The following is a 54162-nucleotide window of genomic DNA, read 5'->3' as shown; positions in this document are numbered from 1 at the left end:
GCAGGTCGTCGGCGATGCGGCCATAGTTGTCGGCGTTGACCGGCTCGCCCGCGGCGCTCGCCGGGGCGTTGGCCAGAAGCCGGCCGGCGGCGGCCAGGGCGCGGGCTGTGGTTTCCGGGGCGGTGGTGTAGATGCGCCCGCGCCGGGGCGCCTCGGCGATCGTCACGCCCACCACCCGGCCCTGGTCGTCAAGCGCCGGGGCGCCGGAGAGCCCGCCCAAGGTGCCCTTCAGCCCGTCGGTGCGGCCGGTCTCGGCCCAGACCAGCACCGGCTCGGTGCGGGCGCCGCGGCCCTGCACCACCAGGTTCTCACGCCCTAGCAGGCGCGAGCTGGCCTCGCCGGGGCGGCCCTGCGGGAAGCCCATGTGGAAGGCCCGTTCGCCGCGGCGCAGGCGCTGACTCAAGGCCAGCGGCAGGGCCGGCGCGCCGCCGTCGGTGGTCAGGATGGCGGTCTCCGCGGCGGGGTCGATCCGCACCTTGGCCGCCACGCCGCGGCCTGGCCCGACCACGATGGCCGCCTGGGCGCAGCCCTCCACCACATGGCGCGCGGTGACCCAGACGCCGGTCTGCGAAATGGAGAAGGCGGTGCCCGCGCCGGGGTCGGTCTTGTCGGCCACCTGCACGGCCACCGCGGGGTCGAAGGGAGAGGCCGCGCCCAACACCGCGCCCTCAGCCTCCGGCGACGGCGGCGGGGCCGGCGGGGCGTCGGCCCGCTCCTGGCGGCCTACCGCGGCGATCAGCAGCGCCACCACCACCACGGCGTAGATCAGCCAGTCGGGCAGCCGGGGGAAATGCATGCGGCGGCGCCTGTTCGCGGGTCCCTCGCCGTCAACCCGAGACGGCGGCGGCGAGGATCAGGGCGGTGGCCACCTTGGCGCCCACCAGCATGGCGGCCGCCGCCATCTCATCATCCTGGATGCGCTTGGGCAGGCCGTGCAGGATCAGGTCCACCAGCCGGAAGATCAAAAGCTGCACCAGGGTGATCGCCACGCCCCAGAGCGCGAGATCGATCAGCCCCGTCGAGGCCTTCAGCGACACCGCCAGCGGAATGGCGAGCCCCACCAGCACGCCGGCCAGCGACACCGCCGCCGAGGTGTTGCCCTCGCGGATCAGGGCAATCTCCTTGTGCGGCGTCAGCATGACGTAGAGCGCCGCCGCCGCGAACAGGATCGCCACCGTCACGCCGGCGTGCAGCAGGGTGACCGGAAAGCCGGTGGCGAACGCCTGGATCTCCGGCGACTGCAGGGGCGTGGTCATGGGCTGGCGTCTCCGCTGGGCGTGCGCCTGGATAGCACGCCGCGCAGGGCCCACAACGGGCGGGCGGTTAGGCCGGATCGGCCGCCGTCGCCCTGCGCCGGGCGCTGGCGCGCAGCTTCTCGCTCTCGCTCTTCAGCTGGCCGCAGGCGGCCAGGATGTCGCGGCCGCGCGGCGTGCGGATCGGCGAGGCGTAGCCGCCGCGGTTCAGGATGGCGGCGAAGGCCTCGATGGTCTTCCAGTCCGAGCACTCGTAGGGGCTGCCCGGCCAGGGATTGAACGGGATCAGGTTGATCTTGGCCGGAATGCCCTTCAGCAGCTGGACCAGGGCCTTGGCCTCGGCAGGGCTGTCGTTGACGCCCTTCAGCATGACGTATTCGAAGGTCACCCGCTTGGCGTTGGCTAGGCCGGGATAGGCGCGGATGCCGGCCATTAGCTCGGCGATCGGATATTTCTTGTTCAGCGGCACGAGTTCTTCGCGCAACGCATCGTTGGTGGCGTGCAGCGAGATGGCCAGCATGGCGCCCGTGCGCTCGCCCAGGGCCTGCAACTCCGGGACCACGCCGGAGGTCGAGACCGTGATCCGCCGGCGCGAGATGGCGATACCTTCATTATCGGCGATGACGTCGATGGCGGCGGCGACGTTGTCGAGATTGTAGAGCGGCTCGCCCATGCCCATGAAGACGATGTTGGAGAGCCGGCGGTCCTCCTTGGGCGAGGGCCATTCGCCGAGGTCGTCGCGCGCCACCTGCACCTGGGCCACGATCTCCGCGGCGGTCAGGTTGCGCACCAGGGCCTGCGTCCCGGTGTGGCAGAAGGTGCAGTTCAGCGTGCAGCCCACCTGCGACGAGACGCAGAGCGCCCCGGCCCGGCCGACGTCGGGGATGTAGACGGTCTCGATTTCGATGCCGGGCGCGGTGCGGATCAGCCACTTCCGCGTGCCGTCCTGGGAGACCTGCCGCTCGACGATCTCCGGCCGCGCCAGAGTGAAGGCCTCGCTCAGGCTGGCGCGCATCTCCTTGGCCACGTCGGTCATGGCCGCGAAATCGGTGACGCCGTAGTGGTGGATCCAGCGCCAGAGCTGGGTCGCCCGCATCCTGGCCTTGTCCGGCCGCACGACCTCGGTGTCGATCAGCGCCTGCGCAAGCTCCGCCCGCGTCAGGCCCGCCAAATTCGGCTTGACGGGAACGGCCGCGGCTGCGGGGCCGCGCGAGAGGTCGAGGGTCACGCCCAAGGCAAGCTATCCTGTTGGAGAGCCGGCAATATAGGCGACGCGTTGCTTTCCGCCAATCGGCGGGCCGCGCGTTTGTTCGAACGCGCGGCCGTCGGCAAATCAGGCGGCGCTGAGCGCGGTCTTCCGGCGGCGCAGGAGCGCGCCCATGCCGCCGAAGCCTGCGATCATCAGGCCCCAGCTCGCCGGTTCCGGCACGCCGTCCACCACGATCCGCACGCCGGGATCGCCAAGGCTCGCCCAGCCGGGCGAGAAGGCGGACTGGATCGTGACCGGCGAACCGACCGGATTGTTCTCGTCGCCCAGAGCGGCGAAGCCGGTGGCGCCGAACTGTCCGGAGCCGAAGATGACCGCATAGCTGCCGGCCGCCAACGTCACCGGCGCCGACAGGGCCACCATCAGATCGCCCGGGTTCGGGGCCGAGAACACCACGTCCGCCAGGCTGATCGACGCAAGGTCGGCCGAGGAGCCCGCCGGAAAGTCCGACAGCGAGGCGACCGGGACAATGGCCCCGAAGATCGTGCCGGGATCGGGATCGAAGGGATTTCCGAACTGGGCTCCGATGGCGGTGACGACCGTGGAGCTCGTCACGCTGAATTCGGCCCCGATCAGGTTGTTGCTGCTGAGGATATAGTCGCCCGAGTCGGCGCCGCTGTTGGTCGCGCTCTGGTAGATCACGCCGGCGTTCGCCGCGCCGGCCGCGGCCGCCGCCAGAATTCCCAAGCCCAGGGCGACTGCGCGCCAATCCTGCCGAACCGAAACCATTGCGACCTCCTGTGACACTGGGCGGAGGGTTAACACCGCGACATGACGGGGCGGCGACGCCGGAGCGAAGCCGCGAACTGCGCTTCAAACATCCGTTCGACTGGGCTAGCGTCCGCGCGACCTCGAAAAGACCAGCCGGGAGAGACCAGGCATGAAGGCGCTGTTGAGCAAGGCCGTGGGCGGCCCGGAGACCCTGGTGCTGGAGGATATCGCCGCGCCCGAGGCCAAGCCCGGGCACGCGGTGATCTCGGTCAAGGCCATCGGGGTCAACTTCCCTGACGTGCTGATCATCGAGGACAAGTATCAGTTCAAGCCGGAGCGGCCCTTCGCACCCGGCGGCGAGCTGTCCGGCGTGGTCAAGGCGGTGGGCGAAGGCGTGACCAACGTCAAACCCGGCGACCGCATCCTGGCCAATACCGGCTGGGGCGCCATGGCGGAGGAGGTGCTGCTGCCCGCCAACCGGCTGTGGAAGATCCCGGACGCCATGCCGCACGACGTGGCGGCGGCCTTCATCCTAACCTACGGCACCTCCTGGCACGCGCTGACCGACCGCGGCCACCTGAAGGCCGGCGAGACCCTCCTGGTGCTGGGCGCGGCCGGCGGCGTCGGCCTCTCGGCGGTGGAGCTGGGCAAGGCCATGGGCGCGCGGGTGATCGCCGCCTGCTCGACGCAGGAGAAGGTCGACCTGGCCATCGCCCATGGGGCCGACAGCGGCGTGGTCTACGGCCGCGGCCCCTTCGACAAGGAGGGCCAGAAGGCGCTGGGCCAGCTGTTCAAGGACGCCTGCGGGCCAAACGGCGCCGACGTGATCTATGACGCCGTGGGCGGCGACTACGCCGAGCCGGCTCTGCGCTCCATCGCCTGGGAAGGCCGCTACCTGGTGATCGGCTTCGCGGCCGGGGAGATCCCGCGCATCCCGCTGAACCTCGCGCTGCTGAAGGGCTGCGACATCGTCGGCGTCTTCTGGGGCAGCTGGACGGCCAAGAACCCGGCCGCCTTCGCCAAGAGCATCGAGGATCTCCTGGACCTCTACGCCCAGGGCAAGATCAAGCCGCACGTTTCCGAGCGCTTCCCGCTGGAGAAGGGCGCCGACGCCATCGCCCACCTGGGCAGCCGCCAGGCCATGGGCAAGGTGGTGATCACCGTCGATTGACGGGTCCCTCGCGCAAACCGGGGCCGCCTTAACCTTCGCGCAGGAGGCCGCCGGCTAGGCTGGCCGCCTGAGCTGCAAGGCGGAGAGAGCATGACCCGGCCCGGAAACCTGTCCGGTGCGTTCGCGCGGCCGCCGGCCATCGTCGCCGCGCCGGCCATCCTGTTCGCGGCCTATGGCTGGGTGGTCTTCGCCACGACCTTCTGGGCGCCGGGCTCCGTCGGCATCGACTACAACGCCCCGGGCAGCGACTGGATGGTGCTGTGGGGCGCGGCGCATGAGGCCCTGCACGGCCACCTGCCGCTGATCTTCGACGGCGACCGCTTCACCGCCTGGCTGAACCAGAGCCTGAAGGGCTGGCTGACGGCGCCCGTGCCGTTCCGGCCTTGGGTCTATCCACCGAGCTTCCTGGTGCTGCTGGCGCCCTTCGAGCCCCTGGGCTTTCTGGGATCCTACGCCGCCTTCCAGGCGCTGAGCGCGGGCCTGCTGGTCGCCGCCATCCTCTATCGGTCCGAGCAGCCGCGCTACGCGCCCTGGCTGGCCGCGGCGGCGCTGCTCTGCCCGGCGGCCTCGGTGAACGCGGTCGATGGCCAGTGCGCGTTCCTGGTGGCGGCCCTGCTGATCGGCGGCTTCCGGCTGGCCAAGACACGGCCCCTGCTGGCCGGCGCGGTCCTGGGCCTGCTCACCTTCAAGCCGCAATTCTGGCTGCTGGTCCCCGTGGCGCTGGCGGCGGCCGGACAGTGGCGGGCGCTGGCGGCGGCCGTCGGCTCGGGCGGCGCCCTGGCGCTGGCCAGCGCCGCCATCTTCGGTATCGACGCCTGGGTCTGGTGGGTGCGCGAGACCCTGGAGAGCTTCTCGGGCGCCGACCCCAAGTGGGTGCAGTTCGGCCGCATCTGGGGCCACAGCGTCTATGCCTGCGCCGTGCTGCTGGGCGCGCCGGCGAAGCTGGCCTCGCTGGTCCAGACCGGCGCCATCGCCGCCGGGGCGGCGGCGGTCTTCGCGGCCTTCCGGAGCCGGCTGTCCGGGGACCTCAAGCTCGCCGCCCTGCTGGCCGCGACCCTGCTGGCCGCGCCGCACTCCGGCAGCTACGACATGGTGCTGATGGTGATCGCCACCGGCCTGTGGCTGACCGCCGACGGCGAGCCGCGGCCGCTTTGGCGCTGGATCCTGGCGCTCGCCGTCTGGCAGGCCGCCTGGCCGCCGGTGATCTCGCCGCCGGCGCGCCTGCTGCCGTTGCTGATGGCGGCCTTCATCCTCCTCATCCTGCGGCGGGCCTATCTTCCCGCCCGTCTCGACGCGGCGGCGCTGCCAGCGTAGCACTCGGCAAAGCCCTCAAGGGCGGCGGCGACACGGGAGAGGAAACCAGCATGGCGGGACGTCTGGACGGCAAGGTGGCGGTGATCACCGGCGGCGTCTCCGGCATCGGCCTGGGCGCGGTCGAGCTGTTCGTGGCCGAGGGCGCGCGTGTCATCGCCGCCGACATCCAGGACGAGAAGGGCCGCATGCTGGAGCAGCGCTTCAAGGGCGCGGTCCGCTTCGCCCGCTGCGACGTGACGCTGGAGGCCGACATCGCCGCGGCCGTCGGCCTGGCCCAGACCGAATATGGCGGCCTGGACGTGCTGTTCAACAACGCCGGCATCTCCGACGGCATGCGCTCGATCCCGGAGATCCAGTCCGAGACCTGGAGTTGGATCTTCGACGTCCTGGTCCGCGGACCGGCGCTTGGTATGAAGTACGCCGCGCCCCTGATGCTGGAGCGCGGGGCCGGCTCGATCATCAACACCGCCTCCATCGCCGGCCTGCAGGCCGGCTGGGGACCCATCGCCTATTCCTCGGCCAAGGCCGCGGTGATCCACATGAGCCGCTGCGCCGCGGCCCAGCTGTCGCGGCAGAAGATCCGGGTCAACGCCATCTGCCCGGGCCTGATCGCCACCTCGATCTTCGGCGCCTCGCTGGGCCTGCCGCGCGAGGTGGCCGACCAGATGGCCGCCCGCATCGCCGAGCACAGCGCCAACGTCCAGCCGATACCCAAGGGCGGCGTTCCGGAGGACATCGCCCGCGCCGCCCTCTACCTGGCCAGCGACGACTCCGCCTTCGTCACCGGGACCCACATCGTGGTTGACGGCGGCATCACGGTCGGCAGCCGCCACAGCTGGGACCAGAGCGGCCCCTCGCCCTTCGCTGAGCTGTTCCCGGAGTTCGCGCAGGCGGCCGCGGAAAGCTGAGGCGCGGTCCGTTCCGGCTCAGGACCGGGGTCAGCGCTGAGCGCCCAGGTTTCCCTTTACGTAAGGTGATGCTTTTTCGCGCCCGCGCTTGGGGCTAAAGGCTCCGGCCAACGGAACACCAGAACCCCGGGAGCGATACGCCCATGAAACTCGATTCCTCCGTCGCCGCCGTCGTCACCGGCGGGGCCTCCGGCCTCGGTGAGGCCACCGTCCGCGCTCTGGCCGCTCAGGGCGTCAAGGTCGCCATCTTCGACATGAACGAGCAGAAGGGCGAGGCCGTCGCCTCCGAGGTCGGCGGCGTCTTCTGCAAGTGCAACGTCACGTCCGAGGAAGACGTCGACGCCGCCTTCGCCAAGGCCCGCGCCGCCCACGGCCAGGAGCGCATCCTGGTCAACTGCGCCGGCACCGGCAACGCCATCAAGACCGCCAGCCGCGACAAGCAGACCGGCGAGACCAAGCACTTCCCGCTCGATAGCTTCAACACCATCATCCAGATCAATCTGGTTGGCACCTTCCGCTGCATCGCCAAGTCGGCGAAGGGCATGCTGGACCTGGAGCCGCTGGAGGACGGCGAGCGCGGGGCCATCGTCAACACCGCCTCGGTGGCGGCCGAGGACGGCCAGATGGGCCAGGCGGCCTACTCGGCGTCGAAGGGCGGCATCGTCGGCATGACCCTGCCGATCGCCCGCGACCTGGCCGGCGACGGCATCCGGGTGAACACCATCCTGCCGGGCATCTTCAACACGCCCCTGATGCAGTTCGCCCCGCCGCAGGTGAAGGACGCGCTGGCCGCCTCGGTGCCGTTCCCGAAGCGCCTGGGCAACGCGCCGGAGTACGCCCAGCTGGCCCTGACCATGATCACCAACGGCTACTTCAACGGCGAGGACGTCCGTCTCGACGGGGCCATCCGGATGGCCCCGCGCTAGGAAATCCTATCAGCGCAGGGTCTTCTGGAAGAAGCCGACCACGGCGGCGTTGAAGGTCCTGTGGAAGGCCACACGGTCGATGGTCGCCGGGCAGATCGACGGCGCGACCTTGGCCAGCGTGTCGCTGCACGGGGCCATGAAGTCGAAATGCTCGGCGGCGGGGACCACGTGGTACTCCGCCTTCGGCAGGAGGCTGTGGACCGCCTCGGCGTAGTAGGGCTGCGGCAGGACGGTGTCCCACTCCGCCCGCCAGAGCTGCACCGGGATCGTCACCTTCGCCAAGCCGGCGGGCGCGAAGGCGAAGCCCAGGGCGGGCGCGGCCACCACCGCGGCCTTGATGCGCGGATCGTGCGCCACGGGCGCGGGCGCGGGCGGGGCCGCCGCCGCGCCGCCCAGCTGGCGCTGCAGCTGGCAGTCGTAGAAGTGCGGATGCTCGGCGCAGTGCCGCGCGAGCCGCGTCAGATCGGGCTCGCCGCCGATCGCCCCCAGCACCGTGAAGCCGCCGGACGAGAAGCCGAAGGCGCCCACCTTGCCGGCGTCGATCGCGTCATGGCCGCGCCAGTCGCGGGTCATGTAGTCGATCACCCGCGACAGCTCGGCCGGGCGCTCGGTGATCCGCATCGAGCGGCTGCGGTCGCCCTGGGTGTCGCCGGTGTGGGTGGGCGCGGCGACGACGAAGCCCGCCGCCGCCAGCGCGCGGGCGGTGTCGTAGTGGTCGGCGTTCGACCCGCCCGTGCCGTGCGAGATCACGATCAGCGGATGGCCGCGCCCCGCCGGCGCCGCGCCCGGGGCCACCGACTGGACGTAGAGGCTGAGCGGCGTCGGCCGCTCCGGCGCGTCGGTCGGGTACCAGATGGTCACCGCCAGGGGCTTGTCGCCCGGAACGGGTGCGCTGGCGGTCTCGAAGCCGACGCTTCCCGCGTGGGCCAACCCAGCCCAGCCGATCACCGCCAGTCCCGCGAGCCAGATGTGGAGTTTCATCGCCGCCTCCTTTTGTAAGCATCGCTTACATTGCGACTCAATGTTAGCTGTGTCAACATCGGCGGATGGCGACCTCGCGCGGCTATCATCATGGAGACCTGCGGGCGGCCCTGATCGGCGCGGCCCTCGCGGCCGCGGAGGCGGGCGGCCCGGAGGCGGTGTCCCTGCGCGACCTGGCCCAGTCGCTGGGCGTCTCGACCGCCGCGCCCTACCGGCATTTCCCCGACCGCCGCGCCCTGCTGGCCGAGGTGGCGGCGCTGGGCTTCCGGGAGCTGGAGCAGGCCTATGCGCGCGCCCAGGCCGACGCGCCTGACGCGCGCGCGGCGCTGCGCGAGACCGCCCGGGCCTACCTGACCCTGGCCTTCGGACGCCCCGGCCTCTTCCGGATGATGTTCGCCGGCGACCTGGTGGACGCTGCCGACGCCCCGGCCAGCCTGCTCAGCGCGGCGCGCGAGGCCTGGGAAGGGCTCTACCGCGCCGTGGCCGCCGCCGATCCAGGCGCCGACCTCGCCGAGGTCAAACGCCGAGCCATCACTGGCTGGTCGACCCTGCACGGCTTCATCGTCCTGGTGCAGGGCGGACGGCTGAAGGGTTTCATGACCGAGCCCCTGACCGAGGCCGAGCTGCTGGAGGCCGTCCTCGAGAAGACCCTCACCGCGAATTGAGAGAAATCCTCCCCTTCGGCGACGAAGCGGGGTAGGGATCGCTCGATTTGACGGCGGCGCGCGCGACGCGGACACTCGCGCCCGGATCGCCCGAGCGAAAGCCCTCGATGCCTGCCGCCCAGCCCCCGATCGGGGAGTCCGCCGTCGCCCGCAACGCCCAGGTCATCCTGGCGGTGATCGCCAGCGGGGCGACGCTCTATTGGCTGTCGCCGATCCTGACGCCGCTGGCGCTGGCCATGTTCCTGGCGGTGATGGTCGACGGCTTCGCCCGCGTCCTGCAACACCGCCTGCCGCAGATGCCGCACCGGGCGGCGCTGCCGCTGGCGCTGGCGCTGTCGATCCTGCTGTTCGGCGGCACCGCGGCCTTCGTGGCCATGAACGCCACCGGCTTCGTCGGACAGCTGATGGGCTACGGCCCCAAGCTCGACGGGATCGTCGCCCAGCTGGCCGGCCTGGCGGGCATACGCAACCCGCCCACAGTGGTGCAGATCATCCGCGGCCTGGATGCATCGAAGTATCTGGGCCTGGTGGCCAACGCGGTGCGGGACTTCGCCTCCACCTCGCTGTTCGTGCTGATCTACCTGGGCCTGATCCTGGCCTCGCGGCGGGGCTGGGACCGCAAGGCCGTCGGCCTCTTCCAGGTCCGCGAGGAACGGCAGGAGGCGGTGGTGGCCTTCCTGCGCATCCGCGACGGTGTGGAGCGCTATCTGTTCGTCCAGACGGTCACCGGGCTGATGGTGGCCGGACTCTCCTGGATCGCCATGGCGGCGGTGGGCCTGAACGACGCCCTGCTCTGGGCGCTGCTGATCTTCCTGGCGGTCTACATCCCCGTGGCCGGCGGCATCTTCGCCGGCGTCGCCCCGCCGCTGTTCGCCCTGGTGCAGTTCGACGGCTACGGCCGCGCCATCATCCTGCTCATCGCCCTGCAGGCGGTGGGCGTGATCATCGGCAACGTCGTCTATCCGCGCATGCAGGGCCGCAGCCTGAACATCGACCCGGTGGTGGTGCTGGTCTCGCTGGCCTTCTGGAGCGCGATCTGGGGGGTGACCGGCGCCTTCCTATCGACGCCGCTCACCGTCATGGCCATGGTGATCCTGGCGCAGTTCGACGGCAGCCGCTGGATCGCCGTGATCCTGTCGGCCGACGGCGACCCGCAGCAATTGAAGAACAAGATGCCCAACGAACCGCCCGACGAAGCCCATCCGGCGCCCGCCAAAGGGCCGCTGGCCAAGGCCTCGACCGCGCTGCGCCGCCGGGCCGCCGCCAAGCACCACTGATCCGCCAGACCCAAGGGGGACTTCAAATTGGAAAACCTGTTCCTATCTAGGGTTAGCCCCGGGCTGAAACGGTCCGGCGGCTGTGTCCGCACCCCCCCCAAACAGCGGACCCAGCGAGCAGCGAGCGCTTCGCCGCCCCCCCACGGCGAAGCCAAACGGCGCCGGATACTCTCCTCCGGCGCCGTCCTCGCATCTGGAGCTGCGCTATGAGCCGCGCGCCCGCCGTCAGCCCCCTGCCGAAGGCCATCCTCACCGCCCTGAAGGGCGACCCCGCGCTGAAGGAGGCCAAGGGCTTCGCCGCCCAGGCCGCCGCCGACGCCGCGCCGGACGAGCTGCCCGAGCTCACCAGCGCCGACCTCGCCGCCAACCTCGCCGACTTCTGGCGGTTCGGCGAGCGCCGCCGGGGCCGCGGCCCCACGATCCGCATCGTCCCGGTGATCGGCGGCAAGGCCCCAAGCCTCGACCGGCTGGAGATCGTGCAGGACGATGCGCCGTTCCTGGTCGATTCGATCATGGGCGAGATCGCCGAGCAGGGCCTGTCCGTCCGCGCCCTCTTCCACCCGATCGTCGAGGTGCAGCGCGACCGTACGGGCCTGCGCGGCGACAGCGGGACGGCGCGACGCGAGTCGATGATCCAGGTGATCCTCGACCCGATCGGCGCCGACCGCGAGCAGGCGCTGCTGGACGGGATCGCCGAGACCCTGAAGGACGTGCGCGCCGCGGTGGACGATTTCCCCGCCATGCTCGAGCTGATGGGCAAGACCCTGGCCGAGCTGCAACTGCACGCCAAACGCGCCTCCAGCGAGGACGTCGCCTTCCTGAGCTGGCTACAGGCCGAGGAGTTCGTCTTCCTGGGCGCCCGCGTCTACGAATACCCGCGGCTGAAGAACGGCGACTACGCGGCGGAGGAGCCGCTCTACCAGGCGACCGACGGCCTGGGCGTGCTGCGCGACCCCAACCGCACCGTCCTGCGCCGGACCAACGAGCCGGCGATCCTGCTGGGCAAGGTCAAGGACCGGCTGCTCACCGACCCGGCGCTCACTGTAGCCAAGTCCAATGTGCGCAGCCGCGTCCACCGCCGCGGCTACATGGACTACGTCGGCGTCAAACGTTACGGCGCCGACGACCGGCCGATCGGCGAGGTCCGCTTCGTGGGCCTGTTCACCGCCGGGGCTTACGACCAGCCGGCCAGCGCCGTGCCGCTGATCCGCGAGAAGGCCGCCAACGTCCTGGCCCGCGCCGACATGGTCCCCGGCAGCCACAACGAAAAGCGCCTGAAGACCATCGTCGAGAACCACCCGCGCGACGAACTCTTCCAGATGACCGAGGACGAGCTGCTCGAGATGTCGCTCGGCATCCTGCACCTCTACGACCGGCCGCGGGTGCGGCTGTTCGAGCGGCGCGACCCCTTCGACCGCTTCGCCTCCCTGCTGCTGTTCCTGCCGCGCGACCAGTACGATTCCGAGCTGGCGGCGCGGGCCGGACGCATCCTCGCCAGCGCCTACCGCGGGCGGGTCTCGGCTTCCTACCCCAGCTTCTCCGACGCCCCGCTGGCGCGGGTGCACTACATCATCGGCTTCTCGCCCGGCGAGCACGACCAGCCGGACCTGCGCGAGCTGGAGGCGGTCATCGCCGAGGCGGCGCGCAGCTGGGAGGACCGCTTCGAGGCCGTGGTGCGCGCCGCCGGCCAGCCGCCGGCCCAGGTGGCCGAGACGCTGGGCCGCTACCGCGACGCCTTCCCCGCCGGCTACCGCGACCGCTTCTCGCCGGCCGAAGCCCTGGCGGACCTGGCGATGATCGACGCCATGGCCGAGGGCCAGGAGATCGCGGTGCGCGCCTATCGCCTGCCCGGCGATAGCAGCCTGCAGTTCCGCTTCAAGCTCTACCGGTATGGCGCGCCCGCGCCGCTGGCCGACGTCCTGCCGATCCTCGACAACATGGGGCTGAAGGCCCTGGCCGAAGCCGGCTTCCCGGTCTGCCGGCCGCGCCACCCCGCCGTCTGGGTGCATGATTTCGAGATCGAGGACCCGGCCGGCGGCCACCTGGTGTTCGCCGACCTGAAGCAGGCCTTCGAGGACGCCGTGGTCGCCGTCTGGACCGGCCGCACGGAGAACGACGGCTTCAACCGCCTGGTGCTGGAGCTGTCCATCCCCTGGCGCGCCGCGGCCCTGATCCGCACGCTGGCCCGCCATCGCCAGCAGGCCGGCCTCGACCCCAGCCAGCGGGTGCAGGAGGAGGCGCTGGCCGCCCATCCGGCGGTCACGCGCCTGATCCTCGACCTGTTCCGCGCCAAGTTCGACCCGTCCGCCGAGATCAGCCTGGAGAACCGCCGCCTGCGGGGCGACGCCATCATGGCCGAGATCGTCGAGGCGCTGCAGGCGGTGGAAAGCCTGGACGAGGACCGCGTCCTGCGCCGCCTGGCGCTGCTGGTCGGCGCAACCCAGCGGACCAACTTCTACCAGACCGACGAGATGGGCCATCCCAAGCCCTACATCTCGTTCAAGGTGGCCTCAGGCGAGCTGGCCGATCTGCCGGCGCCCAAGCCCTACCGCGAGATCTTCGTCTGGGGCGTCAATGTCGAGGGCGTCCACCTGCGCTTCGGCCCCGTCGCCCGCGGCGGCCTGCGCTGGAGCGACCGGCGCGACGACTTCCGCACCGAGGTGCTGGGGCTGGTGAAGGCGCAGCAGGTGAAGAACGCGGTGATCGTGCCGGTGGGCTCCAAGGGCGGCTTCTATCCGAAGCAGCTGCCCAAGGGCGGCTCGCCCGACGCGGTGCGCGCCGAAGGCGTCTCCGCCTATAAGACCTTCCTCTACGGCCTCCTGGACATCACCGACAACCTGGGCCCCGACGGCAAGGTGATCCGGCCCAAGGACGTCATCGCCTTCGACGGCGACGACCCCTATCTGGTGGTGGCCGCCGACAAGGGTACGGCCACCTTCTCCGACATCGCTAACGGCGTGGCCGAGGCCTACGGCTTCTGGCTGGGCGACGCCTTCGCCTCCGGCGGCTCGGCCGGCTACGACCACAAGGTGATGGGCATCACCGCCCGCGGCGCCTGGGAGGCGGTGAAGCGCCACTTCCGCGAACTGGGCAAGGACATCCAGGCCGAGCCCTTCACCGTCGTCGGCTGCGGGGACATGTCCGGCGACGTGTTCGGCAACGGCATGCTGCTCTCCAAGCAGACCCGGCTGCTGGCGGCCTTCGACCACCGTGACATCTTCCTCGACCCCGATCCGGACCCGGCCAAGTCCTGGACCGAGCGCTCTCGCATGTTTGGACTGCCGCGCTCGTCCTGGCAGGATTACGACAAGAAGCTGATCTCCAGGGGCGGCGGGATCTTCTCGCGCAGCCTGAAGTCGATCCCGCTGTCGCCGCAGGTCAAGGCGATGCTGGAGGTCAAGGCCGACGCGCTCGCCCCCACCGAGCTGATCACCGCCATCCTGAAGAGCCAGGCGGAGCTGCTCTACCTGGGCGGCATCGGCACCTATGTGAAGGCCGAGCGCGAGGCCAACGCCGACGTGGGCGACAAGGCCAACGACGCGGTGCGGATCAACGGCAGGGAGCTGCGGGTCAAGGTGGTCGGCGAGGGCGCGAACCTCGGCCTCACCCAGGCCGGGCGCATCGAATATGCGCTCGCCGGCGGGCGGATCGACACCGACGCCATCGACAATTCCGCCGGCGTCGACACCTCCGACCACGAGGTGAACATCAAGATCCTCACCGGCATGCTGGAGCGCACCGGCGAGCTGACCCGCAAGCGCCGCGACACCCTCTTGCAATCGATGACCGACGACGTGGCCGAGCACGTGCTGACGCACAACTACGACCAGACGCTCGCGCTATCGCTGATGCAGATGGATGCCGCCGGCGAGATGGGCCCCTATGGCCAGTTCATGACCGAGCTGGTCACCGCCGGGCGACTCGACCTCGCCGTCGAGGGCCTGCCGGACGCCGCCGGCCTGGCCGAGCGCGCGCAGGGCGGCAAGGCGCTGACCCGGCCGGAACTGGCGGTGCTGCTGGCCTACGGCAAGCTGGAGCTGAAGCGGGAGATCGTGGCCAGCGACGCCCCGGACGACCCCTTCTTCGAGCGGCTGCTGGAGGACTATTTCCCCAAGCCCATGCACAAGTGGGCCGAGCCGATGCGCCGCCACCGCCTGCGGCGCGACATCATCGCCACCGTGGTCGCCAACGACATCATCAACCGCTGCGGCCCGAGCTTCCCGGCGCGGCTGATGCCGGCGGCCGGCGCCAACGCGCGCGCCTTCACCGCCGGCTACGAGGCGGCCAAGGCGGTGCTGGAGATCCCGGCCCTGTGGGACTCGGTCGCGGCCCTCGACGGCAAGATCCCGGCCTCGGGCCAGATGGCGCTGTTTCGGCGGCTGAGCGCGGCCCTGCGCGGGGCGACCTTCTGGCTGACCCGCCGCGCGGCGCGCGACAAGCTCGACGTCGACGCCCTGGTGAAGGCCTACCGTCCGAGCTTCCAGAGCCTTCTGAAGCTGATGCCCGGCATCCTGTCGCCGATCGAGCAGGCGCAGGTGGAGGCGCGGTTGCGCCAGCTGACCGAGGCCGGCGCGCCCGCCGACAAGGCCCGCGCCGTGGCCGTGCTGCAGCCGATGACCATCGCCGGCGACCTGGTCGACCTGGCGGAGGCCTCGAGCTGGCCGTTGGCCAATGTGGCGCGGCTCTACCACGCGGTCGGCGAGGCTTTCGGTTTCGACCGGGTGCGCCAGGTGGCCGGGGCCTTCTCGGTGGGCGACACCTTCGAGCGGATGGCGCTGCGCCGGCTGATCGAGGACCTGCTCAGCCAGCAGACCGACCTCACGCGGACCATCATGGCGTTCGCAGGCGGCGCCCAGGCTGGCGAGGACGCCAACCATGCGCGCGATGCGGCGGCGGCCTGGACGGCGCTGCGGCCCGAGAAGGCCCATGTCGCCCGCCGGACCATCGACGAGATCGAGGCCTCCGGCGGCGCCTGGACCTTCGCCAAGCTGACCATCGCCAATGCGGCCCTGCGTGAGTTGGCCGCGGAGGGTGCGAAAAAGCGCCGCTAACGGTTGCATTTCGCTCGCGCCTGGCGAGTGTAAGCCTATGGGGGATCGTTACGCCGACGCACTGGATTTCATGCGAGGCGCCAGGACGCTCACGCGCCTGAGCGACCTTGAAGCGCGCTTCCTGGGCGTGGTCTCGCAGTTCGGGTTCGACCGCACGATCTGCACCCTGATGGCCGAGCCCGGCAAGCCGATCCGGCCGCGCCTGCTGTTCGGGGTCGGCGACCGCGCCAACCGCCAACGCTATCTCGACGCCGGAAACCAGCGCATCGACCCAACCTTCCGCGCCGTGTTCGGATCCACCCGCGCCTTCACCTGGTCGGACGTCGCCGGCCAGGCCGTGGGCGAGGAGGCCCGGGAGCTGTTCGTCACCGCCCAGCGCGACGGCCACGAGGGCCTGGTCGTGCCGGTGCACGGCGCCTACGGCGAGGTGACCGCCGTGGTGTTGACCGGCGTCGGGCCGCAGGTGGACGAGCAGGCGCGCGCGGTGCTGCAGGCCTGCGGGGTGATCTACGCCGTCGCTGGCCGGCAGTTGCTGGAGCTGGCTGACGACGCGCCGATCGCCGCCAGCCGGCTCACGCGGCGCGAGACCCAGGTGCTGGTCTGGCTGTCGCGCGGCAAGACGGTGCCGGAGATCGCGCTGATCCTCGACGTGTCGGTGGGCACCGCCAAGACCCACCTGGAGCGCGCCAAGGCCAAGCTGGGCCACCAGGCGACGGTGCCGACGGTGCTGGAGGCCGCCCGCCGCGGCTGGCTGGTGGACCCCGACGAGTTCGCCTGACCCCCGAGTCTGGCCGGGGCGTCAAGTCCGCCGATGCGCCGACTAGCGAACGGACCGTAACCGCGGCGACGGTCCCCCTTCAGGAAACCTGATGGGGGAAGACCGATGATCCACGTGGTCACCAAGGCCAACCGGCCGCTCTACGCCGAACAGCTCCACGAGATGCACCAGCTGCGCCGCGTCCATTTCGTGGAGGAGCGCGGCTGGGCCGCCATGACCGTCCGCGACGATGGCGGCGAATACGACGCCTACGACGACGAGGACATGGTCTACCTGCTGGCGCTCGATTCCGACGGCAGGATCCTGGCCTCCATGCGCATGCGCCCGGCCCTCTCCGGCTCGGTGATCGGCGACATCTTCCCGCACCTGATCGCCGCCGACGAGGCGCCCATCGCCGCGCCCGACGTCTGGGAGATCAGCCGCTTCTTCGCCGCCCGCGCCGCCCGCGGCCGCGGCGGGCGGATCGCCCGCTCGGAGGTGCGTCTGGCCGCCCTGGAGGTTGCCCGCGCGCTCGGCGTCAAGCGGCTGGTGGGCATGGTCGACCTGGAAATCCTGGCGCCCCTGATGACCGACAGCGGCTGGCGCGTGCGCCCGCTCGGCCTGCCGGCCCCCTACGCCGAGGGGATCGCCCAGGGCATCGAGGTGCAGGTCTCGCGCGGCGCGATCGTCGACATGTGCGAGGTGCTGGACCTCAAGCCCGCCGTGGCCCTGGAACTCGACCCCGCCCGCGCCCCGGCCCTGCCGCCGCACCAGATCGAGGCGATCCTGTCGCTGGCCCGCATCGACGGCCTGCAGACCCGCATCGTGGTCAGCCTGGTCCGTCGCATCGTGGCCCTGCAGGAGGACGTCGACGAGGAGCAGCTGCTCAGCATGATCGCCTACGTCGAGACCCTGGTGGGCGGGCTCTACACGTCAGCCTGAAGCACGCCTGACGCCTAGTGGCGGAAGACCCGGACGCCGGTGAACACCATGGCCATCCCGCGTTCGTCGGCGGCCTCGATCACCTTGGCGTCGCCGATGGACCCGCCGGGCTGGATCACCGCGGTGCAGCCGGCGTCGGCGGCCTGGATCAGGCCGTCGGGGAACGGGAAGAAGGCTTCCGAGGCGCAGGCGCTGCCGGTCAGGTCCAGGCCGAAGTCGGCGGCGCGCAGCGCGGCGATGCGGGCGGAGTCCTTGCGGTTCATCTGGCCCGCGCCGACGCCCAAAGTCTGGCCCGCCCGGGCGTAGACGATGGCGTTGGACTTCACGTGCTTGGCGATGGTGAAGGCGAACAGCATGTCGCGCACCTCGGTCTCGGTCGGCGCGCGCTTGGTCACCACCTTCAGGTCAGCGGGCGTCATCCGCGCGTCGTCGCGGCCCTGCACCAGGAAGCCGCCGGCCACCGACTTGAAGGTCAGGCCCTTGGCCAGCGGGTCCGGCAGGCCGTCGGTGGTGAGCAGGCGGACGTTCTTCTTCTTGGCGAAGAGGGCGAGCGCGTCCTCGTCCACGCCGGGGGCGATCACCACCTCGGTGAGCAGCTTGAGGATCTCCTCGGTCGTGCGCGCGTCGAGCTTGCGGTTGAAGGCGATGATGCCGCCGAAGGCGCTGACCGGATCGCAGGCGAGCGCCCGCTCATAGGCCTCCAGCACGCTGCCGCCCGTCGCGACGCCGCAGGGATTGGCGTGCTTGATGATGGCGCAGGCCGGGCCGTCCCTCGGATCGAACTCGGCGATCAGCTCGAAGGCCGCGTCGGTGTCGTTGATGTTGTTGTAGCTGAGGGCCTTGCCCTGCCAGAGCTTGGCGGTGGCGACGCCGGTGCGCGGGTTGGGGAAGCGGTAGAAGGCCGCCGCCTGGTGCGGGTTCTCGCCATAGCGCATGGTCTGGACCAGCTCGCCGGCGAAGGCCTTGCGCTTCGGCCAGTCCTCGCCGAGCGCCTCGGCGAACCAGGCCGAGATGGCCGCGTCATAGGCCGCGGTGCGCGCATAGGCCCGCGCCGCCAGGCTCTTGCGCAGGGCGAGGCCCGTCGCGCCGCCGTTCGCCTGAGCGTCGGCCAGGACCTCCTGCAGGTCGGCGATGTCGGTGCAGACGCAGACGTAGCCGTGGTTCTTGGCCGCCGAGCGGATCATCGCCGGGCCGCCGATGTCGATGTTCTCCACCGCCGTGGCGAAGTCCGCGCCGGAGGCCACCGTCGACTCGAATGGATAGAGGTTCACATAGACGAGGTCGATGCCGCCGATGGCGTGCTCGGCCATGGCCTTGGCGTGCTCGGGCGCGTCGCGCACGCCCAGCAGGCCGCCATGCACCACCGGATGGAGGGTCTTCACGCGCCCATCCATCATCTCCGGGAAGCCGGTGAGTTCGGAGATGTCCTTCACGGTCAGGCCCGCGTCGGCGATCGCCTTGCGCGTGCCGCCGGTGGAGACCAGCTCGACACCGAGGTCGGCCAGCGCGCGGGCGGCTTCGATGAGGCCGGTCTTGTCGGAGACGGAGATCAGGGCGCGCTTCAGCGGGGCGCGGTCCGGAGCGGGCGGGAAATCGGGAGCGGCGGGCACGGCATCCTCCTGAAGTGGGTCAGAGACAATGCCCAGGCGAGCGGCGGAGGTATGGTTCCGCGCTCCCCGGTGGTCGCCCACCTTGTTCGCCAGTCACGCGGAATGGCGTCCGCTTAGTCCCTAAGCGACCTGCTCGTCAACGTGGGCGGCGATGGCGGGCTCATGGGCCGCGGAAAGCTTCCAGCGCAGCTTGGCGCCGCCGTCGAGCCGGGCCTGGCCGCGCAACACGATCTGCTGGCCGTGCCGGGTCAGGCCGTCCTCGTGATGCGTCGAGGGCTGCAGCATGACCTCCAGGGCGTCGCTGCGCAGCCACCAGCCGGCCTCCTGGCCCTCGACCTTCAGGAGCACGCTCTTCCGGTCGCGGGCCATCAGCGCGCTGACCTGCGGGTGCAGGTGGAAGCGCACCACGAAGGCCACGAAGCGGCGGCCTTCCGCCCCGCCGGCGCGCCGGCGGGGGACCAGCGCATCCTCGCCGCGCAGCTCGTCGGCCGCGCGGTCGAGATAGAGCCGGCGCTCGTGGCGCAGGCCGAGGCTGCGCGCCCAGGCGTCGTGCGAGGCGTCCAGCCAGGCGCCGGCCGGCGTGTCCTGGCGGCGCACGTCGGCAATGGCGTAGGGGTCGCGCAGCCGCGGTCCCAGGACGCGGGCGGCGAATCCGCTGAGCGGGGCGCCGCAGTCGGCCTCGGCCACCGAGGCTGTGGAAGCCGCGTCCACCAGCCGCAGCGCCGGAGTGCCCGCGGCCTGCGGCGACCAGCCGGAGCCGACGAACAGCCGCTTGCCGGCGGCCAACACCTCGATGGCCAAGGGCTGGCCGCAGGCCGCCAGGCTCCAGGGCCCGAGCGCCGGCGAAGCGGCGTCGACCATCACCTGCAGGGCGTGCGCCTCCAGCCGATGATAGCCGTTGCAGGCCGGTGGAACGGGCGCATGGGGCGCCGCGGCGTCCTCGGCGCGGGCGGCGGCGACATAAGGCCCGGCCACCGGCTCACCCCCCTGGAAGGCCCCCAGCCGGCCGTCATCGAGGGTGAAGAAGCGCACCGCGCCGGCCAGCCGGTCGAGGGCGCGCAACATCTCGTCGGGGGTGGCGAGGCCGAGCTGGCTCAGCACGTCGTCCAGCGTCATCAGGTCGAACAGCAGCTCCAGCGCCGCCTGCGGGCTGCGGGTCGCGTGGCCGCCGTCGGCGATGGCGGCCTCCAGCCGGCGCGGCAGCTCACCCAGCGCCCGGTCCAGCAGGCCTTCGCCCGCCGCGCCGGCCAGGGCCGCACCCGCGACGCCCGCGACCGCGGCCCTCTCGGCCGCCCGCGCCGGATCGCCCGGCAGCTCCAGGAGGAAGCGCGCCTGGCGGGCGAGGTCGGCGGCGATCTGGTCGGCCTCGGCGTCGGAGGCCGGCCCGCTGATCGCGGCGAGGCCGCAGGCCAGGTTGAACACCCGGCGCTCCAGCACCGGCGGGCTCCAGGAAAAGCCGTTCCAACGGCCGAACAGCCTGCGCCACCCCAGCGTCAGGCGCAGCGCCTCCCAGGCGCCGGCCTCGCCATGGGCCAGCAGGTCGCGGACCCAACCGAAGCCGTGCAGGGCGCCGGCGAACCGGCGGCTGGGGCTCGGCCGGTCCCAGGGGTCGCCGCGCGGGCCAAGCGCCAGGGTCTCGCCCCCGAACACGAAGCCCCCGGCGAGGATGCGCCGCCCGGCCTCCGCATCGGCAGGCCGCAGGTCGCGCGGACGGCCGCCCAGGCCCTCCGGCGCGGGATGGCTGAGCCGCCACTGGTTCAGCGGCGAGACGCGCCACTCGATGCCAGGCCGGCGGAGCGCGCCCAGCCAGGCGGCGTAGAGCTGATAGCCGCCAGGCAGGCGATCCAGGAGGCGGCCCGGGGCCGGCGCGGACATCGCCCCACCGCCCCGCCGCTCAGGCGCCGCGCAGGGCGGCGATGTTGGCGGCGTAGGCGGAAGGCCCGCCTCGGAACACCGCCGTGCCCGCCACCAGGGCGGTGGCGCCGGCCTCGACGCAGAGCCGGGCGGTCTCCGGCGTCACCCCGCCGTCCACCTCAAGCGCGATGTCACGGCCGCTGGCGTCGATCATCGCCCGCAGGGCGGCGATCTTGGCGAGCTGCGAATGCAGGAACTTCTGGCCGCCGAAGCCCGGGTTGACCGACATCACCAGAACCTGGTCGACGTCGTCCATCATCCAGCGGATGACGTCCGGGTCGGTCGACGGGTTGAACACCACGCCCGCCCGCGCGCCCAGCTCGCGGATACGCTGCAGGGTGCGGTTGAGGTGCGGCCCGGCCTCGGGGTGGACCATCATGGTGTCGGCGCCGGCCTCGCGGAACGCCTCCAGAAAGGGATCGGCCGGGGCGATCATCAGGTGGACGTCCAGCGGGATCTTCACATGCTTCCTGATCGCCTTCACCACATCCGGACCGATGGTGATGTTGGGCACGAAGTGGCCGTCCATGACATCGACGTGCAGCCAGTCGGCGCCGGCCGCCTCGATCGCGCGAGCCTCCTCGCCCAGCTTGGCGAAGTCAGCCGACAGGATCGAGGGCGCTATGATGGGTGGGCGGGCCATGGCGTCCGCATACCGTGATGCGCGTTTGCGGGCCAGAGGGCGGCGCGTCAACCCTTCCGGAACCGCGCCACGTAGAAGCCGTCCGTCCCGCCCTCCAGATGATGCGGCAGGATCCGCAACGTCCCGTCCGGCCGCACGCCGGCCGCCGGCGCGCCGCCCTCGCCGGCGGCGACGGGATCGAGCGCCAGGCCCGCCGTGCGCGCCAGTAAGGCCGCCGTCTGGCCCTCGCCCTCCTCCGGCTCCAGGGAGCAGACGCAGTAGACCAGCCGCCCGCCGCTCTTCAGCCGTTTGGCCGCCGCGTCGAGTAGCTTGGCCTGGACGGCGGCGAGGCCGGCGACGTCGCTGGGCTTGGCGGCCCACAGCACGTCGGGATGGCGCCGGAAGGTCCCGGTGGCCGAACACGGCGCATCCAGCAGGATGGCGTCGAAGCTCCGCTTGTCCGGCCAGGTCGCGCCGTCGGCGGCGACGGTGTCGGCGGAGAGGCCGGTCCGCGCCAGGTTCTCCGCCACCCGCTTCAGCCGGGGCGCCGAGCGGTCGAGGGCGGTGACCGCCGCCCCGGCCGCCGCCAGCTGCAGGGTCTTGCCGCCGGGCGCGGCGCAGAGGTCGAGGGCCGTCTCGCCGGCCTGCACGGCCAGCAGGCGCGCGGGGATCGCGGCGGAGGCGTCCTGCACCCACCAGTCGCCCTCGGCGAAGCCCGGCCAGGTGGCCACGTCGCCGCGCCGGGCGCTGCGCAGGGTCCCGCCGGACAGGACCTGGCCCTCCAGCTCCGCGGCCAGGGCCTCGGCCCGCGCCGGATCCTTGAAGGAGAGGTCCGTCGCCGGCTCCTGGGCGATCATGGCGGCGATCTTGCGGGCTTCGTCGGCGCCGAAGGCCGCGCGCCAGCGGGCGTGCAGCCAGCCCGGCGCGAGCAGGTCGGGGTCGTCCAGCGCCGGCGGTTCGCGCGACAGGCCGCGCAGGACGGCGTTCACCAGGCCCTTGAACATCTGGCTGCCCCGGTCGCGGGCCACCAGGTCGACGGAAGTCCCCACCGCGGCGTGCGGCGGGGTCTGCAGCAGGAAGAGCTGCGCCACGCCCAGGCGCAGCACCTGCACCACCCGGTCCGGCGGCGGCTTCTTCAGCCGGCCCTGCAGCGCCGCGTCGATGGGGCCGAGGTGGCGCAGGGTCGCCAGCACCAGGGCGCGGGCGAAGGCCCGGTCGCGGGCCGGCAGGGCGGCCAGCGCCGGATGGCTCAAGCCCTCGTCCATGCCGGCGCGGCCGGACAGGGCGGCGGTGAGCAGGTCGAGAGCGGCCGCGCGGGCCGGCAGTCCGGCGGCGTCGGACGGCGGGGCGGAGGAAGGCGGAAGGTCGGTCACGGCGCGCGGCGTGCCCCCATCGGGCCGCCGGCGCAAGGCCTGATCGGTCCGCCCGCTTGGCCGCGGGGGCCTGCGCGCCTAGATTGGGGCATGGATGAACGTCCCCCCAACGCCGCCCCGGACAAGCCGCTGTCACCGGCCGCGCGCCGGGCGCTGGAAGAAGCCGCCGCCCGCAAGGCCGCCGAGCAGGCCGTTCAGGCGGCCGACGAACAGGGCGGCCCGAAAGGCCCCGAACCCACCCGCTTCGGCGACTGGGAGCGCAAAGGCATCGCGGTCGACTTCTGAAATTGCTCCCCTCCTGGGGGAGCTGTCGGCAAAGCCGACTGAGGGGGTCATCCACGGCGTTCGGAGCGGACCCCCTCCGGCGCTTCGCGCCACCTCCCCCGAAGGGGAGGAACTCAGGCTACCCCGCCTGGGCCATTTCCGCCGCGACGCGCAGGGCCGCGGCCTGGGGGTCGTTGGCCGCGGTGATCGGCCGGCCGCAGACGATGTGCGAGGCGCCGGCCCTGAGCGCCTCCAGCGGCGTCGCCGCCCGGGCCTGGTCGTTCTTCGCCGCCCAGTCGGGGCGCACGCCCGGCGTCACCACCAGGAAGTCGCGGCCGCCCAGCTTGCGGGCCAGCTCCGCCTCCTGCGGGCTGGCCACCACGCCTGAGCAGCCGGCGGCGATGGCCTGGTGGATGCGCCGCTCGACCAGGGCGCGGGCCGTCTCGGCGTACCCCATCTCCTTCAGGTCGGCGTCGGTCAGGCTGGTCAGCACGGTCACCGCCAGGATCTTCAGCGACGAACTCCCTTTGCCGCGCACCGCGGAGGCCATCACCTGCGGCTCGCCATGCACCGTCAGGAAATCGCAGCCAGAGTCCGCCAGGGCGGCGGCGGCCCGCTGCACCGTGGTGCCGATATCGTGCAGCTTCCAGTCGATGAACACCTGCTTGCCCTGGGCCTTCAGCTCGCGGGCGAGCGCCATGCCGTCGGAGGCGAACAGCTCCAGGCCCACCTTGTAGAAGCTGACCGTCTCGCCGAGGACTGAAATCAGGGCGCGGGCCTCCTCGACGGTCGGCACGTCCAGCGGGACGATCAGGCGGCCATCGGCTTTGATGGGGGCCTGAGTGTGATTTGGGGCGAGCGCGGCTTCGGCCATGGCGAAGGCTCCGGGCAAGAGGGCGCGAGCCGAGGGTTCGGCGGGCGCGGCGAATTGGGCTAAGACGCTGGCATGATCCATTGGGACTTCGCGGTCAACTTCTTCGTGGCGCTGTTCGCGCTCCTCGACCCCATCGGCAACGTTCCGGTGTTCCTGGCCTCGACTCCGGGCGCCAGCGGCCGCGAACGCATGCAGGTCGCGTTGGTGATCTCGCTGTTCGTGATGGGCTTCCTGACCTTCTTCTACTTCTCGGGCCTGGCGCTCCTGGCCTTCTTCGGCATCTCCATGCCGGCCTTCCGCATCGCCGGCGGGGTGATCCTGTTCGTGCTCGGCCTGAAGATGGTCAACGACGACTTCACCGCCAGCTTCGCCCAGGCTGCGGAGGCGGCCGAGGGCGATGACCGCACCTATGTCCGCCGCCATATCGAGCGGCTGATCGTGCCTTTCGCCATGCCGCTCCTGATCGGTCCCGGCGCGATCTCCACGGTGATCATCTACGCCAGCCAGGCCAAGGAGTTCGGCCTGCCGGGCACGGCGCTGGGCATCGGGGCCATGCTGGCGGTCTCCATCGCGACCCTGCTGTCGTTCCTGGCCACGCCGCTGATCAGCCGCCTGTTCGGCAAGATCGGCCTGTCGATCATCGTGCGCGTGCTGGGCCTGATCCTCTGCGCCATGGCGGTGCAGTTCCTGCTGGCGGGGATCGCAGATTCGACCAACGGCCTGATCCGCCCCGAGGCCGCCATGCCCTACGCGAAGTGACCACGCAGCCGGTCATCCCCGCCCAGGTGGGGATCCAGGCGCCTACAGCTTCCGGAACCGCGAGCTCTGCGAGGCCATCAGCGCCATGGCCCAGTCGTCAGGGATCAGCTTGGTGAGCGCGGCGATCGCCTTGTTGGGCGCGCCGGGCACGCAGATCGGCCGGTTGGCCTCCACCGCCTCGTAGCCGGCGGCGGCCACCTCGTCGGCGCCCAGCCAGAGCCACGGCGGCGTCGACTGGGTGATCTGGGCCCGCACGCCCGCCACGTCGTGGAACTCCGAATAGGTGAAGCCCGGGCAGAGCGCGCTGACATGCACGCCCTGGGCCTCGGTCTCCAGGTGCAGGCTCTGGGAGAAGCGGACCATGAAGGCCTTCACCGCGCCGTAGAGGGTGTGGCCCGCCGCGCCCGGGACGAGGCCCGCCAGGGAGGCGACGTTGACGATCCGCCCGAACCGGCGGTGGACCATGCCGGGCAGCACGCGGTGGGCCAGCTCCGACGGCGCGGTCACCATCACCTGGATCACCGCGCGCTGGTCCTCCCAGCGGGTGTCGGCATAGGCGCCCGGCAGGCCGTAGCCGGCGTTGTTGATCAGGGCGTCCACCGTTCGGCCATGGGCGGTCAGGAAGTCCAGCACCTGCCCCGGCGCCTCCGGCTCGGCCAGATCGACCGCCACGGTCAGGGCCTCGACGCCGTAGCGCAGGGAGATCTCCTCGGCCAGGCGCTCCAGACGATCGGCGCGCCGCGCGGTCAGCGCCAGGTCGTAGCCGTGGCTGGCCAGGATGCGCGCGAAGGCCGCGCCGATCCCGGCCGAGGCGCCGGTCACCAGCGCCAGTCTGCGATCCATCCCCGTCTCCCGCTCACCTGAGAGGGGAAACTAGGGCCCGCGGGCGGTCATTCAAGGAAAAGCGGCGCCTTTGCGGCGCCCCGCAGGTTGCGCCGCATTGAACGGGGTCCGGATTGGGTGTATCGCGCCCGCCGCGAGACGGCATCGGGCCGCCCAAGGGAGCCTGGTCACGCTCCCGGAGAGATTGGATGGCGGATACGGCCGGCGGCGCCCCTGCTGAGGCGCCCGAGGAGTCGCATCACTCCCGGAAACAGGGCCTGCTGGCCCTTGCGGTGGGGTCCGTCGGCGTCGTCTTCGGCGACATCGGCACCAGCCCGCTCTATTCCATGCGTGAAGCGCTGAGCCACAGCCGCCATGGCCCGAGCGACAGCGCGGTGATGGGCGTCGTCTCCCTGATCTTCTGGGCGCTGATCATCGTGGTGACGATCAAGTACGTCATCTTCGTCATGCGCGCCGACAACAAGGGCGAGGGCGGCACCCTGGCGCTGATGGCCCTGGCGCAGCGCGCGCTGGGCCACCGCTCGACGACCATCTTCATGCTGGGCGTCTGCGGCGCAGCCCTGTTCTATGGCGACGGCCTGATCACCCCCGCCGTCTCGGTGCTTTCCGCCGTGGAGCTCCTGAAGAACGCGCCGAGCGTCGGCCACCTCTTCACCCTGCCCGTCATCCTGGTTTCGGCGGCGGCGATCCTGGTAGGCCTGTTCCTGGTCCAATCGCGCGGCACCGCCAACGTCGGGCGGTTCTTCGGCCCGGTCATGGTGGTCTGGTTCCTCGTGCTGGGCGGCCTGGGCGTCTATCACATCGTCGAGGCGCCACGGGTGCTGATGGCGCTGAACCCCTACTATGGGCTGCATATGCTGGCGGCCAACGGCCTTCTGGGCTTCGTGATCCTGGGCAGCGTCTTCCTGGCGGTCACGGGCGCCGAGGCGCTCTACGCCGACATGGGCCACTTCGGCCGCACGCCGATCCGCCTGGCCTGGCTGGTGCTGGCCCTGCCGTGCCTGACGCTGCAGTATTTCGGCCAGGGCGCCATGGTGCTGGCCCACCCCGAGGCGGCCAAGGACCCGTTCTTCGCCATCATCCCGCACGTGGCCTACTGGCCGGTGCTGATCCTGACCATCGTGGCCACGGTCATCGCCAGCCAGGCGGTGATCACCGGGGCCTATTCCATGACCCAGCAGGCCGTGCAGCTGGGCCTCCTGCCGCGCATCGACATCCGCCGCACCAGCGAGACGGTGGCGGGCCAGATCTTCGTGCCCTCGGTCAACCGCATGCTGATGATCGGCGTCCTGGTGCTGCTGGTGCTGTTCCAGACCTCCGACAACATGGCCTCGGCCTATGGGATCGCGGTCACCGGCACCATGGTGATCACCGTGCTGCTCGAGTTCATCGTCGCGCGGCGGTTCTGGAAGTGGAGCCTGGCGGGCACGCTCGCCTTCGTGGCGCCGCTGCTGTTCATCGACCTGAGCTTCCTGGGCGCCAACCTGGTCAAGGTGCTGGACGGCGGCTGGTTCCCGCTGTCGTTCGGCGCGGCCCTGGTGCTGATCATGTGGACCTGGACCCGAGGCGCGCAGATCCTCACCGACAAGACCCGCCGCGACAGCGTGCCCCTGCTCGACCTGTCGGAAATCCTGCGGAGCCGCGCCACCCTCAGGGTGCCCGGCACGGCGATCTTCCTGACCAGCGACCCGGAGACCGCGCCGGTCGCCCTGATGCACAACCTGAAGCACAACAAGGTGCTGCACGAGAAGAACATCGTCCTGACCATCGAGACCGCCGAGACGCCGCGGGTCGGCGACGACAACCGCATCCGCATCGAGCCGGTCAACGACGACTTCAAGAAGATCTTCGTCTCCTACGGCTTCATGGAGAGCCCGAACCTGCCCAAGGCGCTGGGGCTGTGCCGCCGCCTGGGCCTGAAGTTCGACATCATGGCCACCAGCTTCTTCCTGGGCAGGCGCTCGGTGGTGCCGTCGGCGCAGTCCGGCATGCCGCTTTGGCAGGACCGGCTGTTCATCTTCCTGATGAAGAACGCGGCGAACCCCACCGACTTCTACAAGATCCCGCCCGGCCGGGTTGTGGAGCTGGGCGCGCAGGTCACTGTCTAGCCCATGACGCTGCTGATCTATGTCGGCGACGCCCTGTGGATCGTGGCGCTCGCGATCATGGCCGCCGCCTCGCGGGAGGCTTGGAAGCGGATGGACGCCGACACGCGCGTGCCGATGGTCCTCCGCCGCGATGGCTCGCCCGCGTTCCGGGCCATGCGCGACGTGGCGCTCGCCGCCCCGCCGGCCGTCGCCTTTGCGGTCAGCCTGTTCCTGGTCGCCGGCGTCCGGAACCTGGCGATGGATGCCGACGAGGCGCTGATCCTGTTCGGTGTGCGCGCCACCCTGGCGGCGCTGTTCGCGCTCGCCCACCTGCGCTGGCTGAAGGCGGCCATGGCCCAGCTTGAGGCCGAGGGCGCGCTTAAGTCTTGAACCTGTCGCACGTTCGCGCTTGAACGCGCGGACTCTCCCCTACCGACTAGGAACTTCGCCGCCATGGCCGACAAGCCCATCAAGAAGGTCGTGCTCGCCTATTCGGGCGGCCTCGACTCCTCCACCATCGTGAAGTGGCTGCAGACCGAGCTCGGGGCGGAGGTCGCGACCTTCACCGCCGACCTGGGCCAGGGCGAAGAGATCGAGCCGGCGCGCCAGAAGGCGATCACCCTGGGCGTGAAGCCCAAGTACGCTTTCGTCGAGGACGTGCGCGAGGAGTTCGTCCGCGACTACGTCTTCCCGATGTTCCGGGCCAACACGGTCTATGAGGGCCAATATCTGCTCGGCACCTCGATCGCCCGGCCGCTGATCGCCAAGAAGCAGATCGAGATCGCGCGCCGGATCGGCGCCGACGCCGTGGCCCATGGCGCGACCGGCAAGGGCAACGACCAGGTGCGCTTCGAGGTGGCCTACTACGCCCTGGAGCCCGATATCCGGGTCGTGGCGCCCTGGCGCGAGTGGGACTTCAAGAGCCGCGAGGCCCTGCTGGACTTCGCCGAGAAGCACCAGATCCCGATCACCAAGGACAAGCGCGGCGAGGCGCCGTTCAGCGTCGACGCCAACCTGCTGCACTCCTCCTCCGAGGGTAAGGTGCTGGAGGACCCCGCCGTCGAGGCGCCGGAGTTCGTCCACATGCGCACCATCTCGCCGCAGGACGCGCCCGACACGCCGACCGTCTTCACCATGGACTTCGTGGGCGGCGACCCGGTGGCCATCGACGGCGAGAAGCTGTCGCCCGCCGCCCTGCTGACCAAGCTGAACCAGCTCGGTCACGACAATGGCGTGGGCCGCCTCGACCTGGTGGAGAACCGCTTCGTCGGCATGAAGTCGCGGGGCGTCTACGAGACCCCCGGCGGCACGATCCTGCTCGCCGCCCACCGGGGCATCGAAAGCATCACCCTCGACCGGGGCGCCATGCACCTGAAGGACGAGCTGATGCCGAAGTACGCGACGCTCATCTACAACGGCTTCTGGTTCTCGCCGGAGCGCGAGATGCTGCAGGCCGCCATCGACCTCAGCCAGAAGATGGTCGAAGGCCAGGTGCGGGTGAAGCTCTACAAGGGCAATGTCACCGTCATCGGCCGCACCAGCCCCTATTCGCTCTACGACCAGGAGCTGGTGACCTTCGAGGAGGGCGCGGTCGCCTACGACCACCGCGACGCGGCGGGCTTCATCAAGCTCAACGCGCTCCGCCTGCGGGTGAAGGCCCAGCGGGACAAGCGGGTGAAGGGCTAGGCGTCCAGGCGGTTGAACGGATAGCGGTCGCGGATCTGGTTCTGGAAGAAGCGGCCCTTGGATTCCGCGTCCAGGAACGAGCGGCAGACCTCGCCGGGGACGCCCACATAGACGTAGCGCTCGCCGCTGGCGAAGCGCACCAAGAGCTTGTCGCGCCGCGCGTCGTAGTCGATCTCGCGGATCGCGGTGGATTCGACCTCCATCGCCTCGATCTCCCTCCGTTGCTGCTGGCATAACACCGTCAGGCGCATACCCGGTTCCCGGCGAACCCCGTTACATGCCAAGCTTGAGCCCAAGGCGAAGCTGCATTCGCCAACTTCGGGGGAAACCACATGATGATGGCGCACCGCTGGACCGCCCTGGTCAGCCTGCTCGCGCTGCTGGTCTATTTCTGGATCAGCTTCCAGACCGCCACCGCCCGGCGCAAGACGGGGATCGCCGCCCCGGCCATGACCGGCGACCCGTTGCTCGAGCGGACGGTGCGGGCGCACTACAACACCCTGGAATGGCTGCCGATCTTCCTGGTCAGCCTGTGGCTGTTCGCCATCTACTGGAACGAGCTGGTGGCCGCGGCCCTGGGCGTTGTCTGGATCGTGGGGCGCATCATGTACGCCACCGGCTACATGGCCGCCGCCGAGAAGCGGTCGGCGGGTTTCCTCGTCCAGTCCCTGGCCACCGCGGTCCTGCTGTTCGGAGCGCTGGGCCGCATCGTCTACAGCCTGGCCACCGGCGGGATGTAGGCGCTCAGGTGAGGTAGGCCGCCGCGGCGAGGACCAGGCCGACCGCGCCCAGGCCGAGGGACCCCAGCCAGAAGGTCCGCCGCCGGGTGATGATCGCCACGGTGCAGATGGCGATGCCGATCTCCAGCAGGGTCGCCGCCGCGGTCAGCCAGTGGTGGCGATGCTCGTGGTGGCGGCTCGCGCTCAACAGCTTGTCGCGGTCGGCCTCGTCGTCCTGGGCGGTCTTCTTGACCTCGGCCTGCTTGCCGGTCTGCTCCTTGGCCGTGCCGGCGTACTTGGCCGCGTTGGCGCCGCCCGCGTCGGCGGCGATGCCATAGATATGCTTCTTCAGGCTGTCGGCCTGGAACTCGTTCCAGGCGTCGGTGGCCTTGTCCTGCGCCAGCACCGCCTCGCTGGAGCTGGTGATGGCGCCGCCCGCCTCGATGGTCTCCAGGCTGCCCGCCGTGGCCGCCAGCACCGCCAGCACCGCCACGGTGATCGACACCCGGCTGATGAAGGGGTCGTGCTCGTGGGCCGCGTGTTCGGCGTTCTCGGCGTGTTCGTGGGCTTCGAGCGCGGGATCGTGCGTCATGGGAGTCCTTTGGGCGGCAGGCGTCGCCCTGGTCTAGCCCAGGCCCGTGAACGAAAAAACCCTGGTCCGCGGGGTTCGCGGACCAGGGTTCTGTTCGATCGTCCGGACCGGTCGCCCGGAGGTCGGCCCTAGGCCGCGACGGCCTTGCGGCGCGAGCGGACCATGGCGCCGGCGGCGCCGAAGCCCATGATCATCAGGGCCCAGGACGCCGGTTCCGGAACGGAGACGCCGCTGAGGTTGTCGAACTCGAAGGAGTTGCTGCTCGAGGTGAACTCGATCGCCTTCACCGCGTCCGGCGCGAAGGTATAGGTGACCGTGTAGCCAACCCCTTGGTTGCCGTCGCCCGAGTTGGGGCAGGTCGAGGCCGAGATCTGCGCGGCCGAGCACCAGATCTGTTCGCCGCTCAGCGTCTGGGTGGTGCCGTTCACGCCGACGATGGTGAAGACCACGCCGTTATAGGTGTCCGGCGAGCCCATGTAGAAGCTGAAGCTCGTCAGGGCGCCATGCAGGTCGGCCAGGGTCGCCGTGGAGCCGCCTTGGACGGTCTCGTACGGGGTGGTGTCATTCGGCGGGGGCGCGCTGTTGCTCGAACCCGGGTAGTTGGTGATGTAGGAGTTCGCCGAACCCTGGGTGAAGGAATACCCGGGCGCGATGATCAGGTTGCCATGACTGTCGGTATTGAACTGCGTGATCATGAGGCTGCCGGCCGGGGTCGAATCCCCCACCACGGCGCTGACGTTGATGACTTCGGTGGCGGACGCCGCCGTGGCGCAAGCGAAGCTTGCAACCGCGGCCGCGGCGAACAGATTGATCTTCATTTTTCCCCCCAGGAGGTCGGCGCCCGGTCCAGCGGGCTACAATCGAGCTTTGCCTTAATACCTTGTTATCCAAAACGGGAAGTGCATTCCCCTGCAAGGCGAAGATTTTTTACGCTGTACGGTTGTCGGCGGCGCTCGCGATGGCGGCGCCTCGGGCCAGTGCACCGCCGGCGGGCCGCCCCTGGACGGGTCGGCGATCACGAAACCTGATCCCTTCCCTGGGGTGATTTGGACGCTCTCGGAAGCCCCCTGGCGGACGTCCTGTGACTCCGACTACCGTTCGTCCCGCGGATCACCGCTTGGAGGATTCCCGTGCCGGACCAGAGGTCGAAGCTGCGGCCAGATCGGCGCTCGGTCATGTCCGGCCTGGTCCTGGGTTCGGCCGTATTGGCGGGGCCGGCCGGCGCGGCTGAGCCCCTGCCGGAAGCTCTGTCCCGCCGCATCGCCGCGCTCATGGCGGCTAGCGACGTACCCGGCCTGGGCTTTGGACAGATCCGCGGCGGAAAGCCGATTTCGGCGGCGGCCTTCGGGTTCGCGGATCGCGGGCGGCGACTGCCGGCGACCCCGGACACCGCCTTCCTGATCTCCTCCATCAGCAAGGTCGTGACGGGCACGGCCCTGATGCAGCTTCGCGACCGCCGGCTGTTCGCGCTGGACGATCCGGTCGGCCCGCACCTGGATTTCCCGGCCGAAAATCCCCGCCACCCCGGCCCGATCACCTTTCGCCAAGTGCTGACCCACACATCGTCGATCTCAGACGGGGGTTATGAAGGCTTCGGCGTGGACGGCGACCCAAAGATCCCGCTCCGCGATTTCCTGACCGGCTATCTGTCGCCGGGCGGGCGGTGGTTTTCGCCCGGGAAAAGCTACCTCGACGCCGGTCCTGGCCAGCAATGGAGCTACAGCAACGTCGCCTTCGCCCTTGCGGGCTATCTGGCGGAACGCATAGGCGGCGGCTCGCTCAAGCGCCAGAGCGCCCGGAATATCTTCGGGCCGCTCCGCATGGCGCCGGCGGCGTGGAGCCTGGCGGACCTCGGCGGCGCGCCGCGCGCGACGCCCTACGTCGGCCAGAACGGCAAGCTCACGCCGCGGGCTCCGATTGGGTATCCGGATTGGCCGGCCGGCCTGCTGCGAACCTCCCCGCGAGCGCTCACGCGGTTCCTGGCGGCCCACGCCGCGGGCGGGAGCCTGGAGGGCGCCACGGTGCTCCGGACCGACACGGTCGCCGAAATGGCAGACCTTAAGCCTTTCCCCGACGCTGACGGCCACACCCACTTTCAGGGCCTGTCCTGGGAAGGCGGCGAAAAGGGCAAGGTCGTCTGGAAAAGCGGCGGCGACCCTGGGTCCCACACCCTCATGGCGTTCGACCCCGCAACGGGAAACGGCGCCGTCGTTCTCACGAACCGCTCACCCAACAAGGCCCTTCAAAACGACATGCAGGAACTCATTCGCGAAGCGATGGCTTAGGGGCTCCGGGAGCGGGGAAGCAGCCGTGTCCGGCGCCATGCGGACTCGCGCCGGCCGGCCGGACCAGCCTGCCCCGAGGGGCAAAATTATCTATCTGATGTTCTGCGGAAATTTGGAGCGGGCGAAGAGATTCGAACTCTCGACCCCAACCTTGGCAAGGTTGTGCTCTACCACTGAGCTACGCCCGCGCTCCTCGAGGCCGAAACCGCCCCGAAAAATCGAGAGGCGGCTTATGGCAGACGCCCCCGCCCTTTGCAATGGCCGTTTGCGCCGCAGGCTCAGCGGCGGAATTTCGGCTCCTTCAAGCGGCGCTTGTTGACGTGGTCCTCGCGGGCCGGGGCCACCTCTTCCGGGTATTCGCCCTTGAAGTAGTAGCGCTGCCAGGCCTCCTTGGTGGCCTCCGGATCGTTGCGGAAGATCCGCTGGTTGAACTCGGTGCGGTGCTTCTCCCAGACGCCGTACTGGTGGGCGAGCTCGGGGTTGGAATCCAGGCGTTTGATGACCGGCTGGATGTCGTGCAGGAACTTGTCCTGGATGAGGGTGATGAAGCAGAAAGGCTCGCCCTTCTCAAAGCGCACGCGCCCTGGCCGAGTGAACAGCCAGTTCATGGTGAAGGGGAACGGCAGCCAGTCGGTCTCGACAACCCCGGCCAGGGGCTGGATGCCGTCCTTCACGTGGTTCGGCGCGCCCATGGCCATCAGCGACCAGCCCGGCGGGGTGCGGAACATGTAGCCGGTGTGCATGGTCACCACGCCATGGCTGAAGTGGCTGCGGGCGAAGCGGTTGAAGTGCGGGTGCGGCGTGTCCGTGGTGAGCTTGATGTCGTCCTGGTGGATCCCGCCGGTCCATTCGGCGGTGAAGGCCATGGGGCAGAGGATCTCCCAGCCCGAGGTGTTGGCCATGTTCATCGGCAGGCAGCGGTAGGCGTGGCGGGCGTGGAAGGCGTCCATCCAGTCGCGCGGCTGGCGGCCGGGGACGATCTCCGGCGGCGTGACGCCGGGCTCGACGGTGGGGTAGCACTCCAGTTCCAGGGCGGACATCGGACGCTCGGCGGCCTCGCTTAAGGGATCCCGCAGCGAGCTAAAGCAGCGGGCGGCGCCGGCGTCCAGCATTGCCCGGAACACGAAAAACCCCAGCCGCCCGAAGGCGGCTGGGGCCTGTCGTCTTAAAGGCCTGTCGGCCGCTTAGGCGGCGGCGGCCGGGACCAGACGGCGACGGCTGCGCAGAGCCGCGCCCGCGCCGCCGAAGCCCAGGATCATCAGGGCCCAGGAGGCCGGTTCCGGCACGCTGCCGGCCAGCTTGTCGAACTCGAAGGAGTTGCCGGTCGAGGTGAAGGTCACCGAGGAGACCGGCGCGTCGAAGTGATAGCTGACGGTGAAGCCTTGCGACTGGTCGCCGTTGCCGTCGGGCGAGCCGCCCCAGATCTGCGTGCCGGTGAGGATCAGCGGCGAGAGGGCCGGGTTGGCGAAGGTGAACTCGATCTGATTGTAGTCGTCCGGCGAGCCCATGTAGAACTGGAAGTAGTCCAGCGGGGTCTTGGCGGTCAGGGTGGCGGCGCCGCCGGTGGTGACCGTCTCGTAAAAGGCTCCGGAAACGCCGTTGTCGGCCGGCGGCGGGGCGCTGACGCCGGACAGGAGGCCCAGGCCGCCATCGCGGGTGAAGGCCAGGCCGCCGGGGCCCTGGTTGAAGGTGTAGCCCGCGGCCAGGTCGGTGATGGCGCCGCTCGAGTTGCTGTTGAAGTCGGTGATCAGCGGATCGGTGACGTGGTCACCGGCGACGGTGGTGATGGCGTAGTCGGCCGCGGATGCCGACGAGGCGGCGGCCAGGGCGACGGCCGCGGACGCGGCCAGGGCGAGGAGGCGAAGCTTCATCGGTCCAGACTTCCCAGTTTGCCGGCCGCGGCGAACGCGCTCGGCGAGTGATGCAAAACGGCACACAGGGTTTGCGGCCGCACCCGCCTCGTGCAAACCAAGGGCCATGCCCTCCCGGCCCGACCTGATCGCCCTCTTGGACCGCCTGGGTGTGGCGCACGACACCGTCGAGCATCCCGCGGTGTTCCGGGTCGGCGAGGGCGAGGACATCAAGGCGGCCATCCCCGGCGCCCACACCAAGAACCTGTTCCTGAAGGACGCGAAGGGCCAGCTGTGGCTGATCTCGGCGGCCGACCGCACGGCGATCGACCTGAAGCGCCTGCACACCGTGATCGGCTCGGCGCGCCTGTCGTTCGGCAGCGCCGAGCTGATGGAAGCGACGCTGGGCGTGACGCCGGGCTCGGTCACCGCCTTCGCCCTGATCAATGACGCCGACGCGCACCGGGTGCGCTTCGTCCTGGACCGGACGCTGGCCGAGGCCGGGCGGGTGAACTTCCACCCCTTGACCAACACCGCCACCACCGGCGTCGATCAGGCCGGCTTCCGCAGCTTCCTGGCCGCCGTGGGCGTGACGCCGCTGATCGTGGACTTCGCGGCCATGACGGTCGTTGAACCCGCCGCGCCGCGGGACCATCTTCCCGGCGAAACGTTCCCTGAGGACACAGTTCGAGGATCCGCCCCATGAGCCTGATCGGGGAAACCGCCGGAAAGACGCCCGGAAAGCCTTCCGGAGACATCATCAAGGACGCCACCGACGCGAGTTTCGCCGCCGACGTGCTGGACGCCTCGCGCGAGGTCCCGGTGATCGTCGACTTCTGGGCGACCTGGTGCGGCCCGTGCCGCCAGCTGGGTCCGGCCCTGGAGAAGGCGGTCGCCGCGGCCAAGGGCGCGGTGAAGCTGGTCAAGGTCGATATCGACGCGAACCCGGCCTATGCGGGCCAGCTGCGGGTGCAGTCGATCCCGGCGGTGTTCGCCTTCGTCGACGGCCGGCCGGTGGACGGCTTCATGGGCGCCCTGCCCGACAGCCAGGTGAAGGCCTTCGTCGACAAGCTGGCGAAGATGGGCAAGGGCGGGCCCTCGCCCCTCGACGAGATGCTGGCGCTGGCCAAGGACGCCCTGGAGCTGGGCGACATGGGCGGCGCCGCGCAGGCCTACGCCCAGGTGTTGCAGGCCGATCCGGAGAACGTGAAGGCCCTGGGCGGCCTGGCCAAGGTCTACCTGGCCTCCGGCGACGCCGAGCGGGCCGGCGAGATCCTGGCGATGGCCCCGCCGGGCGCCAAGGACCCCGACCTCGACAGCGTGCGCGCCGCCCTGGCCCTGGCCGCCGAGGCGCCCTCGGAGACCGCCGCCTTCGAGGCCCGCCTGGCCGCCAACCCCGACGACCACGAGGCCCGGTTCGAACTCGCCAAGGCGCTGGCCGGCGCGCACCGGCTGGAGGCCGCCGCCGCCGAGCTGCTGACGATCATCGAGAAGGACCGCGCCTGGAACGACGAGGCGGCCCGCAAGCAGCTGCTCACCGTCTTCGAGGCGGCGGGCCAGATGTCGGAGATTTCCCGCAACGGCCGCCGGCGCCTGTCGGCGATCCTGTTCAGCTGAGCCCGCCCCGGAGCCCATCCATGCCGGCCTATCGCCGCACGGCCGACCTGCCGCAGATGATCCCGGTCTTCCCGCTGGACGGCGCGCTGCTGCTGCCCGGCGGCGACCTGCCCCTGCAGATCTTCGAGCCGCGCTACCTCAACATGATCGACGACGTCATGGCCGGCGACCGCATCGTGGGCATGATCCAGACCCGGGCCGGCGGCGACCGCATGCGGCCCAAGCTGGTCAAGGTCGGCTGCACCGGCCGCGTGACCAGCTACGCTGAGACCTCGGACGGCCGCTACCTGATCACGCTCACCGGCGTCTGCCGCTTCGACGCGGGCGAGGAGCTGGTCATCCCGACACCCTACCGCCAGCTGCGCGCCCGCTACGACCGCTTCGAGGCCGACCTGACCGAGGACGAGACCACCCAGGCGCCGGAGGCCGCGCGCACCCGCTTCGCCAAGGCCCTGAAGCGCTACCTGAACCGCCGCGAGCTCGATATCGACTGGGAGACCGCCCAGACCGCGCCGCTGGAGGCCCTGGTCAATTCCCTGGCCATGGGCCTGCCCTTCGAACCGGCGGAGAAACAGGCGCTTTTGGAGGCGCCGACCCTCACCGGCCGGTTCGAGACGCTTTCGACCCTCCTGGAGATCGACGGGCTCGACGACGGCGATGACGCCGGTCCTTCCGTGCAGTAGGACTGCGCGCCCATGAGCGACATTTCCCGCACAGACAACGCCCCGACCCAAGACGATGTCGATCCGCGCCTCCTGGAGATACTGGTCTGTCCGGTGACCCACGGGCCGCTGGAATACGCCCGCGACAAGGGCGAGCTGATCAGCCGCTCCGCGCGCCTGGCCTATCCGATCCGCGACGGTGTGCCGATCATGCTGCCGGAAGAGGCCCGCGAGCTGACGGATGCCGATTAAGGACCAGGGAACCGCCGCCAAGCCCCGCGACTACGGCGCCGTGCGCCGCTACGGCATGGCGCATGTGATCGGCGCGGTGCTCGTCGTCACCCTCGGGACCGGCCTCTTCACCTGGAACTACATCCGCGGCCGCAACGCCGACATCGCCACGGCCAAGGCCTGGGACATCCAGGGCCCGCCCTGCCCGCGGCTTTCCGCCGACCAGTGGGCCGCCGGCCACTTCAAAACGCGCTCGACCTTCGACTACGACGGCACGACGCTCGGCCGCTGGTCCGGCGACGCCTCCTGCTCGGATGTGCACGACAAGGGCGGCGTGGGCTTCAGCGTCGACAAGATCTGCCAGTTCACCAACCCCACGGTGCTGACGGTGAGCTCGCCGAAGGGGACCTTCTACTTCAACACCGGGGTCGCCCAGCCGGCGACGGTGGCGGTGCACAGGGACCAGCCGAAGTGCGTCCTGGCGTCGAAGTTCACCCGGGCGACGGAATAGCCGCACGGCGCGCGGCGCAGATAAAGACCCCCGGGCAAAGATTCACATATCATTGCTATTCGAGTCCGAGTAACGTGCGGAGCGGGTTGTGGAGCCGAACCGGGGGCTCTCGGCTAAGGCGACCTTCCCAGAGCGGCGAGGCGGCGCCACCTCGCCGCTCACTGATTCCTCGGCCGTGCGGCTGAGTTGGCGATCATCCTCATAGATCGTCATCCCCGGCCTTGTGCCGGGGATCCATAAGCGCCGAGTTCCGAGAGTTGCCGCGGTTATGCCCGAATAGGCCTGAGGCGCCTGCGTCTATGGATGGCCGAGACAAGCCCGGCCATGACGGAAGAGAACGGGTGGGTTTCGATCCATCTGTCAGGATGGTTTCCCCCTTAAACCTCATGGCGAGATTGCAGCTTGGGCTGCGGGGCTGGTCAAGGACGAGGGCTTCGCCCTCGCCGCGGGGCGGCGCGCCGCAGGCGCGTCCTTGAGCAGACCCGAAGCCCAAGCCATTTTGGCCGCCGTGGATTTAGGGGCTGGGGTGTTTACGTTCGTCTTGCAGCGCCCGAAGAAAATCATCGGGAGCGGCATCGAGATCGTACCGGGGCAAGCCCGCATACAATTCATCAGTCAGCCAAACTGGCCGATCCGCGATCACCTTCAGACTGGGATATCTACGGACGACCTCCGCAGCGCTCCTGGCGGCGACGACAGCCCAAACACCGCCCGCGCCGTAGTCATAGACGACGAGATGGCAGACGTTCTCCACTAAAGCGCCTCGCCCCGCAGCAACCGCGGCAAATCCCCCATCGCGCCGCCGGCCTCGGTCATGAAGAACCGCCGCGCTGGGCCGATCCGGTTCACCGCCGCCATGCCGAGGCCGCGGGCCAGACGGAGCGCCGGGTTGTCGTTGGAGAACAGGCGCACGAAGGCGTCGGCGGCCAAGGAGATGCTGACGGTGTCGAGCCGCCGCCAGGCGGCATAGCGCTCCAGCACCGCCTCCGAACCGATGTCCTCGCCCAGCCGCTGGGCCTCGACGAGGGTCTCGGCGAGGGCGGCCGCGCCCTTAAGGCCCAGGTTCAGGCCCTGCCCGGCGATCGGATGGATCCCATGGGCCGCGTCGCCCAGCAGGGCCGCGCGCGGGGCGACCAGGCGCTCGGAGAGCTGCAGGCTGAGCGGATAGGTGAAGACCGGGCCTTCGACGCGGATCTCACCGAGGAAGTCGCCGAAGCGGCGGTCGAGGTGGGCCTGGAAGATCTCCGGCCGGGCGGCTTTGAGCGCCGCGCCGCGCGCCCGGCTCTCGGTCCAGACCAGGCTCGCGCGGTTGTCGGTGAGCGGCAGGATGGCGAAGGGCCCGCCCGGCAGGAAGTACTCGTGCGCCACGCCCTCGTGAGGGCGTTCCATCCGCACGGTCGCCACCACGCCGGTCTGCGGATAGTCCCAGCCGACCGCGCCGATCCCGGCCTCGGTGCGGATCACCGAGCCGCGGCCCTCCGCGCCCACCGCCACCGGCGCGCGCAAGGTCCGGCTGTCGGCCAGGGTCACGAGCGCTTCGCGCGGCCCGAACTCGGCCTTGGCGACCTTGGCCGGGGCCAGCACCGGGATGCCGGCGTCCATCACCGCCTTGGCCAGGGCCGCGCGGATGTGGCGGTTCTCCAGCAGGTAGCCCAGAGGCTCGCCGTCTGAGCTGTCGGCGATCTCGGCGGAATCGAAGCGCAGGAAGAACGGCCCCGGCCCGCCGCGCGCCGCGGCCCCCGGCGTCTTGCCGTCGGTGACCAGGATCTGCTCGATCCGCTGGGCGTGGGGCTGGAGCGCCTCGCCGACCCCCAGCGCCCGCCACTGGCGGAACGCCGCGTAGGCGATGGCCGAGGCGCGGCCGTCGAACGTCGGCGCCACCTGGGCGTCGAACACCACCGGATCGATCAGCACCGGCTTGAGGCCGGCCTGGTTGAGCGCCAGCGCCAGGGTCGCACCGGCGATGCCGGCGCCGGCGATGATGACGTCGATGTCCTTAGGCGTGTCGCCAGCGACGGCCATGGGGCTCAGCCTTCCCCGGCCGGGGCCTCGTCCTCGCGGAAGCCCATGATGTGGAAGCCGGCGTCGACGTGGATCACCTCGCCGGTGGTCGAAAGGCCGAGGTCCGACAGCAGCCACAGCGCCGCGCCCGCGACGCCTTCCATGGCGGTGTCTTCCTGCATGGCTGACAGCGCCCGACCCTTGGCCAGCATGCCGCGCCCGCCGGAGATCCCGGCCAGCGACAGGGTCTTCATCGCCCCCGGCGACAGCGCGTTGACCCGGATGCCCCTGGGGCCGAGGTCACGGGCGGCGTAGCGCACCGCCGCCTCCAGCGCCGCCTTGGCCACGCCCATGGTGTTGTAGTTCGGGATCGCCCGCTCCGAGCCCATGTAGGTCAAGGTGAGGATCGAGCCGCCGGTCTCCGGCATCAGCGCCGCGGCGCGCCGGGCGCAGTCCACAAAGCTGAAGGCCGAGATGTCCATGGCCCGCAGGAAGCCCTCGCGGGTGGTGTTCTCCACGAAGCTGCCCTTCAGCTCGTCCTTGTTGGCGAAGGCGATGGCGTGGAGGAAGAAGTCGATCTGGCCGAAGGCCTTCTCGACCACCGCGAAGGCCTCATCCATCGCCGCGTCGTCGGTGACGTCGACGGGCGCGAGCACCTTGACCCCGATGCTGTCGGCCAGCGGCTCGACGCGGCGCTCCATGCCGGGCAGGTGCAGGAAGGCGATCTCCGCGCCCTGGGCGGCCAGTTGGCAGGCGATGCCCCAGGCGATGGACTGGTGGTTGGCGACCCCGGTGATCACCCCGCGCTTGCCGTGCATGAGCTCGCCCTTGGGCATCTGGTAGTCTTCGGCCACGGATGCGTCTCCCTTCGCTGTCCGGTGTGCTGGCCAGGGTTGTGGCCGGGGCCGCCAGCCAAGGCAAGCAGCCAAAGCCGCTTCAATTTTGCGGCCTGGGCGGCCATACCGGGGGCCGGGAGCCGCGATGATCGACGTTTCCTTCCTGTCGCCGCCCAGGCGATGGCCGTTGCGGGTGATGGGCGCGGTGCGCCGGCGGCTGCGCACCAGCGAGCTGTGGCTGATCATGCTGTCCGTGGCGGTGGGCGCGGCGGCGGGCCTGCTCGCGGTGTTCCAGAGCCGGGTCGCGCACGGGCTGCAGAGCCTGCTCTACCACATCGGCGACGCCGACCACCTGAGCGCGGTTGCGCGGATTTCCCCGCTGAGGGCGCTCTGGCTGCCGGTCGGCGGTCTCGCGCTGGGGGTGTTCAGCTGGTTCGTCTCGCGCCGGCGCGCCGGCGGCCTGGTGGACGTGGTGGAGGCCAACGCCCTCTACGGCGGGGTGCTGGGCCTGGCCGACAGCGCCATCGTCTGCATCCAGACCATGCTGTCGAACGGGGTCGGCGCCTCCGTGGGACTTGAGGCGGCCTACGCCCAGGCCGGCGGGGCGGCGGCGTCCTTCGCGGGCGGGCGGTTGAAGGTGCGCCGCCATGACATGCGCATCCTGGTGGGCGCGGGCGCCGGCGCGGCGATCGGGGCGGCGTTCGGGGCGCCGCTCACCGGCGCCTTCTACGCCTTCGAGATCGTCATCGGCTCCTACACCCCCTCGGCCATCGCCCCGGTGGCGGCCGCCTGCCTTACGGCGGTGTTGGCCGCCAAGGGCGCCGGCGGCTTGCCCTATTCCATCGAGATCAAGACCCAGAAGGCGCCCGACATCGTGGGCTACGCCCTCTATTCCGGCCTGGGCCTGATCTCGGCCCTGGTCGGCGTGGCGATCATGCGCCTGGTGGCGGGCGTCGAGCGACTGGTGCGCCGCTCGCCGATCCCGCAGGCGCTCAGGCCGATGATCGGCGGCTTCCTGCTGGCTGGCCTGGCCATCGTCTCGCCGCAGACCCTCTCGGCCGGGCACGGCGCCCTGCATTTGGACCTGGCGGTCGGCATGCCATTGGCCATCCTGGCCCTGGTCCTGCTCTTGAAGACCACCGCCTCGGTGGTGTCCTTGGGGTTCGGCTTCCGCGGCGGCCTGTTCTTCGCCTCCCTGTTCCTCGGGTCTCTGCTGGGCCAGATCTACGCGGGCCTGGCCGACCTGACGCCGCTCGCCGAGAAGCTGTCGCCGGAGAACGCCGCCCTGGTGGGCATGGGCGCGCTCGCGGTCTCCATCGTCGGCGGACCCCTGACCATGAGCTTCCTGGTGCTGGAGACCACCGGCGACTTCGGCATCGCCGCGGCCGCCCTCTGCGCGGCCCTGATCGCATCCACGGTGGTGCGCGAGCGGTTCGGCTATTCCTTCTCCACCTGGCGATTGCACCTGCGCGGCGAGACCATCCGCAGCGCCCGCGACATCGGCTGGATGCGCAGCCTGACCGCCGAGCGGATGATGCGTCCCGACGCGCAGAGCGTCGCCGCGGCCACCCGCATCGAGGCCTTCCGCCAGCGTTTCCCGCTGGGCTCGACCTCCCGGGTGATCCTGCTGGACGAAGAGGCCCGCTACGCCGGCATGCTGGTCACCGCCGACGCCTTCGCCGAGGGGCTGGACCCGCAGGCGGCGGTGGCGACCCTGGCCAAGAACGCGGGCCTGGCGCTGTCGCCGGACATGAACATCGGGGCGGTGATGCATATCTTCGAAGAATCGAACGCCGACGAGCTGGCCGTGGTCGACGCCGAGCGGCATGTGCTGGGTCTGCTGGCCGAGTCCTATGTGGCCCGCCGCTACGCCCACGAGCTGGAGCGCCAGCAGCTCGACCTCTACGGGGAAAGGGCCGAGGCCGAAAAGGCCTAGGACCTTCGCCATCACCAGGCGCCCGCCCGGCGCGCTAAACGCGCGCCATCACAAGGCAGCCGTTAGTCCCGCCGAAGCCGAAGGAGTTGCTCATCACCGTCTCGAGCGGCCGGTCGACGCGCTCGCGCAGGATCGGCAGGTCGGCGAAGGCGGGATCGAGGTTGTCGATATTGGCGCTCTCGGCGGCGAAGCCGTTGTTCATCATCAGGAGGCAGTAGATCGCCTCCTGCGCCCCCGCCGCGCCCAGGCTGTGGCCGGTCAGCGACTTGGTGGACGAGATCAGCGGCGGCTTGTCGCCGAACACCTGGCGCACCGCCTCCATCTCCCGCTCGTCGCCCACCGGCGTCGAGGTGCCATGCGGGTTCAGGTAGTCGATGGTCCGGCCGCCGGTGGTGGCCAGGGCCAGCTTCATGCAGCGCACCGCGCCTTCGCCGGACGGGGCGACCATGTCGTAGCCGTCGGAGTTGGCGGCGTAGCCGATGATCTCGCCATAGATCTTGGCCCCGCGGGCCTTGGCGCGCTCGTATTCCTCCAGCACCACGATCGCGCCGCCGCCGGCGATCACGAAGCCGTCGCGGTCGACATCGTAGGCCCGGCTGGCCACCGCCGGGCGGTCGTTGAACTTCGAGCTCATAGCGCCCATGGCGTCGAACATGACGCTCAAGGTCCAGTCCAGCTCCTCGACGCCGCCGGCGAAGACCACGTCCTGCTTGCCCATCAGGATCTGCTCGTAGCCGACGCCGATGCAGTGGGCCGAGGTGGCGCAGGCCGAGGAGATGGAGAAGTTCAGCCCCTTGATCTTGAACCAGGTGGCCAGCACCGCCGAGGCGCCGGAACTCATCGCCTTGGGCACCGCGAAGGGGCCGACCCGCTTGGGGCCCTTGGTCTTGGTGATCTCGGCGGCGTCGACGATGGCCCGCGTGGAGGGTCCGCCCGAGCCCACCACCAGGCCGGTCATCTCGTGGCTGACCTCCGCCTCGGTCAGGCCGGAATCGGCGATGGCCTGCTCCATGGCGATATGGCCAAAGGCCGTGCCCTGGGCCAGGAACCGCGCCGCGCGGCGGTCGACCATGGATTCCCAGTCGATCTGCGGGGCGGCATGCACCTGGCAGCGGAAGCCCAGCTCGGCGTACTCCGGCGCGGCGGTGACGCCGGACTTCGCGTCACGCAACGACGCCAGCACCTCGTTGGCGTTGTTGCCAATCGAGGAGACGATGCCCATTCCGGTGACGACGACGCGGCGCATGCCCGGGGTCCTCACGTCCTCTGATACAGGCCGACGCGCAGGTCGGCCGCCGTATAGATGGGCTTTCCGTCAGCTTCCAAAACCCCGTCGCCGATCCCCATCACCAACCGGCGGTTGATCACCCGCTTCATTTCGATCTTGTACGTGACCTTTTTAATCGCGGGCGTCACTTCGCCGGCGAACGACACGTCGCCGCAGCCCAGGGCGCGGCCACGGCCCTTCCCGCCGATCCAGCCCAGGTAGAAGCCGACCAGTTGCCAGAGCGCATCCAGGCCCAGGCTGCCGGGCATGACCGGGTCGCCCAGGAAGTGACAATCGAAGAACCAGAGGTCGGGGCGGATGTCGAATTCGGCCTCGATGTAGCCCTTGCCGTGAGCGCCGCCGTCATTGTTGATGGTGATGATGCGGTCGAACAGCAGCATCGGCGGGGCCGGCAGCTGGGCGTTGCCCGGCCCGAACATCTCGCCGCGGGCGCAGCTCATCAGCTCTTCGAACCCGTAGTGACCCTTGGCCTGGAAGTCCGTCATCAAGATCCTGTCCGTCTGCGAACCTTCGGCCTAGCAGAGGCCGGCGGCCCGCTCAATGCAGCGCCTGGGCCACGGCCCTAGGGCGCCGAGGCCCGGCACTGGGGCGTATCGGCGGTCCCCCAGAGCGCGCCCTCGCGCACCCAGCCCGAGGCGCGGTCGGCCTTCACCTTGCACCAGCCCTTGTCGCAGCGGTCCAACGCCGCCAGCGCGTGGGGGTTCAAGAAGGCCGCCGCGCTGAAGCCGTCCTTGGGCCGTTTCAGCAGCGGCACCGCCTGGGCGGCGGTGTTCATGGTCATGCGCCGTCCGTCGGTGACGCGCTTGTGCACCCAGGCGAGCGTGCCTTCCGGGTCGCAGACGCGGCGCCACTCGCTGGTCTCGGCCACCACCTGCAGCGGCAAGCCGCGCACCTTGTAGACGAACAGGAGCTTGTGGTCGTCGCCGGGGCCGGCGCGGGCGTTCACCTGGCCGAACTTCAGGGAGACGTAGCGCGGCACCGGCATGCCCGAGGGCGTCTGGCGCTCGGACGCCGGCTGGGCGGCCTGCGCGCCGCCCGAAAGCGCCCCCGAAAGCGCCAGGCTGGCGGCGAGGACCAACGCCGCGCGTTTCAACAACCGCACGCCCCGCCTCGCCAAATCCCGCGCCTCGCCTTGGCCGCCCATGGAGCCTTTGCTAGAGGTTGCCTGACCGAAAGACGCGCCGGACCGCCGACGCGATGAACATCCCTCCACTTATCCAAGCCGAGCATGGCCGCCCGCAAGCCGAAAGTCATCGTCACGCGCAAACTCCCGGGTCCCGTGGAGACGCGGATGCGTGAGTTGTTCAACACAGAGCTCAACGACACGGACGAGCCCCTGAGCCGCGCCCAGCTGGCCGATGCGCTGAGCCGCGCCGACGTGCTGGCCCCGACCATCACCGACAAGATCGACGCGGCCTTGCTGGAAAAGGCCGGCCCGCAGTTGAAGCTGATCGCCAATTTCGGGGTGGGCATCGACCACGTCGACGTGGCCGCCGCCAACGCCCGCGGCATCACCGTCACCAACACGCCGGGCGTGCTCACCGAGGACACCGCGGACCTGACCATGGCGCTGATCATGGCGGTGGCCCGGCGGATCGTCGAAGGCGCCGAGGTCACCCAGGCCGGCGGCTTCCACGGCTGGACGCCCACCTGGATGATGGGCCACCGGATCACGGGCAAGCGGCTGGGGATCATCGGCATGGGCCGGATCGGCCAAGCTGTGGCCCGCCGCGCCAAGGCCTTCGGCCTGCAGATCCACTACCACAACCGCAAGCCCGTCAGCCCGCGCATCGCCGAGGAGCTGGAGGCGACCTACTGGGACAGCCTGGACCAGATGCTGGCGCGGATGGACATCGTCTCGGTCCACTCGCCGCACACTCCGGCCACCTATCACCTGCTGTCCGCCCGGCGGCTGAAGCTCCTGCAGCCGCACGCCATCCTGATCAACACCGCCCGCGGCGAGATCATCGACGAGACGGCGCTGGCTGAACTGCTGCGCGACGGGGCCATCGCCGGCGCGGGCCTCGACGTCTTCGAGTTCGAGCCGAAGATCAATCCGAAGCTCCTGGGCCTGCCCAACGCGGTCCTGCTGCCCCACCTGGGCTCGGCCACCATCGAAGGCCGCATCGACATGGGCGAGAAGGTGATCATCAACATCCGCACCTGGATGGACGGCCACAAGCCGCCCGACCGGGTGATCCCCTCGATGATGTGACCGCGCAGCGAGTCAACCCCGCGAACGCGGGGAACCGGACAACCCGAACGCCCCCTAACCGTTCACCCGGATCAGGCAGAAGCCGTCCCAGCCCTTGGAGCCTACCGTCTGCACCGCCGTCGCGCTGACCCCGGGTTCGGCGGCGATCATCTGCATCATCCGCCGGATGCCCTGGACGTTGGCGTCGCCCTTCGGGTCGGTCACCGCGCCGCCGCGCACCACATTATCGACCACGATCAGCGATCCCGGCCGGGTTAGCTTCAGCGCCCAGGCGAAATAGTCGGGATTGCTCGACTTGTCGGCGTCGACGAACACGAAGTCGAAGGGCGCCTCATCGGCGAGGCCGGGCAGCAGGTCGATCCCGCGGCCCACGCGGACCTCGACCTGGCCGCCCAGACCGGCGCGGGCGATGTTCCCCCGCGCCACCTCGGCGTGATGCGGATCGTACTCCAGCGAGACGAGCCGCCCCTCCGGCGACAGCGCCCGGCCCAGCCAGATGGTCGAATAGCCGCCGAGGGTTCCGATCTCCAGGATGCGGCGCGCGCCGATCGAAAGCGCCAGGAGCTGCAGCATCTTGCCCTGGTTGGGGGCGACGGCGATGGCGGGCAGGCCGGCGGCGGCGCTGGCGGCCAGGGCCTGATCGAGGACCGGGTCGTCCGGCTGCAAGGCCTCCACCAGATAGTCGTCCACGCGTGTCCAGTCCGCCGCCATCAGCCAACTCCTCCGCACACCGGGCACTCGGGATCGGCGCCCACCTTCACGGTCCGCGTCTCGGCGGCGAGCGCGTCGTAGATCAACAGCCGGCCCGCCAGCGGCGCGCCCGCGCCGGTGATCAGCTTGATCGCCTCGAGCGCCATCATCGAGCCGACCACGCCGGCGAGCGCGCCCACCACGCCCACGGCGACGCAGGTCTCGGCGTCCGGCGGGATCTCCGGCACCAGGCAGCGGTAGCAGGGCTGGCCGGCGAAGACGCCCACCTGGCCGCTCCAGCGGCCGATCGCGCCGGAGACGAGCGGCTTGCCATGCCGCACGCAGGCGGCGTTGACCTCATAGCGCACGGCGAAATCGTCCGTGCCGTCCAGCACCAGGTCGACGCCCTCACACAGTTCGTCGGCGGTCGAGGCGTCGAAGGCTCCATTGTAGCCGGCCACGAAAATGTGCGGATTGAGCGCCGCCAGCCGGTCGGCCGCGGCCTCGGCCTTTGGCCGGCCGACGTCGTCCTCGGCATAAAGCACCTGGCGCTGCAGGTTGGAGCGGTCGACCACGTCAGGATCGACCAGGATCAGGGTCCCGACCCCCGCCGCCGCCAGATAGAGCGCCGCGGGCGAGCCCAGGCCGCCGGCGCCCACGATCAGCGCGCTGGCCGCCTTCAGCTTCTGCTGGCCGGGGCCGCCCACCTCGCGCAGCACCAGGTGGCGCGCGTAGCGCTCGATCTCGACGTCGGTAAAGACCATGCGCCCATCTTGGCCTTCGGACCGCCTGGCGCAACCACCCTGGCCCGCGGCGCCCGCTTTGCGCTAGCCATAGGGACACGATCTCGGGGAGAGACCTTGCTGAAGATGTCCATGGCGATGGCCGCGCTTAGCCTGCTGGCCGCCACAACCGCCCAAGCCGCGCCGCCGGCCGCCGATCCCGCGCCGGTAGTGGCCGCCGAGCGGGCCTTCTCCGCCCGCGCCGCGGAGATCGGGGTCGCGCCCAGCTTCCTGGAATACATGACCGACGACGCGGTGATCTTCGCGCCCGACGTGGTGCTGGCGAAGGCCTTCTACGGCAAGGCGCCGCCGCCCAAGCTGCCCAGGGACGGCGGGACCCTGCTGGCCTGGTGGCCCAATTTCGCCGGGGTGGCGCGTTCCGGCGATCTCGGCTTCACCACCGGCCCCGCGACGGTCAACGGCGGCCCGCCGGGAATCTTCTATTTCACCGTCTGGGCGCGGCAGCCGGATGGCGGCTGGAAGTGGATCCTCGACAGCGGCGTCGACGCCGACGGCGGCTCGGCCCCCGGCCAGACGGCCACCCCGCTCGTCCTGCCGCCCGGGGACGCCAAGCCCATGGGCGCGGCGGCGGCGATGGATCGGGTGCGCGCCGCCGAGATGGCGCTGGCCGCCCAGGCGAAGACCGACGCCGCCGCCGCCTACAAGGCCGTGCTGGCCGCCGATGCGCGGGTGCAGGGCTCGAAGCTGGCGCCCGCCGCCGACCCCGCGGCGGTGGACAGGGAGCTGGCCACCCGGCCCAAGGCTATCGCCTTCGGTCCGATCGGCGGCAGCGCGTCCAAGGCCGGCGACCTCGCCTGGACCTTCGGCGACGCCCGCTGGGCCGGCGGCCGCGGACACTATGTGCGCGTCTGGCAGCGTCGCGCCGGCAAGTGGGCCCTGGTCTTCGACCAGATCATCGCGGTGGAAAAGGCCGACGGGAAGGGCTGATCAGCCGCGTTCGCGCCGCGCCTCCCAGATCGCCTGCTCCAGCGCCTTGGCGAACTCGCCGCGTTCGCGCGGGCTCAGCGCCTGAGCGACGGCCACTTCCTTGCCCGAAAGCCGTAGGCGCAGGCCCACCGTGCGGTCCTCTTCGCGCTCCACCGAGACACGGGTGAAGGCGGTCGGGCTTTCCCAGACCACCCGCGACCAATTGGGCGCCTCGTAGGTCACCACCACCTCGCGGGCGGTGATCGTCACCCGCTCCACCTGCCGCCCGGCCCGGTAGCTGACCAGGAAGGCCACCAGCACGGCGACCACGTCGATGCCCAGGAACGGCGGCACGAACACCGCCCCCATGTGCACGAACACCGCCGCCGAGCAGCAGTTGGCCAGGGTCACCACGGAAATCAGGACGATGAAGCCACGCTCCGAGAGCGAGCGGTGCGGCGTGATCACCGCATCCATGTAGGTCTGGCCGATCATCTGGCGGTGAAGATAGGCCCGGAAACCGCCTTGGCGGAAGAGGGCGTCACGGCCATCTTGCGCCTCCCATGGCCAAGCCCGCGTCCGTCCGAACCAAGACCGCCCAAACCCGGGCCGCCAAGCCGGCCGTCCGCAAGCGCTTGAGCCCCGCGGAACAGGCGCGCATCGCCGAGATCTTCCGCCGCTTCGAGGCGGAGGAAAGCGACCCGCGCACCGAGCTGGACTACGAAAGCCCCTTCACCCTGGTGGTCGCCGTGGCGCTGTCGGCCCAGGCCACCGATGTCTCGGTGAACAAGGCCACCGACAAGCTCTTCAAGGTCGCCGACACGCCGCAGAAGATGCTGGCCCTGGGCGAGGCCGGCCTGAAGCCGTTCATCTCCTCCATCGGCCTCTACAACATGAAGGCCAAGAACGTGATCGCCCTCTCCCGCATCCTGCTGGAGCAGTATGGCGGCGAGGTGCCGCTGACCCGCGAGGCGCTGCAGGGCCTGCCGGGCGTCGGGCGCAAGACCGCCTCGGTGGTGCTGAACGAGCTGCGCATCGAGCCGGCCATCGCCGTCGACACCCATGTCTTCCGCGTCTCCCACCGCCTGGGCCTGGCCGACGGCAAGACCCCGGACCAGGTCGAGGCGCAGCTGATGGCCATCGTCCCCGAGACGGCGAAGACCCGAGCCCACCACTGGCTGATCCTGCACGGCCGCTACGTCTGCGTGGCGCGGCGGCCGAAGTGCGAACAGTGTGTGGTGGCCGACCTCTGCCCCAGCCGGCATCTGTTCGTCAGGACATGACCGCGCGGTCGCGCCTGCCGCTCACCGGCCTGCGGGTGTTCGAGGCCGCCGCCCGGCACGAGAGCTTCCTTCGCGCCGCCGAGGAGCTGGCCATCACCCCCGGCGCGGTCAGCCGCCAGATCAAGGCCCTGGAGGCCGAGTTCAGCGTGCGCTTGTTCGAGCGGTTCAACCGCGCGGTCCGCCTCACCGACGAAGGCCGGCGGCTGGCGCTCGGCGTGGGCCAGGGCCTGGGCATCGTCGAAGAGGCGGTGGCCGAGCTGCGGAGCCCGCGCAAGGCGGTGCTGGCGGTGACCGCCATGCACTCCTTCGCGGCCCGCTGGCTGGTGCCCCGGCTGCACCTCTTCAACCAACGCTACCCGGACATCCAGGTCATGGTGGCCGCCTCGGACGCCACGGTGGATATGGTCCGCGACCGCTACGACGTGGCGATCCGTTTCGGGCGCGGGCCTTATCCCGGCTTCGTGGTCAAGAAGCTGGTGTCGCTGTTCATGTTCCCGGTCTGCAGCCCGAGGTTGCTGGATCAGACCTCGCTGAAGGTCCCCGCCGACCTGGCCAAGGTCCAGTTGCTCTCCGACGTCCGCCTGGCGCCCGGCGAGCCGCACTGGCCCGAATGGCTGGAGCTGGCCGGCGCGCCGGAGGTGGACTGGCGGCGCGGCCAACAGTTCTCCAACGTCTACCTGGCCATCGAGGCCGCCATGGCCGGCCACGGCGTGGCCCTGGCGGAGGCCGCCCTGGTGCAGGAGGAGTTGGCCTCGGGCCGGCTGATCAAGCCCTTCGATATCGAGCTGCTCAGCGACTACAGCCAATGGATCCTGACCATGCCGGAAAAGGCTGACCGCCCCGACGTCCGCCGCTTCCGCACCTGGCTGGTGGAGCAGGCCGATGCGGATGGCCTGACGCGGATCGAGTGATCTGAGCTCACCTGAACGGACAAGGTCTCCTTTGTCAGCCGGCGTTCGGTGACCTTTATTAAGGTCAATTGAAGCGCAGCCGCTGGAGGCTCAGATGAGCAAGCAAGATAGCATGTGTCCCCGGGTCGACCTGGATGACGAGCCCTTCTGGCCCGCGGTCCAGTGGGGCGCGGCGGCGATCGTCGTGCTGGGCCTGCTGCTGGTCCTGCCGGGCGTAGCCTGGCTGATGTCCCTGGTCGGAGCCTAGGCGCAGCCGCCGCCCTCCGTACAACTCCCTAAGTAAACATTCCGAATTTGCCGCGAGGGCGACGCACCTTAGCTAGACCCTCGAAGCACGCCGAACCGATCCAACCACCGGCTCCGGTCAGCTTTATGGGACGGCGAGACCCCGCAAGGGTCTCGCCGTTCGTCGTTCAGGGATCCGGCAGCCGTCCGCGCCGCCCGCGCGTTGCCGCGGCGGCCGATCTTCTGTAAGTCCGGCCCTCGCCCGCGTCCGCCTGAAAGCCCCCGAATGCCAGACCTTTACGACGTCGCCGCCATCGGCAACGCCATCGTCGATGTGATCGCCCCGGCCGACGACGCCTTCCTGGCGGCCAACAGCCTGGACAAAGGCGCCATGATGCTCGTGGACGAGGCGAGGAGCGCCGAACTCTACGGTAAGATGGCCAAGGGCGTTGAGACCTCCGGCGGCTCGGCCGGCAACACCATCGCCGGCGTCGCCAGCTTCGGCGGCAAGGCGGCCTACCTGGGCAAGGTGGCCGACGACAAGCTGGGCGAGACCTACATCCGCGACATGCGCGCCATCGGCGCCCACTTCGAGCCGACGCCCCTGGTCGGCGGCCCGGCCACGGCGGTCTCGATGATCAACGTCACTCCGGACGCCCAGCGCACCATGTGCACCTATCTGGGCGCCTCGGTGCGGTTCACCGACGCCGACGTGACGCCGGCGGTGATCGAAGGGGCGAGGATCGTCTACCTGGAGGGCTATCTGTTCGACGCCGAGGCGGCGCGGAAGGCCTTCGCCAAGGCCGCGGCCCTGGCGCGCGGCTCGGGCCGGATGCTGGCGCTGACATTGTCCGACGGCTTCGTGGTCGACCGCCATCGCGACGGCCTCCTGGGCTTCATCGAAACCCAGGTGGACCTGGTCTTCGCCAACGAGGTGGAGATCAAGTCGCTGTTCCAGACCGATAGCTTCGAAGCCGCCATGGGCGAGATCGTGCTGCGCGCCAAGATGGCCGCCGTCACCCGCAGCGAGCAGGGCTCAGTGGTCGCCACCAACGCCGAGACCTACGCCGTGCCGGCCTTCCCGGTGGAGAAAGTCGTGGACACGACCGGCGCTGGCGACCAATACGCCGCCGGGTTCATGTTCGGCCTCGCCCGCGGCCGGTCCCTGCCGGATTGCGCCCGGCTGGGCTCGCTGGCGGCGGCCGAAGTGATCTCGCACTACGGTCCGCGGCCGCAGGTCTCCCTGCAGACGCTGGCCGAGGAAAAGGGCCTCTTATGAGCCGCACAGCCGAGGTCGTCCGCAACACCAAGGAGACCCAGATCCGCGTCGCCGTGGATCTGGACGGGACCGGCGTGTCCAAGGTCTCCACCGGCATCGGCTTCTTCGACCACATGCTGGAGAGCTTCATCCGCCACGGCGGCTTCGACATCGAGGTCGAGACCAAGGGCGATCTGCACATCGACATGCACCACACGGTGGAGGACACCGGCATCGTGCTGGGCCAGGCCTTCGCCAAGGCGCTGGACGGCTTCAGGGGCGTGCGCCGCTTCGGCCACGCCTATATCCCGATGGACGAGACCCTGACGCGGGCGGCTATCGACCTCTCCAACCGGCCCTACCTGATCTGGAAGGTGGATTTCCGGACGCCGAAGGTCGGCGACATGGACACCGAGCTCTTCAAGGAGTTCCACCACGCCTTCGCCATGAACTGCGGCGCCTGTGTGCACCTGGAGACCCTCTACGGGACCAACTCGCACCACATCGCCGAGAGCGGGTTCAAGGCTCTGGCCCGGGCCCTGCGCGCCGCGGTCGAGATCGACCCCAAGACCCACGGCCACGCCCCCTCAACCAAGGGCGTGCTCTAGGAAATCCCACCATGAGCGTCGCCCTGATCAACTATGGGTCGGGCAACCTCCGCTCGGCCGAAAAGGCCCTCGTCCGCGCTGCGGCGGGGACGCAGGAGATCGTGGTCACCGACGATCCCGACATCATCGCGCGCGCCGACCGGGTCGTCCTGCCGGGCGTGGGCGCCTTCGCCGCCTGCATGTCGGCCCTGCAGGCCCGTCCTGGCGTGATCGAGGCCCTGACCGAGGCGGTCGAGGGCCGGGGCGCGCCCTTCCTCGGCATCTGTGTCGGCATGCAGCTTCTGGCGAGCCGCGGCCTGGAGTTCGGCGAGACGCCGGGCCTGGACTGGATCGCCGGCGACGTGCGCAAGCTGCAGGATGGCGGCGACCCGGCGATCAAGATCCCGCACATGGGCTGGAACGGCCTGACCGACGTCATCGACCATCCGGTCTTCGCCGGCCTGAAGAACGGGCAGACCGTCTATTTCACCCATTCCTTCGCCTTTTTCCCCAAGGACTCCGCCGACGTCGCGGCCTATGTGGAGCACGGCGAACGGTTCCCCGCCGCCGTTGCGCGCGGCAATATCGCGGGCGTTCAATTCCACCCGGAGAAATCGCAGGCCGTGGGCCTCGACCTTCTCGCCCGCTTCCTGGAGTGGCGACCGTGATCCTCTATCCCGCCATCGACCTGAAGGACGGCCAATGCGTCCGGGTGGTGCACGGCGACCTCGCCACCGCCACCGTGTTCAACGCCTCGCCCGCCGCCCAGGCCTGCGCCTGGGCCGACGGCGGCTTCCACTGGATCCATGTGGTGGACCTGAACGGAGCGGTCTCCGGCAAGGCGGTGAACCACGCGGCGGTGGAGGACATCCTGAAGGCAGTGTCCGTGCCGGTGCAGCTGGGCGGCGGCATCCGCTCCATGGCCGACATCGAGGGCTGGATCGAGGCCGGCGTCTCCCGCGTCATCCTGGGCACGGTCGCGGTCAGGGAGCCTGAGGTCGTGCGCGAGGCCGCCCGCGCCTGGCCCGAGCAAATCGCCGTCAGCGTCGACGTGCGCAAGGGCAAGGTCGCCGTCCAGGGCTGGACGGAGGATAGCGACCTCGACGCCATCACCGTGGCCAAGCGCTTCGAGGACGCCGGCGTCAGCGCCCTGATCATCACCGACATCGACCGCGACGGCACGGTGATGGGCTTCAACGTCGAGGCCTTCGGGGCCATCGCCGACGCCGTGGCGATCCCGGTGATCGCCGCCGGAGGCCTCGCTTCCGTGGATGACATCGTGCGCCTGAAGGCCCGGCCGGGCACTGAGATCGCCGGCGCCGTGCTGGGCCGAGCGCTCTACAACGGCGCGATCGTCCCGGACGCCGCCCTGAAGGCCGCCGCGTGACCTTGCGCGTGCGCGTCATCCCCTGCCTGGACGTCAAGGACGGCCGGGTGGTGAAGGGCGTGCAGTTCGTGAGCCTCCGCGACGCCGGCGATCCGGTGGAGCAGGCCCGCGCCT

The 54162-nt window shown here is 70.4% G+C and carries 56 protein-coding genes, 1 tRNA gene and 1 riboswitch (2 of these 58 cut by a window edge); of the genes, 32 read left to right on the top strand and 25 right to left on the bottom strand.

What is annotated here, in order from left to right; all coding sequences use genetic code 11:
• The 4 genes from E8A49_RS22450 to E8A49_RS22435 all read right to left on the bottom strand — a co-directional run.
• A protein-coding gene (locus tag E8A49_RS22450) for a serine protease (RefSeq protein WP_293386524.1) crosses the window boundary here: on the bottom strand, positions 1–796 show its 5' portion. 44 nt of this gene lie to the left of the window's left edge; 796 of the gene's 840 nt are visible here — the first part of the coding sequence; it begins with the start codon at positions 794–796; its stop codon lies off the left edge, out of view.
• Positions 797–827: 31 nt separating this feature from the next.
• On the bottom strand, positions 828–1256 hold the full coding sequence (locus E8A49_RS22445) for a DUF350 domain-containing protein (protein WP_293386523.1): 429 nt from the start codon (positions 1254–1256) through the stop codon (positions 828–830).
• 67 nt (positions 1257–1323) lie between these two features.
• Positions 1324–2487 (bottom strand): 23S rRNA (adenine(2503)-C(2))-methyltransferase RlmN, encoded by a 1164-nt coding sequence (rlmN, locus tag E8A49_RS22440; RefSeq protein ID WP_293386522.1) that lies wholly within the window; start codon positions 2485–2487, stop codon positions 1324–1326.
• A 99-nt stretch (positions 2488–2586) separates the two neighbouring features.
• On the bottom strand, positions 2587–3249 hold the full coding sequence (locus E8A49_RS22435; protein WP_293386521.1) for a PEPxxWA-CTERM sorting domain-containing protein: 663 nt from the start codon (positions 3247–3249) through the stop codon (positions 2587–2589).
• 151 nt (positions 3250–3400) lie between these two features.
• Here E8A49_RS22435 and E8A49_RS22430 point away from each other — a divergent pair, with 151 nt between their 5' ends.
• The 4 genes from E8A49_RS22430 to E8A49_RS22415 all read left to right on the top strand — a co-directional run bounded on the left by E8A49_RS22430 (position 3401) and on the right by E8A49_RS22415 (position 7550).
• The gene (locus E8A49_RS22430) at positions 3401–4402 is read left to right on the top strand and encodes an NADPH:quinone oxidoreductase family protein (RefSeq protein ID WP_293386520.1); all 1002 of its coding nucleotides are present in this window, start codon (positions 3401–3403) and stop codon (positions 4400–4402) included.
• A 90-nt stretch (positions 4403–4492) separates the two neighbouring features.
• The gene (locus E8A49_RS22425) at positions 4493–5716 is read left to right on the top strand and encodes a glycosyltransferase family 87 protein (protein ID WP_293386519.1); all 1224 of its coding nucleotides are present in this window, start codon (positions 4493–4495) and stop codon (positions 5714–5716) included.
• 50 nt (positions 5717–5766) lie between these two features.
• Entirely contained in the window at positions 5767–6624 is an 858-nt protein-coding gene (locus tag E8A49_RS22420) for an SDR family NAD(P)-dependent oxidoreductase (RefSeq protein ID WP_293386518.1), read from the top strand.
• A gap of 143 nt (positions 6625–6767) precedes the next feature.
• Positions 6768–7550 (top strand): SDR family NAD(P)-dependent oxidoreductase, encoded by a 783-nt coding sequence (locus E8A49_RS22415; protein ID WP_293386517.1) that lies wholly within the window; start codon positions 6768–6770, stop codon positions 7548–7550.
• Between the two features lie 9 nt (positions 7551–7559).
• On the opposite strand, the gene E8A49_RS22410 is transcribed toward E8A49_RS22415, so the two are convergent.
• Positions 7560–8531 (bottom strand): dienelactone hydrolase family protein, encoded by a 972-nt coding sequence (locus E8A49_RS22410; protein ID WP_293386516.1) that lies wholly within the window; start codon positions 8529–8531, stop codon positions 7560–7562.
• A gap of 65 nt (positions 8532–8596) precedes the next feature.
• Between E8A49_RS22410 and E8A49_RS22405 the strand changes: the two genes are divergently transcribed.
• From E8A49_RS22405 to E8A49_RS22385, 5 genes are all read left to right on the top strand, one after another.
• Positions 8597–9196, top strand: a complete 600-nt coding sequence (locus E8A49_RS22405) for a TetR/AcrR family transcriptional regulator (RefSeq protein WP_293386515.1) — start codon at positions 8597–8599, stop codon at positions 9194–9196.
• A gap of 107 nt (positions 9197–9303) precedes the next feature.
• On the top strand, positions 9304–10473 hold the full coding sequence (locus tag E8A49_RS22400) for an AI-2E family transporter (protein WP_293386514.1): 1170 nt from the start codon (positions 9304–9306) through the stop codon (positions 10471–10473).
• A 206-nt stretch (positions 10474–10679) separates the two neighbouring features.
• Complete coding sequence (locus E8A49_RS22395; protein WP_293386513.1) at positions 10680–15524, top strand: NAD-glutamate dehydrogenase; 4845 nt, start codon at positions 10680–10682, stop codon at positions 15522–15524.
• Between the two features lie 70 nt (positions 15525–15594).
• Positions 15595–16302, top strand: a complete 708-nt coding sequence (locus tag E8A49_RS22390) for a LuxR family transcriptional regulator (protein ID WP_293386512.1) — start codon at positions 15595–15597, stop codon at positions 16300–16302.
• Between the two features lie 105 nt (positions 16303–16407).
• Positions 16408–17223: an acyl-homoserine-lactone synthase gene (locus E8A49_RS22385; RefSeq protein WP_293386511.1), complete on the top strand. Its 816-nt coding sequence runs from the start codon at positions 16408–16410 to the stop codon at positions 17221–17223.
• 14 nt (positions 17224–17237) lie between these two features.
• Here the strand turns inward: E8A49_RS22385 and purH are convergent, their stop codons facing one another.
• From purH to E8A49_RS22365, 4 genes are all read right to left on the bottom strand, one after another.
• Positions 17238–18833 (bottom strand): bifunctional phosphoribosylaminoimidazolecarboxamide formyltransferase/IMP cyclohydrolase, encoded by a 1596-nt coding sequence (gene purH / locus E8A49_RS22380; protein ID WP_293386510.1) that lies wholly within the window; start codon positions 18831–18833, stop codon positions 17238–17240.
• A gap of 23 nt (positions 18834–18856) precedes the next feature.
• Positions 18857–18940: riboswitch (ZMP/ZTP riboswitch) on the bottom strand.
• A 13-nt stretch (positions 18941–18953) separates the two neighbouring features.
• Positions 18954–20708: a heparinase II/III family protein gene (locus E8A49_RS22375; RefSeq protein WP_293386509.1), complete on the bottom strand. Its 1755-nt coding sequence runs from the start codon at positions 20706–20708 to the stop codon at positions 18954–18956.
• A 19-nt stretch (positions 20709–20727) separates the two neighbouring features.
• Complete coding sequence (rpe, locus tag E8A49_RS22370; RefSeq protein WP_293386508.1) at positions 20728–21390, bottom strand: ribulose-phosphate 3-epimerase; 663 nt, start codon at positions 21388–21390, stop codon at positions 20728–20730.
• A 47-nt stretch (positions 21391–21437) separates the two neighbouring features.
• Positions 21438–22742 (bottom strand): RsmB/NOP family class I SAM-dependent RNA methyltransferase, encoded by a 1305-nt coding sequence (locus E8A49_RS22365; RefSeq protein ID WP_293386507.1) that lies wholly within the window; start codon positions 22740–22742, stop codon positions 21438–21440.
• Between the two features lie 90 nt (positions 22743–22832).
• On the opposite strand from E8A49_RS22365, the gene E8A49_RS22360 reads away from it, so the two are divergent.
• The gene (locus E8A49_RS22360) at positions 22833–23027 is read left to right on the top strand and encodes a DUF1674 domain-containing protein (RefSeq protein WP_293386506.1); all 195 of its coding nucleotides are present in this window, start codon (positions 22833–22835) and stop codon (positions 23025–23027) included.
• 118 nt (positions 23028–23145) lie between these two features.
• Here E8A49_RS22360 and pyrF read toward each other — a convergent pair whose 3' ends face one another.
• Entirely contained in the window at positions 23146–23838 is a 693-nt protein-coding gene (gene pyrF, locus E8A49_RS22355; RefSeq protein WP_293386542.1) for an orotidine-5'-phosphate decarboxylase, read from the bottom strand.
• Positions 23839–23952: 114 nt separating this feature from the next.
• Between pyrF and E8A49_RS22350 the strand changes: the two genes are divergently transcribed.
• A complete protein-coding gene (locus tag E8A49_RS22350) occupies positions 23953–24639 on the top strand; it encodes a MarC family protein (protein ID WP_293386505.1) in 687 nt (228 codons plus the stop codon).
• A gap of 42 nt (positions 24640–24681) precedes the next feature.
• Here E8A49_RS22350 and E8A49_RS22345 read toward each other — a convergent pair whose 3' ends face one another.
• Positions 24682–25482: an SDR family oxidoreductase gene (locus tag E8A49_RS22345; RefSeq protein ID WP_293386504.1), complete on the bottom strand. Its 801-nt coding sequence runs from the start codon at positions 25480–25482 to the stop codon at positions 24682–24684.
• 188 nt (positions 25483–25670) lie between these two features.
• Here E8A49_RS22345 and E8A49_RS22340 point away from each other — a divergent pair, with 188 nt between their 5' ends.
• The 3 genes from E8A49_RS22340 (at position 25671) to E8A49_RS22330 (ending at position 29255) form a co-directional block, all read left to right on the top strand.
• Positions 25671–27590: a potassium transporter Kup gene (locus E8A49_RS22340; RefSeq protein WP_293386503.1), complete on the top strand. Its 1920-nt coding sequence runs from the start codon at positions 25671–25673 to the stop codon at positions 27588–27590.
• A gap of 3 nt (positions 27591–27593) precedes the next feature.
• Complete coding sequence (locus tag E8A49_RS22335; protein WP_293386502.1) at positions 27594–27959, top strand: hypothetical protein; 366 nt, start codon at positions 27594–27596, stop codon at positions 27957–27959.
• A 63-nt stretch (positions 27960–28022) separates the two neighbouring features.
• The gene (locus E8A49_RS22330; RefSeq protein WP_293386501.1) at positions 28023–29255 is read left to right on the top strand and encodes an argininosuccinate synthase; all 1233 of its coding nucleotides are present in this window, start codon (positions 28023–28025) and stop codon (positions 29253–29255) included.
• On the opposite strand, the gene E8A49_RS22325 is transcribed toward E8A49_RS22330, so the two are convergent.
• Positions 29252–29458 carry a KTSC domain-containing protein gene (locus E8A49_RS22325; protein WP_293386500.1) on the bottom strand — a complete coding sequence of 69 codons (207 nt, stop codon included), beginning with the start codon at positions 29456–29458 and terminating at the stop codon, positions 29252–29254. The genes E8A49_RS22330 and E8A49_RS22325 overlap by 4 nt on opposite strands.
• A gap of 129 nt (positions 29459–29587) precedes the next feature.
• Here E8A49_RS22325 and E8A49_RS22320 point away from each other — a divergent pair, with 129 nt between their 5' ends.
• A complete protein-coding gene (locus tag E8A49_RS22320) occupies positions 29588–29995 on the top strand; it encodes an MAPEG family protein (RefSeq protein WP_293386499.1) in 408 nt (135 codons plus the stop codon).
• Between the two features lie 4 nt (positions 29996–29999).
• On the opposite strand, the gene E8A49_RS22315 is transcribed toward E8A49_RS22320, so the two are convergent.
• Positions 30000–30566, bottom strand: a complete 567-nt coding sequence (locus E8A49_RS22315; protein ID WP_293386498.1) for a DUF4337 family protein — start codon at positions 30564–30566, stop codon at positions 30000–30002.
• A gap of 128 nt (positions 30567–30694) precedes the next feature.
• The gene (locus tag E8A49_RS22310) at positions 30695–31384 is read right to left on the bottom strand and encodes a PEPxxWA-CTERM sorting domain-containing protein (RefSeq protein WP_293386497.1); all 690 of its coding nucleotides are present in this window, start codon (positions 31382–31384) and stop codon (positions 30695–30697) included.
• Between the two features lie 357 nt (positions 31385–31741).
• Here E8A49_RS22310 and E8A49_RS22305 point away from each other — a divergent pair, with 357 nt between their 5' ends.
• Entirely contained in the window at positions 31742–32851 is a 1110-nt protein-coding gene (locus tag E8A49_RS22305) for a serine hydrolase (RefSeq protein ID WP_293386496.1), read from the top strand.
• Between the two features lie 113 nt (positions 32852–32964).
• Here the strand turns inward: E8A49_RS22305 and E8A49_RS22300 are convergent.
• The 3 genes from E8A49_RS22300 to E8A49_RS22290 all read right to left on the bottom strand — a co-directional run bounded on the left by E8A49_RS22300 (position 32965) and on the right by E8A49_RS22290 (position 34722).
• Positions 32965–33039, bottom strand: a tRNA-Gly gene (locus tag E8A49_RS22300).
• Between the two features lie 90 nt (positions 33040–33129).
• A complete protein-coding gene (locus tag E8A49_RS22295; RefSeq protein ID WP_293386541.1) occupies positions 33130–33882 on the bottom strand; it encodes a DUF6065 family protein in 753 nt (250 codons plus the stop codon).
• Positions 33883–34035: 153 nt separating this feature from the next.
• A complete protein-coding gene (locus E8A49_RS22290) occupies positions 34036–34722 on the bottom strand; it encodes a PEPxxWA-CTERM sorting domain-containing protein (RefSeq protein WP_293386495.1) in 687 nt (228 codons plus the stop codon).
• Positions 34723–34828: 106 nt separating this feature from the next.
• Between E8A49_RS22290 and E8A49_RS22285 the strand changes: the two genes are divergently transcribed.
• The 5 genes from E8A49_RS22285 to E8A49_RS22265 are packed head-to-tail and all read left to right on the top strand — an operon-like array spanning position 34829 to position 37722.
• Positions 34829–35407 carry a prolyl-tRNA synthetase associated domain-containing protein gene (locus tag E8A49_RS22285; RefSeq protein ID WP_293386494.1) on the top strand — a complete coding sequence of 193 codons (579 nt, stop codon included), beginning with the start codon at positions 34829–34831 and terminating at the stop codon, positions 35405–35407.
• Positions 35404–36318 (top strand): co-chaperone YbbN, encoded by a 915-nt coding sequence (locus tag E8A49_RS22280; RefSeq protein ID WP_293386493.1) that lies wholly within the window; start codon positions 35404–35406, stop codon positions 36316–36318. Before E8A49_RS22285 ends, E8A49_RS22280 begins: the two co-directional genes overlap by 4 nt.
• A gap of 20 nt (positions 36319–36338) precedes the next feature.
• A complete protein-coding gene (locus E8A49_RS22275) occupies positions 36339–37001 on the top strand; it encodes an LON peptidase substrate-binding domain-containing protein (protein WP_293386492.1) in 663 nt (220 codons plus the stop codon).
• A 12-nt stretch (positions 37002–37013) separates the two neighbouring features.
• Complete coding sequence (locus E8A49_RS22270) at positions 37014–37232, top strand: Trm112 family protein (protein ID WP_293386491.1); 219 nt, start codon at positions 37014–37016, stop codon at positions 37230–37232.
• The gene (locus E8A49_RS22265) at positions 37222–37722 is read left to right on the top strand and encodes a hypothetical protein (RefSeq protein WP_293386490.1); all 501 of its coding nucleotides are present in this window, start codon (positions 37222–37224) and stop codon (positions 37720–37722) included. Before E8A49_RS22270 ends, E8A49_RS22265 begins: the two co-directional genes overlap by 11 nt.
• 753 nt (positions 37723–38475) lie before the next feature.
• Here E8A49_RS22265 and E8A49_RS22260 read toward each other — a convergent pair.
• On the bottom strand, positions 38476–39744 hold the full coding sequence (locus E8A49_RS22260; protein WP_293386489.1) for a UbiH/UbiF/VisC/COQ6 family ubiquinone biosynthesis hydroxylase: 1269 nt from the start codon (positions 39742–39744) through the stop codon (positions 38476–38478).
• 5 nt (positions 39745–39749) lie between these two features.
• Positions 39750–40577, bottom strand: a complete 828-nt coding sequence (locus tag E8A49_RS22255) for an enoyl-ACP reductase (protein WP_293386488.1) — start codon at positions 40575–40577, stop codon at positions 39750–39752.
• 127 nt (positions 40578–40704) lie between these two features.
• Between E8A49_RS22255 and E8A49_RS22250 the strand changes: the two genes are divergently transcribed.
• Positions 40705–42495, top strand: coding sequence for a chloride channel protein (locus E8A49_RS22250; RefSeq protein WP_293386487.1), 1791 nt, complete (start codon positions 40705–40707; stop codon positions 42493–42495).
• Positions 42496–42529: 34 nt separating this feature from the next.
• Here E8A49_RS22250 and fabB read toward each other — a convergent pair whose 3' ends face one another.
• From fabB to E8A49_RS22235, 3 genes are all read right to left on the bottom strand, one after another.
• Complete coding sequence (gene fabB, locus E8A49_RS22245; RefSeq protein ID WP_293386486.1) at positions 42530–43741, bottom strand: beta-ketoacyl-ACP synthase I; 1212 nt, start codon at positions 43739–43741, stop codon at positions 42530–42532.
• Positions 43742–43752: 11 nt separating this feature from the next.
• Positions 43753–44268, bottom strand: a complete 516-nt coding sequence (gene fabA, locus E8A49_RS22240; protein ID WP_293386485.1) for a 3-hydroxyacyl-[acyl-carrier-protein] dehydratase FabA — start codon at positions 44266–44268, stop codon at positions 43753–43755.
• A 77-nt stretch (positions 44269–44345) separates the two neighbouring features.
• On the bottom strand, positions 44346–44885 hold the full coding sequence (locus E8A49_RS22235) for an SH3 domain-containing protein (RefSeq protein ID WP_293386484.1): 540 nt from the start codon (positions 44883–44885) through the stop codon (positions 44346–44348).
• Between the two features lie 126 nt (positions 44886–45011).
• Between E8A49_RS22235 and E8A49_RS22230 the strand changes: the two genes are divergently transcribed.
• Positions 45012–45998, top strand: coding sequence for a D-glycerate dehydrogenase (locus tag E8A49_RS22230; protein WP_293386483.1), 987 nt, complete (start codon positions 45012–45014; stop codon positions 45996–45998).
• A 54-nt stretch (positions 45999–46052) separates the two neighbouring features.
• Here E8A49_RS22230 and E8A49_RS22225 read toward each other — a convergent pair whose 3' ends face one another.
• Together E8A49_RS22225 and moeB are read right to left on the bottom strand one after the other, a co-directional pair.
• Entirely contained in the window at positions 46053–46709 is a 657-nt protein-coding gene (locus E8A49_RS22225) for an O-methyltransferase (RefSeq protein WP_293386482.1), read from the bottom strand.
• Positions 46709–47452, bottom strand: coding sequence for a molybdopterin-synthase adenylyltransferase MoeB (gene moeB / locus E8A49_RS22220; protein ID WP_293386481.1), 744 nt, complete (start codon positions 47450–47452; stop codon positions 46709–46711). The genes E8A49_RS22225 and moeB overlap by 1 nt, the downstream gene beginning before the upstream one ends.
• Positions 47453–47548: 96 nt before the next feature.
• Between moeB and E8A49_RS22215 the strand changes: the two genes are divergently transcribed.
• Entirely contained in the window at positions 47549–48418 is an 870-nt protein-coding gene (locus E8A49_RS22215; protein WP_293386480.1) for a DUF4440 domain-containing protein, read from the top strand.
• Here E8A49_RS22215 and E8A49_RS22210 read toward each other — a convergent pair whose 3' ends face one another.
• Entirely contained in the window at positions 48419–48892 is a 474-nt protein-coding gene (locus tag E8A49_RS22210; protein ID WP_293386479.1) for a DUF2244 domain-containing protein, read from the bottom strand.
• Between the two features lie 68 nt (positions 48893–48960).
• Between E8A49_RS22210 and nth the strand changes: the two genes are divergently transcribed.
• From nth to hisF, 8 genes are all read left to right on the top strand, one after another.
• Positions 48961–49680 (top strand): endonuclease III, encoded by a 720-nt coding sequence (gene nth, locus E8A49_RS22205; RefSeq protein WP_293386478.1) that lies wholly within the window; start codon positions 48961–48963, stop codon positions 49678–49680.
• The gene (gcvA, locus tag E8A49_RS22200; protein ID WP_293386477.1) at positions 49677–50591 is read left to right on the top strand and encodes a transcriptional regulator GcvA; all 915 of its coding nucleotides are present in this window, start codon (positions 49677–49679) and stop codon (positions 50589–50591) included. The genes nth and gcvA overlap by 4 nt, the downstream gene beginning before the upstream one ends.
• A gap of 94 nt (positions 50592–50685) precedes the next feature.
• Complete coding sequence (locus tag E8A49_RS22195; protein ID WP_293386476.1) at positions 50686–50838, top strand: hypothetical protein; 153 nt, start codon at positions 50686–50688, stop codon at positions 50836–50838.
• Positions 50839–51102: 264 nt separating this feature from the next.
• Positions 51103–52095 carry an adenosine kinase gene (locus tag E8A49_RS22190; RefSeq protein WP_293386475.1) on the top strand — a complete coding sequence of 331 codons (993 nt, stop codon included), beginning with the start codon at positions 51103–51105 and terminating at the stop codon, positions 52093–52095.
• A complete protein-coding gene (hisB, locus tag E8A49_RS22185) occupies positions 52092–52682 on the top strand; it encodes an imidazoleglycerol-phosphate dehydratase HisB (protein WP_293386474.1) in 591 nt (196 codons plus the stop codon). Before E8A49_RS22190 ends, hisB begins: the two co-directional genes overlap by 4 nt.
• Positions 52683–52693: 11 nt before the next feature.
• Positions 52694–53329, top strand: coding sequence for an imidazole glycerol phosphate synthase subunit HisH (hisH, locus tag E8A49_RS22180; protein WP_293386473.1), 636 nt, complete (start codon positions 52694–52696; stop codon positions 53327–53329).
• The gene (gene hisA, locus E8A49_RS22175; RefSeq protein WP_293386472.1) at positions 53326–54048 is read left to right on the top strand and encodes a 1-(5-phosphoribosyl)-5-[(5-phosphoribosylamino)methylideneamino]imidazole-4-carboxamide isomerase; all 723 of its coding nucleotides are present in this window, start codon (positions 53326–53328) and stop codon (positions 54046–54048) included. Before hisH ends, hisA begins: the two co-directional genes overlap by 4 nt.
• Positions 54049–54050: 2 nt before the next feature.
• Positions 54051–54162 carry the 5' end (the start) of an imidazole glycerol phosphate synthase subunit HisF gene (gene hisF, locus E8A49_RS22170; RefSeq protein ID WP_366928849.1) on the top strand. The gene runs 656 nt beyond the window's last position, so the window shows 112 of its 768 coding nt (coding positions 1–112); its start codon is at positions 54051–54053; the stop codon falls past the right edge of the window.

The sequence above is a fragment of the Phenylobacterium sp. genome, from assembly GCF_004799515.1.
Classification (GTDB): Bacteria; Pseudomonadota; Alphaproteobacteria; order Caulobacterales; family Caulobacteraceae; genus Phenylobacterium.
The sequence above is the reverse complement of the archived record's forward strand: the minus strand, read 5'-3'. Positions and strand labels throughout refer to the sequence as shown.

Excerpts from the sequence above, each read along its gene's own strand:
- E8A49_RS22420 (WP_293386518.1), top strand. The coding sequence starts at position 5,767 with ATGGCGGGACGTCTGGACGGCAAGGTGGCGGTGATCACCGGCGGCGTC.
- hisH (WP_293386473.1), top strand. The coding sequence starts at position 52,694 with ATGAGCGTCGCCCTGATCAACTATGGGTCGGGCAACCTCCGCTCGGCC.
- E8A49_RS22320 (WP_293386499.1), top strand. The coding sequence starts at position 29,588 with ATGATGATGGCGCACCGCTGGACCGCCCTGGTCAGCCTGCTCGCGCTG.
- E8A49_RS22360 (WP_293386506.1), top strand. The coding sequence starts at position 22,833 with ATGGATGAACGTCCCCCCAACGCCGCCCCGGACAAGCCGCTGTCACCG.
- fabB (WP_293386486.1), bottom strand. The coding sequence starts at position 43,741 with ATGCGCCGCGTCGTCGTCACCGGAATGGGCATCGTCTCCTCGATTGGC.
- nth (WP_293386478.1), top strand. The coding sequence starts at position 48,961 with ATGGCCAAGCCCGCGTCCGTCCGAACCAAGACCGCCCAAACCCGGGCC.
- E8A49_RS22350 (WP_293386505.1), top strand. The coding sequence starts at position 23,953 with ATGATCCATTGGGACTTCGCGGTCAACTTCTTCGTGGCGCTGTTCGCG.
- E8A49_RS22225 (WP_293386482.1), bottom strand. The coding sequence starts at position 46,709 with ATGGCGGCGGACTGGACACGCGTGGACGACTATCTGGTGGAGGCCTTG.
- moeB (WP_293386481.1), bottom strand. The coding sequence starts at position 47,452 with ATGGTCTTTACCGACGTCGAGATCGAGCGCTACGCGCGCCACCTGGTG.
- E8A49_RS22325 (WP_293386500.1), bottom strand. The coding sequence starts at position 29,458 with ATGGAGGTCGAATCCACCGCGATCCGCGAGATCGACTACGACGCGCGG.
- E8A49_RS22430 (WP_293386520.1), top strand. The coding sequence starts at position 3,401 with ATGAAGGCGCTGTTGAGCAAGGCCGTGGGCGGCCCGGAGACCCTGGTG.
- E8A49_RS22445 (WP_293386523.1), bottom strand. The coding sequence starts at position 1,256 with ATGACCACGCCCCTGCAGTCGCCGGAGATCCAGGCGTTCGCCACCGGC.
- E8A49_RS22435 (WP_293386521.1), bottom strand. The coding sequence starts at position 3,249 with ATGGTTTCGGTTCGGCAGGATTGGCGCGCAGTCGCCCTGGGCTTGGGA.
- E8A49_RS22410 (WP_293386516.1), bottom strand. The coding sequence starts at position 8,531 with ATGAAACTCCACATCTGGCTCGCGGGACTGGCGGTGATCGGCTGGGCT.
- E8A49_RS22210 (WP_293386479.1), bottom strand. The coding sequence starts at position 48,892 with ATGATCGGCCAGACCTACATGGATGCGGTGATCACGCCGCACCGCTCG.
- E8A49_RS22425 (WP_293386519.1), top strand. The coding sequence starts at position 4,493 with ATGACCCGGCCCGGAAACCTGTCCGGTGCGTTCGCGCGGCCGCCGGCC.
- E8A49_RS22190 (WP_293386475.1), top strand. The coding sequence starts at position 51,103 with ATGCCAGACCTTTACGACGTCGCCGCCATCGGCAACGCCATCGTCGAT.
- E8A49_RS22250 (WP_293386487.1), top strand. The coding sequence starts at position 40,705 with ATGATCGACGTTTCCTTCCTGTCGCCGCCCAGGCGATGGCCGTTGCGG.
- E8A49_RS22265 (WP_293386490.1), top strand. The coding sequence starts at position 37,222 with ATGCCGATTAAGGACCAGGGAACCGCCGCCAAGCCCCGCGACTACGGC.
- E8A49_RS22305 (WP_293386496.1), top strand. The coding sequence starts at position 31,742 with ATGTCCGGCCTGGTCCTGGGTTCGGCCGTATTGGCGGGGCCGGCCGGC.
- E8A49_RS22315 (WP_293386498.1), bottom strand. The coding sequence starts at position 30,566 with ATGACGCACGATCCCGCGCTCGAAGCCCACGAACACGCCGAGAACGCC.
- E8A49_RS22340 (WP_293386503.1), top strand. The coding sequence starts at position 25,671 with ATGGCGGATACGGCCGGCGGCGCCCCTGCTGAGGCGCCCGAGGAGTCG.
- E8A49_RS22290 (WP_293386495.1), bottom strand. The coding sequence starts at position 34,722 with ATGAAGCTTCGCCTCCTCGCCCTGGCCGCGTCCGCGGCCGTCGCCCTG.
- E8A49_RS22385 (WP_293386511.1), top strand. The coding sequence starts at position 16,408 with ATGATCCACGTGGTCACCAAGGCCAACCGGCCGCTCTACGCCGAACAG.
- E8A49_RS22415 (WP_293386517.1), top strand. The coding sequence starts at position 6,768 with ATGAAACTCGATTCCTCCGTCGCCGCCGTCGTCACCGGCGGGGCCTCC.
- E8A49_RS22230 (WP_293386483.1), top strand. The coding sequence starts at position 45,012 with ATGGCCGCCCGCAAGCCGAAAGTCATCGTCACGCGCAAACTCCCGGGT.
- E8A49_RS22395 (WP_293386513.1), top strand. The coding sequence starts at position 10,680 with ATGAGCCGCGCGCCCGCCGTCAGCCCCCTGCCGAAGGCCATCCTCACC.
- fabA (WP_293386485.1), bottom strand. The coding sequence starts at position 44,268 with ATGACGGACTTCCAGGCCAAGGGTCACTACGGGTTCGAAGAGCTGATG.
- E8A49_RS22195 (WP_293386476.1), top strand. The coding sequence starts at position 50,686 with ATGAGCAAGCAAGATAGCATGTGTCCCCGGGTCGACCTGGATGACGAG.
- E8A49_RS22285 (WP_293386494.1), top strand. The coding sequence starts at position 34,829 with ATGCCCTCCCGGCCCGACCTGATCGCCCTCTTGGACCGCCTGGGTGTG.
- hisB (WP_293386474.1), top strand. The coding sequence starts at position 52,092 with ATGAGCCGCACAGCCGAGGTCGTCCGCAACACCAAGGAGACCCAGATC.
- E8A49_RS22270 (WP_293386491.1), top strand. The coding sequence starts at position 37,014 with ATGAGCGACATTTCCCGCACAGACAACGCCCCGACCCAAGACGATGTC.
- E8A49_RS22330 (WP_293386501.1), top strand. The coding sequence starts at position 28,023 with ATGGCCGACAAGCCCATCAAGAAGGTCGTGCTCGCCTATTCGGGCGGC.
- rpe (WP_293386508.1), bottom strand. The coding sequence starts at position 21,390 with ATGGCCCGCCCACCCATCATAGCGCCCTCGATCCTGTCGGCTGACTTC.
- E8A49_RS22400 (WP_293386514.1), top strand. The coding sequence starts at position 9,304 with ATGCCTGCCGCCCAGCCCCCGATCGGGGAGTCCGCCGTCGCCCGCAAC.
- E8A49_RS22375 (WP_293386509.1), bottom strand. The coding sequence starts at position 20,708 with ATGTCCGCGCCGGCCCCGGGCCGCCTCCTGGATCGCCTGCCTGGCGGC.
- E8A49_RS22335 (WP_293386502.1), top strand. The coding sequence starts at position 27,594 with ATGACGCTGCTGATCTATGTCGGCGACGCCCTGTGGATCGTGGCGCTC.
- E8A49_RS22390 (WP_293386512.1), top strand. The coding sequence starts at position 15,595 with ATGCGAGGCGCCAGGACGCTCACGCGCCTGAGCGACCTTGAAGCGCGC.
- E8A49_RS22405 (WP_293386515.1), top strand. The coding sequence starts at position 8,597 with ATGGCGACCTCGCGCGGCTATCATCATGGAGACCTGCGGGCGGCCCTG.
- E8A49_RS22310 (WP_293386497.1), bottom strand. The coding sequence starts at position 31,384 with ATGAAGATCAATCTGTTCGCCGCGGCCGCGGTTGCAAGCTTCGCTTGC.
- E8A49_RS22280 (WP_293386493.1), top strand. The coding sequence starts at position 35,404 with ATGAGCCTGATCGGGGAAACCGCCGGAAAGACGCCCGGAAAGCCTTCC.
- E8A49_RS22260 (WP_293386489.1), bottom strand. The coding sequence starts at position 39,744 with ATGGCCGTCGCTGGCGACACGCCTAAGGACATCGACGTCATCATCGCC.
- E8A49_RS22275 (WP_293386492.1), top strand. The coding sequence starts at position 36,339 with ATGCCGGCCTATCGCCGCACGGCCGACCTGCCGCAGATGATCCCGGTC.
- E8A49_RS22345 (WP_293386504.1), bottom strand. The coding sequence starts at position 25,482 with ATGGATCGCAGACTGGCGCTGGTGACCGGCGCCTCGGCCGGGATCGGC.
- gcvA (WP_293386477.1), top strand. The coding sequence starts at position 49,677 with ATGACCGCGCGGTCGCGCCTGCCGCTCACCGGCCTGCGGGTGTTCGAG.